Genomic DNA, 57,671 nt, shown 5'->3' with positions numbered 1-57,671 from the left:
CACCGGCGACCGTGAAACCCGGCACGCGCTCGACGTAGGCGCGATGCGCCTCGGCCGCCACCGGGTCGTCCTCGACCACGAGCACACTGATCATCAGCGAGATCCTCCGCCGTCGGCACGAGTGTCGTGCCCAGCGGGCACGGGCAGCTGGATCGTGAAGACGGCACCACCGGCCTCGGCGTTGGTCGTCGTGAGTGTTCCGCCCAGCCTGCGCACGGTCTGCCCCACGAGGGCCAGCCCGAGGCCGCGCCCCGCCTCGCCGCCGCCCGGTTTCGTGGACCAGCCGCGCCGGAAGATGTCCGAACTCACCGCGGGGTCGACGCCGGGCCCGCTGTCGGCGACCCGCAGGAGCAAGGCCGCGCCGTCGCGCCGCACGGTGACGGTCACCGTGGGCGTGCGCTCCGCCGCGGTGTCGACGGCCGCGTCCACGGCGTTGTCCACGAGGTTGCCGAGCACCGTGATGAGATCGCGGGAGTCGAGAAGTGCGCTCGTGTCCTCCAGTGCCGTGTCTCCGGTGAGCACCAGCTCGACACCGCGTTCGGCTGCCTCGCTGGACTTGCCGAGCAGCAGCGCCGCCAGCACCGGCTCGCCCACCGCGCCCAGCACCCGGTCGGTGAGTTCCTGCGCGGCGCGCAGCTCCGCGGTGGCCAGGCTCACCGCCTGTTCCGTGCGGCCCAGCTCCACCAGGGACACCACGGCGTGCAGCCGGTTGGCCGACTCGTGCGCCTGCGCGCGCAGCGACTCGGCGAACCCCCGGACCGTGTCGAGTTCGCCGGTGAGCGACTGCAACTCGGTGTGATCCCGCAGTGTCACGACGTTGCCCATCGCGCGGTCCCGCGAGCGCACGGGCACGGTGTTGACGAGCAGCACGCGCGTGTCGGTGACGTGCAGCTCGTCCTCGGCCGCCCGCTCGGACACCATCGTGCGTGCCAGGTCGTCGGCCAGCCCCAGCTCGGCGACGGGCAGTCCCCGCACGTCGTCCGACAGGCCCAGCAGCTCGGCGGCGGCGTCGTTGCACAACACCACCCGGCCGTCACGCCCGACCAGCAGCAGGCCCTCGCGCACGGAGTGCAGGATGGCCTCGTAGTAGTCGAACATGCGGCTCAGTTCCTCCGGCGCCACGCCCCGGGTCTGCCTGCGCAGCCGGTCGCTCACCGCGACACTGCCGACGATGCCCACCAGCAGCACGCCCGCCGCCACCGCGAGCACCGGGGGCAGCCGCTCGGCGAGTTCACCCGAGATCGCCTCGACGGTGATCCCGGCCGCCACCATGGCGGTCACCTCGCCGTCGGTGAACACCGGCGCCACCGCCCGCACCGACGGTCCGAGAGTGCCCGTGTAGGTCTCGGTGAACAGCTGCCCGTGCAGGGCAGGGCCGATGGTGCCGATGAACGGCTCGCCGATCCGCCGCGGGTCGGGGTGGGTGAACCGGGTCCGGTCGCGGTCCATGATGGTGATGAAGTCGACGCCCGTGTCGGCCCTGACCTGCTCGGCGAACGGCTGCAGCACCGCGCTCGGGTCCGCCGAGCCCGCCGAGGACACCGCCTGGCGCACATCGGGCGAGTCAGCGAGAGTCACCGCCACCGACACGACCTCCTCGGTGGCCTGATCGCGCACCGTGTTCGCCGCGTCCACATAGGCCAGACCCGCACCGCCGAGCACCAGCACACTCACCATCGCCACCTGCATGACCAGCAGTTGCCTGGCGACACTCCACCGCCGACCCGACGAGCCGGTGACGGAGGAACGCGAGAAGCGGCGCACCGGGACATGAGAACACACGCCCGCTCGCGGTCCGCGACCGTAATGAACGAAACGGTGACCGGCGGGGACGCGGTGCCCATAGTCGTCGTGACTCGCAAGCCGGAACAACTCCGAGGAGGCAACGTTGCCTGGACCGTCGCCCACGGCCGCACAGGCGCCCAGGCGTCGCGACCGTATGCACTACCTGTACCTCGCGGTGATCGCCGCCGTGGTGCTCGGTGTCGTCGTCGGATTCGCGGCCCCCGAGGCGGCGACCGAACTCAAGCCGCTGGGATCGGGATTCGTCAGCCTCATCAAGATGATGATCAGCCCGATCATCTTCTGCACGATCGTGCTCGGCATCGGCTCGGTGGCGAAGGCCGCGTCCGTCGGCAAGGTCGGCCTGCTGGCGGTCGGCTACTTCCTGCTGATGTCGACCTTCGCGCTGGGCATCGGCCTGGTCGTCGGCAACATCCTGCACCCGGGCGAGGGCATGCAGCTCGACCCCGACGCCGCCGCGCAGGTCCAGGAGCAGGCCGAGGGCGGTGAGGGCACCGTCGACTTCCTGCTCGGCATCATCCCGGAGACGATGGTCTCGGCCTTCACGGCGGGCTCGGTGTTGCAGACGCTGCTCGTGGCACTGCTCGTCGGCTTCGCGCTGCAGAAGATGGGAGGCGCGGGCGCGCCGATCCTGCGCGGTATCGAGCACATCCAGCGGCTGGTGTTCCGCGTGCTCGCCATGATCATGTGGGTGGCTCCGGTGGGCGCCTTCGGCGCGATCGCCGCCGTCGTGGGCGAGACCGGCTGGGAAGCCCTGCGCAGCCTCGCCGTCATCATGATCGGCTTCTACCTGACGTGCGTGCTGTTCGTGTTCGTCGTGCTCGGCACCGTGTTGTGGTTCGGCGCCAGGGTGAACATCTTCAGGCTGCTCGGCTACCTCGGCCGGGAGTTCCTGCTGATCGTGTCGACCTCGTCGTCCGAGTCGGCGCTGCCCCGGCTCATCGCCAAGATGGAGCACCTGGGCGTCAGCAAGCCCGTCGTCGGCATCACCGTGCCGACGGGGTACTCGTTCAACCTGGACGGCACCGCCATCTACCTGACGATGGCCACGCTGTTCATCGCCACCGCACAGGGCAGCCCGCTCGGCATCGGTGAGCAGATCTCGCTGCTCGTCTTCATGATCATCGCGTCGAAGGGCGCCGCTGGCGTCAGCGGCGCGGGCATCGCCACGCTGGCGGGCGGACTCCAGTCCCACCGGCCCGAACTGGTGGACGGGGTCGGCTTCATCCTCGGCATCGACCGGTTCATGTCGGAGGCCCGCGCGCTCACCAACTTCGCGGGCAACGCCGTGGCGACCGTCCTCATCGGATCGTGGACCAAGGAACTGGACCGCGAGCAACTGAACCGGGTGATCACCGGAGCCGACCCGTTCAACGAGGCCACGCTCGTCGACGACCACGCCGGCGAGCGGGCCGCGGAGTACGGGGAGAACACCGAATCGAAGCAACCCGCTTCGGTCTAGGACACGACCGGCAACCACTCCCGCGCTCGTCTCACTGGTGGCGCAGGCCGCCGCTCGTGAGACGAGCGCACGACCCTGCCCGTCCCCCTGAGAGTCCCTAGCCCTCCAGCAGCGGCGCGAGGAACTGCCCGGTGTAGCTGCCGTCCTCGGCCGCCACCTGTTCCGGCGTGCCCTGCGCGATGACCATGCCACCACCCGAGCCGCCCTCGGGGCCGAGGTCGATCAGCCAGTCGGACGTCTTGATGACGTCGAGGTTGTGCTCGATCACCATCACGGTGTTGCCCTTGTCGACCAGCCCGTTGATCACGCCGAGCAGCTTGCGGATGTCCTCGAAGTGCAGGCCGGTGGTGGGCTCGTCGAGGATGTAGACCGTCCGGCCCGTCGAGCGCTTCTGCAACTCGCTGGCGAGCTTGACGCGCTGCGCCTCGCCACCGGACAGGGTCGGGGCGGGCTGGCCCAGCCGCACGTAGCCGAGGCCGACGTCCACCAGTGTCTGGAGGTGCCGGTGGATGGCCTTGATCGGCTCGAAGAACTCGGCGGCCTCCTCGATCGGCATGTCCAGCACCTCGGAGACCGTCTTGCCCTTGTAGTGGACCTCCAGCGTCTCGCGGTTGTAGCGCGCGCCCTTGCACACCTCGCACGGCACATAGACGTCGGGCAGGAAGTTCATCTCGATCTTGATGGTGCCGTCGCCCGCGCACGCCTCGCACCGGCCGCCCTTGACGTTGAAGGAGAACCGGCCCGGCTGGTAACCGCGCACCTTGGCCTCGGTGGTGGCGGCGAACAGCTTGCGGACGTGGTCCCACACGCCGGTGTAGGTCGCGGGGTTCGACCGCGGCGTGCGGCCGATGGGCGACTGGTCGACGCGCACGAGCTTGTCGACGTGATCGAGCCCCCGCACGCGCGTGTGCCGCCCCGGCACCTGCCGTGCGTTGTTCAACTTGTTGGCCAGCACGGTGGCCAGGATGTCGTTGACGAGCGTGGACTTGCCCGAGCCGGAGACTCCCGTGACCGAGATCAGGCAGCCGAGCGGGAACGACACGTCGATGTTGCGCAGGTTGTTCTCCCGCGCCCCCACCACGGTGAGCTGCCGCTTGCGATCCACCGGCCTGCGCGCGGCCGGCATCTCGATCTCGCGCCGCCGCGCGAGGTAGTCGCCCGTGAGCGACTTCTTGTTCCGCAGCAACTTGGCGAACGACCCGCTGTGGACGATCTCGCCGCCGTGCTCACCCGCACCCGGGCCGATGTCGACGACCCAGTCGCTGGACTTGATGGTGTCCTCGTCGTGCTCCACGACGATCAGCGTGTTGCCGAGGCTGCGCAGCCGGGTCAGGGTCTCGATCAGCCGGTGGTTGTCGCGCTGGTGCAGGCCGATGGACGGCTCGTCCAGCACGTACAGCACGCCCACGAGCCCCGACCCGATCTGGGTCGCGAGGCGGATGCGCTGTGCCTCACCGCCCGAGAGCGTGCCGGCCGCGCGGTCGAGCGAGAGGTAGTCGAGCCCCACGTCGAGCAGGAAGTGCAGGCGGGCCTGGATCTCCTTCAGCACCGCTCCGGCGATCATGGCCTCGCGGGTGCCGAGGGTCAGGCCGTCGAGGAACTCCGACGCCTCCGCCACGGACAGCGCGCAGACCTCCGCGATGGAGCGCTCGCCGTGCTCGCCGTGTTCCAGCGTCACGGCGAGGATCTCGGGCTTGAGGCGGGTGCCCTGGCACGCCGGGCACGGCACCTCGCGCATGTAGCCCTCGTAGCGCTCGCGCGCCCAGTCGGACTCGGTCTGCTCGTGCCGCCGCTCCAGGAACGGGATGACGCCCTCGAAGCTCGCGTAGTACGAGCGCTGCCGCCCGTACCGGTTGCGGTAGCGCACGTGGACCTGGTCGTCCACGCCGTGCATGACGGCTTTCTGCACCTTGGCGGGCAGCTTGCGCCACGGCGTGTCCATCCGGAAGCCGAGCGTCGTCGCGAGCGATTCCAGCAGCCGCTGGAAGTACTCGGCGCTCTGCCCCCCGGCCCACGGGGCGATGGCGCCGTCGGCCAGTGACAACTCGTCGTCCAGCACCACCAGCTCGGGATCGACCTCCTTGCGCACCCCGATTCCCGTGCATTCGGGGCAGGCGCCGTAGGGCGAGTTGAACGAGAACGAGCGCGGTTCGAGGTCCTCGATCTCCAGCGGGTGACCGTTGGGGCACGCCAGGTTCTCCGAGAACCCGCGGGTGCGGTGCGGATCGTGCTCGTCGACGTCCACGAACTCCAGCTCGACCAGCCCGTCGGCCAGGCGCAGCGCCGTCTCGACCGAGTCGGTGAGCCGCTGCTTGGCGCTCGCCTTGACCGTGAGGCGGTCGACGACCACGCCGATGTCGTGTTTCTCCTGCTTCTTCAGCTTCGGCGGCTCCGCCAGCGGGTGCACCGTGCCGTCCACGCGCACGCGGGCGTAGCCCTGCTGTTGCAGGTTCGCGAACAGATCGACGTACTCGCCCTTGCGCCCCCGCACCACCGGAGCGATGACCTGAAACCGGGTGCCCTGCTCCAGGTCGAGCACCTGGTCCACGATCTGCTGCGGGGTCTGCTTGCTGATCGCCTCGCCGCACTGCGGGCAGTGGGCCTTGCCCGCCCGGGCGTAGAGCAGGCGCAGGTAGTCGTAGACCTCGGTGATGGTGCCGACCGTGGAGCGCGGGTTGCGGGACGTGGACTTCTGGTCGATCGACACCGCGGGCGAGAGCCCCTCGATGAAGTCGACGTCCGGCTTGTCCATCTGCCCGAGGAACTGCCGCGCGTACGCCGACAGCGACTCCACGTAGCGGCGCTGCCCCTCGGCGAAGATGGTGTCGAACGCGAGGCTCGACTTTCCCGACCCGGACAGGCCGGTGAACACGATCAGACTGTCCCTGGGTAGGTCGATGTCGACGCCACGCAGGTTGTGCTCACGGGCGCCACGGACTACAAGGCGGTCAGCCACCCGAGATCCCTTCGACTGGAGTGTGGAACGCCGAACACGTCGGCGGTGTCCATGCTAGGTCGCACCACCGACAGGAACGGACCTCGCACCGCCGGGCTCCGTGGGGGACGCCACAGCGGGGCGCCGGGTCAGCGCCCGGTACGCGGGCCGTTCGACACAGACGGTGAGCAGCCAGGCCAGCAGCACCACGGCACCCAGCACCAGGGACAAGCGTAGCCACCACGGCGACACCCCGGCCTCGCTCAGCGCCCGCGCCAGCACGTAGCCGAGTTGCTGGTGCACGAGGTACAGGCAGTAGCTGATGCCGGCCAGCCAGGAAATGGGGCGCCGCAGCGAGCGCAGCACGGGCACGTCCCAGTCCGGTCCGCGTGCCGCCGCGCACATCGCGACCAGCATCACCGCGAACGCCAGCACGACCGGCAGCGCGGGCGAATGGCTGCGGAAGAACTGCAGGACCAGCGCCGCACCCAGCAGTCCCGCGAGCTGCACGGTGGGCAGGCGGCGTTGCTGCCACAGCCAGATCGCCACCCCGGCCGCGAACAGGTAGGCCCGGTTCATGCCGGTCGCTCCGGGCAGGGTGCTGATCAGCTCCCCCAGCAGCGGCGCCACGGCGGCGAGACCCATCGCCGCCCACAGCATTACCGGCGCGCCGACCCTGCGGTGCAGCTTCGCGCGCCACAACAGTGCCGCGCACGCGAACGCGGCCACCTGCACGGGCAGCGTCCAGTAGGACCCGTCGATGCGGTGCCAGCCGTCGGGGTTCCACTCGTGCAGCAACAGCACGTGCAGGACGAGGTCGTTCAGGTCGGGCACGTGCCAGGCGGGCAGCGCGCCCGGCCCCCGGTCCTCCGGCATGATCGGCTCGGCGACGAGCAACCCCCACAGCCCGCCCTGGTGGGTGCCGCCGTTGAACCGCACCACCGCGAACCGTGTCACCGTGTAGACCAGCACGACCGCGACCAGGTAGGCCGGGAGCAGCCGCGCCAGCCGTGCCCGGAACCACCGGCCCGCGTTGCCACGCCGCAGGGTCGGGCCGATGAAGTAGCCCGACAGCACCAGCAACGTCACGGTGCCGAAGGACAGCCGCACCTGCACCGGATACGGCTCGATGCCCGGAATGTCCGAGGCCAGGCCCGTGACGTGGCCGAGCACGACGAACAGGATCGCCACCACGCGGACGACGTCCCAGCTGATGCGCCGCGACGAGGGCGGGCGGCTGGCGACGGTCACGAACGCTCCCCCAGAAACGACGACGCGGTCAGCAGCCGACAGTAATCACGGCTCACCGCCCGACCTCGCCCGGGGTGGACATCGCGGATTGACTACCGTAGGAGCGTGAACGTCACCGAGGAGTACACCGGCCACGTCGAACCGGGCGGTGCCGCCGCGCGGCGCACGCTCGACGCGCTCACCATCACGAAGGTGTCGGTGGGCCCGATGGACAACAACGCCTACCTGCTCGTGTGCCGCGCCACCGGCGAAGCCCTGCTGGTGGACGCCGCCAACGACCCCGAGCGGCTGTCCGACCTCATCGGCTACGGACCCGACCGCCCTTCGCTGCGCACCATCGTCACTACGCATCAGCACGCCGACCACTGGCAGGCACTCGGTGCCGTCGGGGGCGCCCACGGCGCGGACACGGTGGCCCACCCCGACGACGCCGACGCGCTGCCGGTGCCGCCCGACCTGTACGTCGAGCACGGGGACACCGTCACCGTCGGCGACGTGACGCTGGAGGTCATCCACCTGCGCGGCCACACGCCGGGCTCCATCGCCCTGCTCTACCGGGACCCGCAGGGTCACCCGCACCTGTTCACCGGCGATTCGCTGTTCCCGGGCGGCCCCGGCAAGACGACCACTCCGGAGGCCTTCACCAGCCTCATGGACGACCTGGAAAACAGGGTGTTCGGGCAGCTTCCGGACGACACGTGGTTCTACCCCGGCCACGGCGACGACTCCACGCTCGGCGCGGAGCGGCCGAAGCTCGGCCAGTGGCGCGAACGCGGCTGGTGAACAGCGGGCCGATGCGGCCCGCTCACACCTCGACGACCACGCGCGGACGCAATGGCGGGGATCATCAGATCCAGGCGGTGCGGCCGGTCGTAGTCGAACTCGGCATGGCCCTGTGCCGCTCGACGAGCTCCTCCGCGGTCAGCCGCCGACGACGAGGCAGCGGACGTACCTCGGCGACCTCCACGCCGTTGCGAGTGACGTGGTAGGTCTCGCCCGCTTCGACCGCGTCCATGACCGCAGCGCAGTTGGTGCGGAGCTCCCGCTGACCGATGACCTTCACAGCGGCAATGTAGCCCCCAGCACAGCAAGCTACGCGGACCGCGTGAGAGTGCCCGGCCTTCGCCACAGCAGCGCGATCGCCACCAGCCCTGCCAGGCACGGCAGCATCCCGGTCCAGCCCAGCAACGGCGGCAGTCCGGTGTCTCCGGAGGTGTCCTTGATGACCAGGTTCATCAGGGCGAGACCCGTGCCGACGACGAACAGCGCGGTCGCGAGCCCGCCTGACCACCGCTTACCGGCCTTGACGGCCCGGATCGTCGCGAGCCAGCCCGCGATGCCGAGCGCTCCCAGCACGGACAGGTAGGCCAGGTAGGTGGTGACCGCGGCGTCGATGCGTGCCTCGGGGTAGGCGGGATAGCCCGCCCGGACATGCTCGGCGAGCACGTCGGCGTTCGCATGGCCGACGTACAGCACGATCAGCGCGACGACGGTCAGGCAGAGGCCCGCGTACATCGCTCCGACCGCGTAGGGGCGCTGCGATGTGGTCATCAAACTGTGCTCCTTTCAGGCGCGCCGCTCGGGCGCAGAGGGGTTTCGGACGTCACCGGCAGGCGGGTGTGAGGTGCGCGGCGGAGCCGAGGGGCGCTCCGTTGGGCGACTTTTAGAACACGTTCCAAAACTAGCAGCGAGCCCCGTCGACGTCGAGGCGGCCCCGGACGAGCCGAGCGAGAGGCATCATGGGGCGGTGTCCCGATCGACCACACCGCACGGCCGTACCGGCCGACCACGCCTGACCTCCCGCGCGGAAATCCTGGAGGCGGCTCGACGGCTCATTGATCGCGACGGGTGGGAGAAGCTGACCATCCGCCGACTGGCGGGCGAACTCGGCATCGGGGCGACCACGCTCTACCACCATGTCCGGAACAAGGGCGACCTGCTGGTCCAGCTGCTCAACGACCATGCCGGACAGGCGGAACGGCCCACGCTGCCACGCGACCCGCGCGAGCGTGTCATCGCGGCAGCCACCGCCATGCACGACACGCTCGCGGCCTGGCCCTGGGCCGCGGAGGTCCTCACGACCGACGGCTTCCTCGGGCTGCTCGACGAATCGGCACTCTGGACGGTCGAGACCATCGTCGGCGGGGCGATCGAAGCCGGCCGCACTCCCGAACAGGCGGTCGTCGCCTTCCGCGACATCTGGTACTACACCGTCGGCGAGATTCTCGTCCGCGCCCATTCCGGCCGTGAACAGGCACAGGCCGAGTCGATCCCCCGCCACGAGATCGACTTCACCCGGTTCGACCCGGCGCGAGTGCCGCACCTGGCGGCCATCGCCGACCAGTGGCCTGCCCTGGCAGCACACGACACCTACCCCCAGGGGCTCCGCGCACTCGTCGACGGGCTGCTCTTCTCCGAGTGTCCCGGCTCCTGACCCTCTCGTGGACGACGCGAGCGATAGCTCCGCTCGCCACTCTGGCCGTGCCTAGCACACCGAGAAGGCGTGTAAATTTCCACTCGGCCGCGAAATGGTGACGAAACAAGAGAATCAGCTTTATCTTCGATAACAACTCAACGGCCCCTGTAACGGACTTTCCTCTCGCCTCGATACTGCCTGTGGATCTTGCTTCGACCTGCCGCGAAAGCGGCAATTTACTGGCCAGGCTGCGCGTGGTGATGGTCGTCGCCACGCGCCGGAGATGTCGATGAACCGTTGACACGCAGCGACGGCTCATCACGCATAAACAGGAGTTCCGTGCGCAGAACGCACCGAGTGCTCGCATCGGCGACGGCGGCACTGACCGCGACATCGATCGCGGCGATACCGCCGGCCACAGCTCAGGACATGCCGACGGGCTGGTGCGCCGACCGCGCGGATCTGACCGTGCTCGGCCCGTCGAGCGAGACCGGCTACGGCACCACCGGTTACGACTCACCCGACGGCACCTACTCCCCCACACCGCACGCCTGGGTCGCTCAGTTCGCCCGCGCGGCCGACGCCACCTGGAACACCACCACCGACGTACACGCCCGCAACGGCGCCATGATCTGGGATTTCCTCCCCGGAGGCCGGTGGCCTTCCACTGTCGCCGCACTCGACGCGATTCGCGACACCCAACCGGACCTGGTGCTCGTCGGCGGCGTCTTCGCCAACGAGTACCTCAACAACTGGGACCTCGCCCACGCCGAACGCAACCTCCGGCGACTGGTCACCGAACTGCGCACCGCAAGACCCGGCGTGGATCTCGTGTTCACGATCTACCCGGACATCGACTGGCCCGAATCCCGCCGCCCCTGGGCGGACTGGGCCGAGGTGATCCAGCGTGTCGCCACCGACACCGGAACTCGCGTCATCGACCTGCGCCCGCTCATCGACACTCCCTACAACGACACCGAGGGCCACTGGAGCGACGACCACGCCCACCTCAACGACCACGGCCAGACCGAGGTGGCCCAGCACGTGTGGAACGAGTTCGAGACCTGGACCCGGCGATGCTGAGAAAGAATTCGCGAACCGTGCCGCCGACCGCAGGTGGATTCAGCAGGCCCCGGATACGCCGGATACTTCGTGCGATACGGCGGCGATTCCGCCGAATCCGCTCCTGGCTACGGCAAGCACACGACGAGATCACACCGGATGACACCATGTGGTGACGCTCCGAACATGTGCAATAGGCAGACTGAACCCGGCGATGTGAGTCAGTAATTAGGCGGTGCCCTGGGAACCAGGGCGTGCCGGGCTCCTGGCAGCGCGGGCGAGGCCCACACCAATCTGCTAGCCGTGCCGTTGAGGACGTCAGTGTTCAATTCGTGGCTTTGTCCTAGCCACGCTAGTGAGGGCACAGGCACCGGTCCAAGCCTCCTTTTCGCGCGCAGGTGCGAGGCGTCCACACACGTCCGCGACCAGTCGATCACCGCCGCCTCGTTCGAATCAGCTAGCAGCACCTCGTGCAGCCGGTCAAACACCCCGGCTTCCTGCCAGTCCCGCAACCGCCGCCTGCACTACCAGGGACTCCACGCCCGTCTTCGGAGAGGCCAAAGACATTGAGCCTTTGCCGACCTGATCATGTGTTGGCAAAGGCTCAGTGGCCAGCACCCGGTCGCCCAGCTCCACCTCCTCGATCGGCTTACTCGACCCATCAGCCAACAACACCTGCGTCCCAGGAACAAAACTATTACACCCCGGGTCCTTGCGGAGCTTGTTAATGCCCTTCTCGATCCCCCCGCCAACTTCGGGAAACTCCGCCGAGCAAACTCAACCTTGTCCTGCCACCTGAACGCATCCTTGACCGCATCGATGATCTTGCCCGTATTCCGCAACGGCCGCGTTCGCGTACCCAGAACGGATGCTCCCGGCCCAATGGTGCCCCGATCGAAGGGGCTACCCTCACCCGGAAATAGTGCCCGGCGGGGCCTCTGGCTTGTTCAAGCTGACAGCTCCTGCTGCGCCTCGGCATACGAAACAGCCGGGACAAGCTCGGACATCCTCCTGAAGAAGATCAAGCCAGCCGCTTTGACAGCCTCCAGGAACTCCGCAAATGAAGCATTTGCCGTCCTCGTTTCTTCTCCGATCTTGACGGCAACCAAGACGCGAGACCCCGCGGCCCGAAAATAGAGCTTGATTGGCTGATCCGGGAAATACGTCTCCGCATAACCCGACGACTGCATTTTCCCTACCATTTCGGCGATATAGCACCAGAGCTGATCAACGTAATCCCACTCTTCCTTGCCGATGATTTCCAATCCATCAACGGACAGTCGAATAGCCCCCTCAATGTAGTCCAGGTCTGGCGGCGGAGTACGACAGGCCTCCACCTGCACAAACCCACCGTTCGCACACTTCAGAAACGTCTCAATCTCAACCACGTCTCAGTTCCTTCGATGATGGTTATTCCCGATACATACCAGGGCCACGAGCCGACCCGCGACGACGGCAACGACCCGCCGCCGTGCAGAGTCATCGTCCGCTGACATTGCCGTCAACCACTGCCGTCACCCCATGCAGAAGCCCCGTCAGGACAAACCTAACGGGCTTCATATTTGCTACCTCAACCCTTCAATGAGAAGATTGGAAATCTGTGATGTCGCCGCGGATTCGGAGCCGAGGCCATCACGCTTCCGAATCGACACCCCCACGTGACCGCCTCCAAAAGGACGGCCTCCACCAGTAGAGCCGCGTGCCATCCTCCGGCCATTCCATTTCCATCAATCCATCCGGCTCAAAGTCATCGAAATCAGGGATGATCACCCGAAATCCGACTTCCAGCGGCCAGGATTCGTTCGGGAAACGAACCTTTGGAATGAACTTGGGATCAGCGACTCCGGATTCGCGATAGAGCCACTGAGCCTCGATTAGGGAACAACGATTGGCGCCTCTGATGCCGGGCCAGCGCAGCTGAACCAGGTCGTCCTCCCAGCCGCAAACGGGGCAGATCCGGTAGGAGCCAGGCGGGGATTCGTGGACGAGGCGCCCACAGCAGGGGCAGGGATAAATGCTCATTTATGGAACCTCAAACTCCAGCCTGCCCCTGAACTAATCTAGACCACCGTCGGACTTGAAGTACGTAATGATACCCCTCGGCCCGGCAGACCCAAATTCTCCCGACTCTGAGTCGAAGAACCGATGAACCTCACCGTCCTTCTTCATGAGAACTCCCGGCCTGCGACCATCGCACATACACATGAGGTCATGTGCCGAATAGTTGTACTCAGTCATCGTGTCGAACCCATTTCCTCACCATGCCCCTGAAGTGCTCATCGAGGTTGTTGGCGTCGCTCGGTTTATCCCCGAAGCAGTTGCTGTTGTGAACGAGTGACCAGTTGACCAGCCTTTGGAAGCGAAGCAGGAGGTTCATCGCCGTACCAGGCGTACTCCAGGGCAGCCAACATGCCGAACTCTGTCCACAGGAGTATCTCGCCGACGAACTGACCGCCGTCGCTTTTCACCAGACACTCCACCGGCGCGACTCCGGGCTGCACCGGAGAACGGGGAGGATGACCAACGACTTGCAGGTCCACACTGACAGAATCGACTGCCCAGCGGGCCACCACTCGGACCAGGTCCAGTTGCCTCCGGAGTTCTGCCACCCCGGAGAAGTCCACTTGCAGAATCCGGTCAACTATGGAACGCTCTAGAACAGTCAGTGCACGCGGTTCAACGGCGACACTCATTCGCCTCCTCCAGTAAGCACATCGCAAGTATAGCAGGCTGCATTTCGACTGATCATCACTTCTCTAAACCTTTCACTAAGGTTTTTCTCGGTAGGTTGAATCCTTGCTGGTTGTTGGTGGTCGAACCGGAGGGTGTGGATAGGCGTAGAGCCCCTTATCGGACTAAAATTGCGAAAATCAAGTTCGAGGAACCACGAATCGGCCCCATCATCGAAGCCGCCCTCGTCCTCGCCCAATACGAACACACCGGACACTACTGAGAAAAGCCTGATTGGAATTGCTCGGGTCGAACACAGTGCCAACGAATCGGTTAGTCACAGTTTGTGGCAAAACTGCCAGGCCACCTTCGCGTGCGACGCTGGTCAACGCGTTGCGCCCGACTGAGGACATCGTCGCTGTTCGCCAGGCTCGTCCAGCCGTCACCCGCCGCCGCGACAACGTCTCCGGGTGCGGCGGGGGCTACGATCGCAGGCATGGCGCAGGCGCAGGGGGTAGACACGATAGCCGCCGAGATCGCCGCCCACCACGACCGCTTGGTCGAGTGGCTGTCGGACTCCTCGGACCGGGAAGCACTCGAAGCGTTCCGATCGGCGCACACGGCGGACTTCTCCCTGGTGACCGTCGACGGCGAGGTCGTACCCGGGCAAGCGGTGCTCGACGGGCTCGCCTCGGCAGGCGGGACGCGTCCGGGCCTGCAGATCACCGTCAGCGACGTCACCGTGGTCGATCGGTCCGTCGGATCCGTGCTCGTCCGCTTCGTGGAACAGCACCACGTCGACGGCAGTCCGGACGCGGAGCGAATCGTCACGGCGTTGCTGCGAGTCGACGCAGCCGGGTCAGCTGGTCTGCGCTGGCACCACGTGCACGAGACCCGTCGCTGAACCGCACCGGCCGAGCCAGGTCAGTCGATGTCGCCCCGCTCCGCGAGCAGGCGCAGCACTCGCCGCCCCGCAGGCGGACACCGGTCCCCCTCGGCCGACGACAGCCATGCCAGTTCGGCGATCTCCCGCCCCGGGCGGAGCTCGCCCCGGTGCGGCGCCGTGTAGGCGGTCATCTGCACGCGCGTGCCGTCGGAATGGCCGTCGGCGAGTTCGTCGAGCCGCGCGAGCACCTCGGCCGCGCCCGTGTCGACCGCCACGTCCAGTTCCTCGCGGACCTCCCGCCGCAGGCACGTGAGATCGTCCTCGCCGACCTCACGCTTGCCTCCGGGCAGGTAGAACTTCGCCTTGCCCCGCGTCCGCACGAACAGCACCTTTCGATCCTGAACAACGACCCAGGACACGCTGTCGATCACCTTGCTCACGTCCGCCGACGCTAGCGCGCGCGGCCACCCGGGTGAACCTGCGCGGCGATCGCGCGGCCTGGACAGAGCAGTCGGGTACCGTCTCTCCGGGCGACCGGCTACAGTGTGTGTTGAGTGTTGTGCGTTGTGTGTCGATTCCGGTGAATTCCGGCGCTTTTCGGGCACCGAAGCGCACGAACCCGCACAGCCGGGTTACTCTAGGCGGTATGACGACCATCGCCCTCGAGAACGTTCTGGCCAAGGCGGGGCTCAACGTGAACCCCTCCAAGTTCCTGGCGCTCGTCGAGGACGCGGCCCGGCGCCTCACGCCCCCGAGCCCGAATCCGTCGCAGTACTTCTCGCCCGACCAGCAGGCGGCCCTGCGCGATGTCGGCCTCGACCTCTCCCCCCAGAGTGCCCACGACACCGACTACCGCGCCAGGACGGTGGCGGCCCACGCGGTGCTCGCCGACTCGGCTCTCACCGTGAGCGAGGCCGCCGCGCTGCTCGGGGTCGACGACAGTCGCATCCGCCATCGCCTCAAGGAAGGCCGGCTCACGGGTTGGAAGGCCGCGCAGGGCGGGTGGCGGCTACCGGCCTGGCAGTTCACGCCCAGTGGCGTGCTGCCCGGGCTCGACGTCGTGCTGCGCGCGGTTCCGGCCGATCAGCCCGCGCTGGTGGTCGCGGCGTTCATGAGCACGGCGCAGTCCGACCTGGTGATCAACGGCAGGCCCGCGACACCCCGGCAGTGGCTGCTCGCCGGGGGCGATCCGGAGTTGGTGGCGCCGCTGGCGTCCACCCTCGGAACCCCGTTCTGACCCCGCGCCCCGGATCGGTTAGTCACAGTTCATGGCAAGACTGCCCCGGCCGCCGTCGCGGGCCGTACTGGTCAACGCGTTGCGCCCGACCGAGGACATCGTCGCTGTCCACCCGGCCACCCGGCTCGTCCGCGTGTACACCGCGCACGGCAGGCACCCCCAGCAGTGGGACACGTTCCGCTACACCGGGCCGCTGCCCCACGGCCGGTTCGACCCGCAACAGCCCCGGCACGGCGAGATGGTCACCGACCCGCGCAACGGCGTGCTCTACTTCGGGCTGTCGGTGCGCACCAGCGTCGCCGAGGTGTACCAGACGACGTCGACCGTGGACCGCCGCACGCGCGGCCCGCACCTGGTGGTCGCTCGACCGGCCCGCACCCTGCGGCTGCTCGACCTGTCCGGGCTGTGGCCGACGCGCGTCGGCGCGTCACAGGAGATCTCCAGCGGCCCGAAGAAGATCACGCAGGCGTGGGCTCGGGCCATCCGCGCGGCCTACGGCGACATCGACGGCATCTGGTACCGCTCGTCGATGGACGCCGGGGAACCGGCGGTGTGCCTGTGGGACCCACCCGCGGGCGGGGCGCTTCCCCCGGTTCCCGACGTCCTGCTGCCCCTCGACCACCCCGGGCTCGACGTGCCGCTGTCGCGGGTGTGCGAGGAACTGAACTACGTGATGGTCAACTGAGGGGCAGGTGCCGCCGCCACCACTCCAGCACGGCCTCGAACCGCTGGATGCGGTGCCGCGGCCTGCCCGACCGAGTCAGCTCGTGGCCCTCGCCGGGGAACAGCAGCAACTCCGTCTCGCAGCCGGTGGCCTTGAGCGCGACGAACAGCCGCTGCGCCTGTTCCAGCGGGCAACGCCAGTCCTGCTCCGAGTGCGCGATGGCGAACGGGACCGTGATGCGGTCGGCGTAGGTCAGCGGGCTACGCCTGCGCTGTTCGGCCACGTCGTCACCCACGTACGCACCGGTGAAGAACCAGCCGATGTCCGAGGCCCCGGTGAACGAGTCCCAGGCGTTCACGGCGCGCTCGCTCCAGGCGGCCCGGAAGCGGTGACCGTGGTGCGCCGCGAGCCAGCCGGTCATGAAACCGCCGTACGAGCCGCCCATGACGCCGACCCGGTCGGCATCGGCGTCCGGCCTCGTCACCACCACGTCGAGCAGCGCGAGCAGGTCGTCGGCGTCCACGGTGCCGAGTGCCCCGACCACCGCCCGCCCGTGTGCCTGGCCGTAGCCGGCCGAGCCGCGAGGATTACCCAGCACGACCAGGTAACCGGCCGAGGCGTAGACCTGGGCCTCGTCGAACAGGCCCCGGTCGTACTGCGCGAACGGGCCACCGTGGACCACCAGCAGCACCGGATGGGGGCCCTCGCCCTCGGGCGCCACCACCCAGCCGTGCACGGGGTAGCCGTCGGGCGCGGTGGCCGTCACCTCCGTGGCCGCGAGCACCCCGGTCTCGCGCAGCGGCGCGGAGAAGTCGCTCAGCACCCGCGCCGCGCCGTCGGCCTCCACCAGCAGCACCTCGCCGGTGTCGGTGGGACCGGAACACACGACGGCGACGCGATCGCCGTCGGCGGCGAAGGACCGCACCGCGGCCCCCTCTCCGGCCAGCAGCGGCACCGTCTCCAGCGTGGCGCCGTCGGCGTCGCGCGGGACGCCACGCAGCTCCACCGCGCCCCGGTGGCGCACCGCCACAAGGACGTCGCCGGAGCGCGGGACGAGTGGGCCGCAGGCCGGGTCGCAGTCCACCGTCTGGACGTCGGTGAGCCTGCGGGGCGTTGTGCCGTCGAGGTCGCTCGCCCACAGCCCCGCGTTGCGGGCCGCGGCGTCGAGGCCGTCGAACTCGGTGCTGTAGAAGTAGACGGTGCCGTCGCGGTCGACAGCCGGGTGCGCGGCCGTGCCGGGGCACGGCACCAGCCGTCGCGGCGTCCCGCCCTCCGCCGGCACGACGTAGAGGTCGCTGTGCAGCGTTTCCTCGGCGTCCCAGTCGCGTGGCGCGACGACGACCACGCCCGTGCCGTCGGGTGTCCAGCAGGGGTCCTTCACCGACGCCGCGGTATCGGTGAGCGGCTCGGGTTCAACCGGGTCGGTGGCGAGTTCGCCGGCCGGGGGGAGGTCGAGCACGAACAGCCTGCTGGGCCGGTCGCGGATGAAGCCCTCGCCGTCGATCCGGTAGTCGCGGCGGGTGATCCGACGGGGTGCCTCGGCCTCAGCACGGATCACCTCGCCGTCGGGGCGGGTCCCGGTGCCGTAGCGGCCCTCCTCGGCGACGCGGGCGACGAAGGCGACGCGGCTGGAGTCCGGCGACCACACCGGCGCACCCGCCCCCAGCGGCAGCGAGGTCAGCCGCCTCGGCTCGCCCCCGGCCGACGCCATGACGTGCAGTTGTGGGGCGTCGGAGCCCTGCGCGCGCAGGAACGCGACCCAGCGGCCGTCGGGCGTGACGGCCGGTGCGGTGTCGCGCTCCCCGTGTGTCCAGGCCGTGACGCCGTCGGGCCCGACGCGCACGAGCGCGCCGCGGTAGCTGTCGGAACGCGGATCGGGGCGAGCCACCGCGGTCAGCAGCAGCTCGCCCCGCAGGGCGGGGCGGCCGGGGACGGCCACCCGTTCGAGGTCTGTGGGGCGCATGCCCCGAACCCTAGCCCAACTCGTTAGCGATGGTAACGGTTTCAGCCGTCACGGGCCGGTTCCTTCTCGCTCTCCTCGGGCGCTTCGGCCTGGAGGTTGAGCGAGCTGACCGCGTTCGGGTCGCGCTTGGCCTTCGCGAGGCTGGCCACGGTCGTGACCGTCAACACCGTGACGATGACGCCCAGCGACATCCAGTTGTTGATGACCAGCCAATCCGGGGTGACGTGGTACTCGTGCAGCGCGTGCAGCGCCAGTTTCACGCCGATGAAGCCCAGGATGATCGCCAGGCCGTAGGAGAGGTAGACCAGCTTGGCCACCAGTCCGCCGAGCAGGAAGTAGAGCTGGCGCAGGCCCATGAGCGCGAACGCGTTCGCCGTGAACACCAGGTAGGCGTCCTGCGTGATACCGAAGATGGCCGGGATGGAGTCCACGGCGAAGAGCAGGTCGGCGCTGCCGATGGCCACGATCACTACGAACATCGGCGTCAGGAAACGCCTGCCGTCCTGCCTGACGGTCATTTTGTGGCCGACGTAGTCCTGGGTGACCGGGTAGAAGCGGCGCACCCAGCGGGTGGCCGCGTTCTCGTTGTACTCCTCGTGCTCGTCCTTGCTGCGGACCATGTTGACGGCCGTCCACACGAGGAAGCCGCCGAACACGAAGAAGATCCACACGAACTGCGCGATCAGCGCCGCGCCGACCGCGATGAACCCCGCCCGCATCACCAGCGCGAGCAGGATGCCGATCAGCAGCACGCGGTGCTGGTGAATGGCCGGAACCCGGAACGACGACATGATCACCATGAAGATGAACAGGTTGTCGACCGACAGCGAGTACTCCGTGATGTAGCCGGTGAAGAACTCGACGCCGGGGTCGTGGCCGCCCAGCAACCACACGCCGATACCGAACACCACGGCACAGGAGACGTAGAAGATCACCCACCGGGCGGCCTCGCCGGTCGTCACCTGGTGCGGCTTGCGATCGACGATCACCAGGTCGACGGCCATCAGCAGGAGCAGGCCTCCGACCGTCGCGATCCACACCCACAAGGGCACGTTCATGTATGCCAACCTCCGGCCAGCGCGTCAGGGCCACTACCGGAGGTCTCTTCCACCGGCACAGGCCGGCCGGCGGCGCCGGGTGCCACTGGGGACAGCCGTGCTGACGACTCCGCCGCGAAGGAATACTCCCCTCCACAAACGTGCTCATCCTGGTCGTTGTGACCGTCCATGACCAGTGAGGGTCGCCAGCGTCACCGCCCACAGCGATGTAACCTCGCTCACAACGCACAACCTTCGCGGGCCGGAAGGACAACCCGGAGCGAACTCTCAGGAAACGCCCAATAGTGTGACAAGCGTGCCCCGAACCCTGTTGCCTCGGAGCAGTCGTGCGCGCCTGCTGACCCTGCTGGCCGTGGTCGCCGTCCTGGCGGCCGGTGTCCTGGTGTGGGTCGACGACGGTGAGGAACCACCCGCCTACGCGACCCACGAGGCGACCATCGACGTCCGCGCAGCGCCCGGCTCCGAGGAGCGGGAGCAGCTCGACGCCACGATGTACCTGCCGGAGCAGACCCCGGCTCCCGCCGTCCTCTTGCCGCACGGCTTCGGCGGCGACAAGAACAGCGTCTCCCGCGAGGCGCAGGAGCTGGCCGAACGCGGCCTGGTGGTGCTCACCTACTCGGCGCGGGGCTTCGGGCGCAGCACGGGGCAGATCGCGTTGAACGACCCCGACTACGAAGTCGCCGACGCGTCGCAGCTCGTGGACTACCTCGCTGATCAGCCGGAGGTCCGGCTCGACGCCGACGGCGATCCCCGTGTCGGCGTCACCGGGGCCTCGTACGGCGGCGGGCTGGCTCTGCTGCTGGCGGGCACGGACCCCAGGGTCGACGTCATCGCACCCGTCATGACCTACAACGACCTGGGACAGGCCCTGCTGCCCAACTCGGGCACCACCGGGCAGGTCGACACCGCGACCCCGGCACCGGGCGTGTTCGCCGACGGCGGCGTGTTCCGGCAGGCGTGGGCCGGGTCGCTGTTCTCGGCCGGGCTCGGCCCCGCACGCCCGTCCGGACCCGGCGCGGAGGCACCCGAGCCCGGTGACGATCCCGACGAAAACGAGGACGCCGGATTCGGCGCGGGTGGCGCGGGCGCGAGCCTGCCGTCCGGAGCCCAGCGGCCCCCGGAGCCGCCACAGGGCGCGGGTCCGTGCGGGCGGTACACGGAGCAGGTCTGCGCCGCCTACACCGACCTCGCCACCGACGGAGTGGCCGGCGACGAGACGCGGGCGCTGCTCGACCGCGTCTCTCCCGCCTCGGTCACCAGCGACATCACCGTGCCGACGCTGCTGGTGCAGGGCACGGCCGACACGCTGTTCGGGCTCGCACAGGCCGACGCCAACGCCCGCCAGATCAGCGACGCGGGCGGCGACGTCTCCGTCATCTGGTACACGGGCGGGCACGACGGCGGCGTTCCGGGATCACAGCTGCGGGGCACCATCGGCGACTACCTCGAACACCACCTCACGGGTGAGGGCGAGGACCCGGGCGCCGCGTTCGCCTACGACGTGCAGGGTGCCCTGCGCACCAACGGCACTCCCTCGGTGCGCACCGTGGAAACGGGCACCTACCCGGGACTCGGCTCGCCGGACACCCCGCGCCGGGAGGTCACTCTGGAGGGCGGGGAGCAGGTCGCACAGCGACCGCCGGGTGCCACTCCCGCGGCGGTCAGTGGCATCCCCGGGCTCAACCGGGTGCTCGCGAACTCCTCGCGGTTGTCGGGGCTGTTCGCCGTGGACCCGCCGGGCCAGTCCGCGACGTTCGCGGGCGAGCCCGTCAACTCGCAACTGCTGATCACCGGCGCGCCGACGGTCACCCTGAACGTCGCGGCGGCCGGCGACTCGACCCGCGGGCAGGACGCGGTGCTCTACGTCAAGCTCTACGACGTCAGCCCGGACGGGTCGCGCAGCCTGCCGGGCAGCGCGGTCGCTCCTGTCCGCGTGCCGTCGCTGCCCGAGGACGGCACACCGGTCGAGGTGACCGTCACGCTCCCGGGCATCGTGCGGCCGCTGGAGTCGGGACACAGCCTCCAGCTCGTCGTGGCCACCACCGACCAGGCGTACGCGACGCCCACCGAGCCCGCGGCCTACCGGGTGTCGCTGCCCGGTGACTCCGCCCTGTCGGTGCCGACGGTGCCCGGCACCAACGTCACGTCAGGGTGGCCGATCGGGCCACTGCTCGGCATCGGTGGAGTGCTCGTGGCGGCACTGCTCGTCGCCGCCGTCGCGGCACTGCGGCGCCGCCGCTCCCACCACCTCGATCCCGAACTGGCCGACACGCCGCTCGTGATCCGCGACCTCACCAAGTCCTACCCCGGCGGCCTCACCGCCGTGCGCGACCTGTCGTTCCGGGTGGAGCGCGGCCAGGTGCTCGGCCTGCTCGGCCCCAACGGCGCGGGCAAGACCACCACGCTGCGGATGCTGATGGGGCTCATCCAGCCCACCGAGGGCGACATCACCGTGTTCGGCCACACGATCTCGCCCGGAGCGCCGGTGCTGTCCCGCATCGGCTCCTTCGTGGAGGGCTCGGGCTTCCTGCCCCACCTCTCCGGCGCCGAGAACCTGCGGCTGTACTGGGCCGCCACCGGGCGCCCCGAGGAACAGGCGCGAATGGCGGAGGCGCTGGAGATCGCCGGGCTCGGCGACGCCGTACACCGGCGCGTGCGCACCTACAGCCAGGGCATGCGGCAACGCCTCGCCATCGCGCAGGCCATGCTCGGGCTGCCCGAGCTGCTGGTACTCGACGAACCCACCAACGGGCTCGACCCGCCGCAGATCCACCAGATGCGCGAGGTGCTGCGCCGCTACGCCGCGACGGGCCGCACGGTGCTCGTGTCGAGCCACCTGCTCGCCGAGGTGGAACAGACGTGCAGCCACGTCGTCGTCATGCACCGGGGCGCCCTGGTGGCCGCGGGTGAGGTCGGCGACCTCGTCTCCGCGAACGGGGAGGCCACGTTCCGCGTCGACGACACCGAGGCGGCCGTGACCGCGTTGCGCGAGGTCGGCGGCGTGGTGACGGTGTACACCGACGGTGATCTCGTCCACGCCGACCTCGACGGCCTGTCGCGGTCGGAGGCCGTCGCCGTGCTCGTCCGCGCGGGCGTGGCGGTGGAACAGGCAGGCCCACGGCGGAGGCTGGAAGACGCCTTCCTCCAGCTGGTCGGAGAAGGGGAACCCGAGCGATGAGCAGGACCGACGAACCCCGTACCCACCAGGACGAGGGCGTCCACACCGACCCGGCCGCGCTCGACGAGCTGACCGCGGCGGGAGCCGGCGGCGGCGCGGACGTGGGTCCCGACGGCGGCGTGGCGGGCTACCGCGCGAGCGCCACGCTGTCGCTCGGGGTGGAACTGCGCAGGCAGCTCAGTCGCCGCCGGACCCAGCTCGTGCTCGCACTCGTCGCGCTGCTGCCGGTGATCCTGGTGGTGGCCTTCGAGATCGGCGACGCCGAGGCGAACCGCCGCTCGGGCGCCTTCATCGACCTTGCCACGGCGAGTGCGCCGAACTTCGTCGTGGTGGCGCTGCTCGTGTCCGGCTCGTTCCTGCTCCCGATGATCGTCGCGTTGTACTTCGGGGACACGATCGCCAGCGAGTCGTCCTGGTCGAGCATGAAGTACCTGCTCGCGATCCCCGTGCCGAGACACCGCCTGCTGCGGCAGAAGGCCGTCGCCTCGGCGCTGCTCTCGGCGCTGACCCTGGCGCTGCTGCCGCTGGTCGCGGTCGTGGTCGGAGTCATCTGGTACGGCGCGGGCGAGGCGATCAGCCCCACGGGCGACTCGGTGTCGTTCGGCCAGAGCCTGATCGCGATCGGCCTCGGCACGGTCTACATCATCATCCAGCTGTCGTGGGTCGCCGCGCTCGGCCTGCTACTGAGCGTGTCGACCGACGCGCCGCTGGGCGCTGTCGGCGGGACGGTACTGGTCTCGATCCTGTCGCAGATCCTCGACCAGATCACCGCGCTCGGCGATCTGCGGGAGTTCCTTCCGACCCACTTCGCGATGGCGTGGATGGACCTCATCGCCACCGACGTCGACTGGACCGACATGGCAGCGGGCGTCTTCTCCGCCGTGACGTTCGCGACCGTGTTCGGCCTGCTGGCCGCCCGCCGCTTCGCCACCAGGGACATCACCAGCTGAGGCGGACCGCGGGCCGGTGCCGTGGGCGGCACCTGTTACTGCACGCAGAACTCGTTGCCCTCGGGATCACGCATCACCAGGCACCGGCCCAGCGGTTCGTCGACCTCCCTCACCACCGTGGCACCGGCCGCGACCAGCGCGTCGGCCTTCTCCAGCACCAACCGCCAGCCGTGTTCACCACCGGTGTGACGGCTGGCGTTCACGTCCAGATGAACCCGGTTCTTGGCCGACTTCGGCTCGGGTACCCGCTGGAAGAACAAGCGCGGACCCTGCCCACTCGGATCGATCACCGCCGACCGCGAGTCCCACAACTCGCGCGGCAGCCCGATGTGCTCGCAGAAGGCGTCCCACGACGCGAACCCCTCGGGCGGCGACTGCACCTCGTAGCCGAGGGCCAGCGCCCAGAACTCGGCCAGCGAACGCGGATCGGCCGCGTCGAACGTCACCTGCACACTCAGCGCCATCCGTGTCTCCCCGCAATCCGCCGACACCAGGTGACCGGAAGTCTGCCGCCGACCTCCGACAGTTTCGGAGTACCTGCCGCTGGCCGTGGTACTCGCCTGGTGCTCACCGTCACGCCCGAGGAGACCGTATGCCTCGACCCGTTCACTTCGAGATTCACGCCAGCGACCCGGAACGCGCGATCACCTTCTACACCACCGTGTTCGAATGGTCGTTCGAGCGGTGGGGTACCGAGCCCTACTGGCTGATCACCACGGGCGAGGGCCAGGGCATCGACGGTGGCCTGGCTCAGCGCGAGGGGCCGATGCCCGAACCGGACGCCAGCGTGAACGCTTTCCCGCTGACGATGGAGGTCGACGACATCGACCTGCTCACCCGCGAGATCGAGCAGGCAGGCGGCCGCGTCGTGACGCCGAAGAACGCGATCCGCGGAATCGGTTGGATCGGGTTCTTCGGCGACACTGAGGGCAACCTGTTCGGCCTGCTGCAACCCGACCCCGCCGTCGAGTAAGCGCGGCTCCTCGATCAGCGCACTCCGGCCGCGTCCATCCCCCGCAGCTCCCGCTTGAGCTCGGAGATCTCGTCGCGCAACCGCGCGGCCAGCTCGAACTGCAGATCCCGGGCCGCCTGCATCATCTGGTCGGTCATCTGCTGGATGAGATCGGCCAGCTCCGCCCTCGGCATCGTCGTCACGTCGCGGTCGACGAGCACCCCGGAGCTGCGGACCCGATCGCCCTGCTCGGGCTTCTTGCCCCTCGACACGTTGCGGCCGGACCCACCGACCTCGATCTCCTCCTCCGAGTCCTCGGCCTCGGTGTAGACGCGGTCCAGAATGTCGGCGATCTTCTTGCGCAGCGGCGTGGGATCGATGCCGTGCTCGGTGTTGTAGGCGATCTGCTTCGCGCGCCTGCGGTTGGTCTCGTCGATGGCGTAGCGCATCGAGTCGGTGACCGTGTCGGCGTACATGTGGACCTGCCCGGACACGTTGCGGGCCGCGCGCCCGATCGTCTGGATCAGCGAGGTTCCACTGCGCAGGAACCCCTCCTTGTCGGCGTCCAGGATCGCGACCAGCGACACCTCCGGCAGGTCGAGTCCCTCCCGCAGCAGGTTGATGCCCACCAGGACGTCGAAGTCACCGGACCGGAGCTGCCGCAGCAGCTCGACCCGGCGCAGCGTGTCGACCTCCGAGTGCAGGTACCGCACCCGGATACCGAGTTCGAGCAGGTAGTCGGTGAGGTCCTCGGCCATCTTCTTGGTCAGGGTGGTCACGAGCACCCGCTCGTCGCGCTCGGCACGGGTCCGGATCTCGTGGACGAGGTCGTCGATCTGGCCCTCGGTGGGTTTGACGACCACCTCCGGGTCCACGAGGCCGGTGGGGCGGATGACCTGTTCGACGAACTCGCCTCCCGTCTGCCCCATCTCGTACGGGCCGGGAGTGGCCGACAGGTAGACGGTCTGCCCGATCCGGTCGGAGAACTCCTCCCAGGTCAGCGGCCGGTTGTCGAGTGCGCTCGGCAGCCGGAAACCGTGCTCGACGAGCGTCCGCTTGCGGGAGGCGTCGCCCTCGTACATCCCGCCGATCTGGGGCACCGTCACGTGTGACTCGTCGATGACCAGCAGGAAGTCCTCGGGGAAGTAGTCGAGCAGCGTGGCGGGTGCCGAGCCCGACGGGCGCCCGTCCACGTGCCGCGAGTAGTTCTCGATGCCGGAGCAGAACCCGACCTGGCGCATCATCTCGACGTCGTAGCTGGTGCGCATGCGCAGGCGCTGGGCCTCCAGCAGCCGCCCCTGCTTCTCCATCGTGGCGAGCTGCTCCTCCAGCTCCGACTCGATGCCGCGGATGGCCTTCTCCATCCGCTCCGGCCCGGCGACGTAGTGGGTGGCCGGGAAGATCCGCACCTCGTCGACCTCCCGGACGATGTCTCCGGTCAGCGGGTGCAGGTAGTACAGCTTGTCGATCTCGTCGCCGAAGAACTCGACCCGGATGGCGAGTTCCTCGTACGCCGGGATGATCTCCACCGTGTCGCCCCGGACCCGGAACGTGCCGCGGGCGAACGCGAGGTCGTTGCGGGTGTACTGCACGTCCACCAGCGCCCGCAGGAACGCGTCACGCTCCACCTCCTCGCCGACGGCCAGTCGCGCGGAACGGTCGAGGTAGGACTGCGGCGTGCCGAGACCGTAGATGCAGGACACGCTGGACACCACGATGACGTCCCGGCGCGAGAGCAGGTTCATGGTCGCGGAGTGCCGCAGCCGCTCGACGTCGTCGTTGATCGACGAGTCCTTCTCGATGTACGTGTCCGTCTGCGGCACGTACGCCTCGGGCTGGTAGTAGTCGTAGTAGCTGACGAAGTACTCCACCGCGTTGTGCGGGAACAACTCGCGCAGCTCGTTGGCCAGCTGGGCGGCCAGGGTCTTGTTGGGGGCCATCACGAGCGTGGGCCGCTGCACCCGCTCGATCAGCCAGGCCGTGGTCGCCGACTTGCCCGTCCCGGTGGCGCCGAGCAGCACGACGTCCCTCTCGCCCTCGCCGAGGCGGCGCTGGAGGTCGTCGATGGCGGCGGGCTGGTCCCCTGCCGGGTCGTAGTCGCTGACCACGCGGAACCGGCCGTCGGATCGGGGGATCTCGGTGACGGGCCGGAACTCGGAGTGCGCGAGTACGGGGTGTTCGGTCGCGAAAGCCACGCCACCAGAGTAGGCGCACCCTCCGACAGTCGGCCGCGAGCCGGACCGGCCTATCCGGCGGGGCGCAGCACCTCGGCGGCGGCCTGCCGCGACGCCACGGTCAGGCACCGCTCGCACGGCATGCCCCGCAGTGTGGACAGCCACTCGGTCTCGCCACGCCGCAACACCGCGCCGCACAACGCGCTGAGCTGGTCGGGAACACCGGTGGCGCGCGGAACGGGCACGACGTGACTCACCCGTCGTGATTCCCCGACGACTCCGCGGCGCACACGAGCCATGACCACTGTGTCACCCGGTTCAGGCAATGCGGACCCCATGCGGGGAGCGTATCGGGCCAACCGCGAACACTCTTCGTGTCGAGCGACCAACGTTGACCGACCCGTCTGGTCCGCGAGAACGAAGCCCGTGGTCACGTTCGGCGCAGGACGGCGCCGCCCAGCTTCTCGCACAACCGCAACGCCAGCTCGACGTCCAGCCTGCGCTCGGCCAGCGGTTCACCGAGCAGTTCCTCCGCCTTGCGCACGCGATACTGGACGGTGTTCTTGTGCATCGTCAGCCGCGCGGCCGAGGCCGTGTAGCTGCCTCCGCACGCGAGGAAGATCCGCAGGGTCTCCCTGAGCCGCTCCTGCTGCGCGTCGTCCTCGGCCAGCGGCCCCAGCACGTCCTCCACCCAGGTGCGCGCCGACGGCAGATCCGAGGACATCAGCGCGACCGCTCCCACCTCGCGAAACGTCAGCACGGGAGCGCACGACTCCCCCGCGGCCAGCGCGAGCGCCTGCACCCGCACGGCCTGGCGGTGGGTACGGCGGAACCCGGCGACCCCGGCGGCGGCATCACCGAGCGCGACCCTGGCGCCCGGAGCGGCCTCGGCGACGACCCGCTCGACCGCGGCGGCGTCCAGGGGCAGCGAACGCATCGGCAACCACACCCACGCGCTCACCTCGTCATGGGGCACGAACAGCGGGTCGTGGCTCTCGCCCGCCTCGCCCAGCCGATGTGCCAGCGTCTCCAGTGCGCTCAGCGGATCGGCCGGGTGGTCCCGCGCGGGATACCACGCCACCAGCCCGACGTGGTCGCCCCGCAGCCGGTAGCCGAGGGCGGCTTCGCTCGTGCCGACGTCCGCCGCGTCGTCGTCGAGTACGGCCCGCACGCGCGCGGCCCGCACCGCGCTGCGGTTGAGCAGCCACCGGCCGCGCTCCTCCTCGTAGGCGGACAGGACCTGGCGGGTGACCCGGTCGATGAAGCGGAAACTCGTGGTCAGGGCGTGCCGCATCGACGAACTGAGCGCGGTGGGGTCGGCGATGCGGACGGCGCCCTCGTCCAGCGCGCGTTCGAGGATCGCGGTCTGTCCCAGGTAGTAGGCCCGGATCAGGTCGGTGACGGGCGTCCCCCGCTGGGCGAGCCTGCGGGCGTACTCCACCGCCGCGGCGGGAGCCTCCACCCGGTGCGGGTCGATGCCGTGCCGGAACAGGCCCAGTGCCGTGTCGATGTTCTGGTACACGCTGGCCGACAGCAGACTCACCATGCGCTCGTCGTCGTGGACCAGGTGCGGAAGTTCCCGCGCGTACAACGCGACGAGGTCGCCGGTCAGCTCGTCCTCGCGCTCGGCGAGCGCGACCGCGATCTCCGCGATCCACTTGTCGTCGTCGGTCTGCCGGTGCACGCGCACACTCTAATGACCTGGCTCTCACCGCGGGAATGGACCAGGATGCGGGCTATGGCTCCACATCCACCGAAGCGGGAGCGGTTCGATCTGTCGGCGCGCGTGAACGTCGACCCGAAGGGGGTCGCCAGGGCGGTGGACGAGTACCGGGTGGAACCGTTCGGCCTCTACCTGGCACGGCCGGCACCGGGCCGGACCCAGTTCGACTACCTGGAGTCGTGGCTGCTGCCCGCGCTGGGACTGCGGGTCACCGACTTCTGGTTCCGCCCTGGCCAGGAACTCGACCAGGACTTCTATGTCGACGTCGTGACCATCGACGTCGGGGACGCGGTGTGGGAGGTCACCGATCTGTATCTCGATCTCGCCGTGCGCACCGGCCGGTCGGTGACGGTGCTCGACACCGACGAACTCCTTGAGGCGACGGTGTGCGGGCTGCTGTCCCAGGAACAGGCTCGCGACGCGCTCGAACGCACCTACGACACCGTCGAGGCGCTCGCGGAACACGCCTACGACCTGCCACGCTGGCTGGCGAGCCGGGGCATGGCGACCACCTGGCGCCGTCACCCGGCGCCCCGCTGAGCCCGCCTACCGGGGCTCAGCGTCGTCCGCGGTCCAGCCCGTGCGCACGGCCCACTCCTCCGCCCTGCCGAACGCCGCGTTGATCCACGGCTGTTTCGCCTCGGCGTAGGGGAGCACTTCCGCGTCCTCCGCGTGCTCGGCCGCCAGCCGGGACTTGAGTTCCGCGTAGGCGGTGAGCTCGTGCGGGGTGTCCCTGAGCCAGTCCCGGAACAGCAGGGCCCGCCGCCAGGCCGGGCCGTCGGCCGCACGCACGTGGAGGTTGACCGGTCGCTCCGGATCGGCCCCGAGATGCATGCGCTTGGTCCACCGGTTCTCGTCACCGACGGGGTGGTCGAACCATTCGTGCCGGTCGTCGCGGACGAACCCGGCGTCGGACAGCGGATCCGCGATCGTGTCAGCGGCCGCGAGCGACGGCACCACCAGCTGGCAGTCCAGGACGTCCTTCGCCGGGAGTCCCGGAATCGCGGTCGACCCGATGTGGTCGACGCGCAGGGCGTGCTCACCCGCCGCGGCCCGTATCCTGCCCAGCGCCCGCCCGGCCTGCTCCGGCCACGTCGGGTCGGGTGGTACGACCGCGGGCGCGGCGGCGGGCCGGGTCCGGCGCAGGCGGACGTTCGCCTCGAACGGCACCAGCCGACGCGCCCAGAGGACGTCGACCCGGTCGAGCACCGCATCCCGGGAACCGGAGTTGTCGAGCCACACATCCGCCACCGCACGGCGTTGCTCGGTGGTGGCCTGCGCCGCCATGCGCGCCCGCGCGTCCGCGTCGCCCATTCCCCGGGATTCCACGAGACGGCGCGCCCGCACGTCCTCGTCCGCGTCCACCACGACGACGAGGTGGTAGGCCGGTGCGAGCTGGTTCTCCACCAGCAGCGGCACATCGTGGACCACGATGGCGTCCGGCGCGGCCTCGGCGAACAACTCGCCCGTCCGCGCACCGATCCGTGGGTGCAGAATTGCATTGAGCCGCTGCCGGGAGGCGTCGTCCGCGAACGCCTTCGTCGCCAGCGCGGCCCGGTCGAGCGCGCCGTCGGGAGTCAGGACGTCGTCGCCGAACGCCGCGACGACCTCGGCCAGACCGTCGGTTCCGGGCTCGACGACCTCCCGGGCGACGGCGTCGGCATCCACCACCACCGCGCCGAGTTCGGCCAGACGCGCGGCCACCGTCGACTTCCCCGAGCCGATCCCACCGGTCAGTCCCACTCGCAGCATGGCCGGTATTCAACCACTGCCCGCATCGGCGATCGCAGCACCCACCGAATGAAACGTGGCCCCGGTCCTCGCGGGACCGGGGCCACGTCACTGACGTCTCAGGCGATGCTCACGCGCCGCCCGACAGCTTCTCGCGCAGCGCGGCGAGCTGCTCGTCGCTGGCGAGCGTGCCGCCCGAGCGCTCCTGCTCGGCCGGGGCCGAGCCGTAGCTCGTCTCCGGGGCACCGCCGCCCACGGCGTCGTCGGCGACCGCGGCGGCGTTGGCCTGCTGGGCCTCCGTCACCTGACGCATGTGCTTCTCGTAGCGGGCGTGCGCCTCGGCGTACTGACGCTCCCACTCCTCACGCTGAGTGTCGTAGCCTTCCTGCCACTCCTGCGTGTCGGGGTCGAAGCCCTCGGGGTAGATGTAGTTGCCCTCGTTGTCGTACTCCGCCGCCATGCCGTACTGCGTCGGGTCGAACTCGGCGTCGGAGGTGAAGCCCTCGTTGGCCTGCTTCAGCGACAGCGAGATGCGGCGACGCTCCAGGTCGATGTCGATGACCTTGACCATGACCTCGCCGCCGACCTGGACGACCTGCTCCGGGATCTCGACGTGGCGCTCGGCCAGCTCCGAGATGTGCACCAGGCCCTCGATGCCCTCCTCGACGCGGACGAACGCGCCGAACGGCACCAGCTTGGTGACCTTGCCCGGCACGATCTGGCCGATGGCGTGGGTGCGGGCGAACTGCCGCCACGGGTCTTCCTGGGTGGCCTTCAGCGAGAGGGACACGCGCTCGCGGTCCATCTCGACGCTGAGCACCTCGACCGTGACCTCCTGGCCGACCTCGACGACCTCGCTCGGGTGGTCGATGTGCTTCCAGGACAGCTCGGACACGTGCACCAGGCCGTCGACACCGCCGAGGTCGACGAAGGCACCGAAGTTGACGATGGAGGAGACGACACCCTTGCGCACCTGGCCCTTGGCCAGCGCGTTGAGGAACTCGCTGCGGACCTCGGACTGGGTCTGCTCCAGGTAGGCGCGACGCGACAGGACCACGTTGTTGCGGTTCTTGTCCAGCTCGATGATCTTGGCTTCGAGCTCGCGGCCGACGTAGGGCTGGAGGTCGCGCACCCGGCGCATCTCCACCAGCGACGCGGGCAGGAAGCCGCGCAGGCCGATGTCGAGGATGAGGCCGCCCTTGACGACCTCGATGACCGTGCCGCTGACCGGCTCGTCCTTCTCCTTGAGCTCCTCGATGGTGCCCCAGGCGCGCTCGTACTGCGCGCGCTTCTTGGAAAGGATCAGACGCCCTTCCTTGTCCTCCTTCTGCAGGACAAGGGCCTCCACCGCGTCACCGACGGCGACGACCTCGGCCGGGTCGACGTCGTGCTTGATGGACAGTTCGCGGGACGGGATGACACCCTCGGTCTTGTAACCGATGTCGAGCAGCACTTCGTCGCGATCGACCTTGACGATGGTGCCTTCGACGATGTCGCCATCGTTGAAGTATTTGATTGTCTTGTCGATAGCAGCGAGGAAGTCTTCCTCCGTCCCGATGTCGTTCACGGCGACCTGCTTGGCCTGCGCGGTGTTCGGGGCGGCGGTGGTGTCGATGGTCATTAGGTGGGTTGCTCCGGTGCGGCTTGGTGTCGTGGGGATGTGCAGTTGCTCTAGTCGTACGCATGACGCGGCGGGACGGTGATGACCAGTGCACACGCGGTCGAGCGAGACGGCCGCGAGCATCACCGGACGGTGCGCGACCCCGAGACCCCAGCACCAGCTCGCTGGGTCGAAGGCAGCGCGAACCCACTGCGCTGAGTGTCATCCTACGCGGCCACATCATCTCCGCACAATCAGGGTCCGAGCACCGTCCGCGCCGCTTCGCGCGGACAATGACGCCGTGGCCGACGTAACAGATCCCGACCGGCACGCCCGCGCCGAGCAGGTCCTCGGCACCACGGGTGTCGCCCACCGTCCCGTGACCGCCGCCGAGGCCACTGCGGCCAACCTCGCCTGGTGGGACGCCGACGCCGACGACTACCACGACGAGCACGGCGCGTTCCTCGGTGACGCCGAGTTCGTGTGGTGTCCCGAGGGGCTTTCCGAGGCCGACGCACGACTGCTCGGCGACGTCTCCGGCGCCGACGTGCTGGAGGTGGGCTGCGGCGCGGCGTCCTGCGCGCGCTGGCTCACCGGGCGCGGGGCGCGGGCCGTGGCGTGCGACCTCTCGGCCGGGATGCTGCGCCACGCAAGGGAGGGCAACCGCCGCACCGGACTCGCACCCGCACTGGTCCAGGCCGACGCCGAGCACCTGCCCTTCGCGAGCGGGGCGTACGACGTCGCGTGCTCCGCGTTCGGGGCCGTTCCGTTCGTCGCCTCCGTCGAGACGCTGTTCCGCGAGGTGGCCCGTGTGCTCCGGCCGGGAGGCCGCTGGGTGTTCGCGGTGACCCACCCGATGCGCTGGATCTTTCCCGACGACCCCGGTCCCGCCGGGCTCACGGTGACGCAGCCGTACTTCGACCGCACCCCGTACGCGGAGGTCGACGCGGACGGCGCGGCGACCTACGTCGAGTACCACCGCACGCTGGGCGACTACGTTCGCGCTTTGCGGGCGGCGGGACTGCGGCTCGACGACCTGATCGAACCGGAGTGGCCGTCGGGGCACACCCGGGTCTGGGGCCAGTGGAGCCCGCTGCGGGGCAGGCTGTTCCCCGGCACTGCGATCTTCTGCTGCACCCGGAGTCCGTGACGTGCGGTGGTGGGATCCGCTGTTGCCCGGCACCGTGGCGGCCGGCGCGGGAGAGCGGGTCACCGCCGACGTGCCGGACCGGGGTCCGGTGTCGGCGGTGCTGTACCGGGCCCGCCACGACGGGTGGGCGGCGCTGTGGCAGCCGAGTGTGGTGTGGGAACTCGCGCCGGTCTCGCCCGACCCGGGCGCCGACGGTATGGCGGCGTTGCTCGCCGCGCTGCGCGAGCGGGTCCGGCGCGAACGGCCCGGGACGGACTCGGCGTGCGGTGTGACCTGGCCCAGCCGCGACCTGGCCGCCGCCACGGCGCTGGTGGCCCACGGCTTCGCGCCCTACGCGGTGCTCGCGGTGCGCGAGGCACGCAGGGCTGACGACGCGCACGACGACGCTCCGGTACGGGTGCGACCGGTGTCGGGCGTCGCCGCCGCACCGGAACTGACCGCACTGTGGCTGGCCGAACGCGAGTACGCCCTCGCGGTCGGTGCCGCCATCGCACGGGAGGGCGCCGAGGGTCTGCTGGCCCGCGAGGTGCGCCGTGTGCTGGCCGAAGGGGAGCCGGTCTGGCTCGCCGAGGCCGACGGGCTCGCCGTCGGCATGGCACTGTGCCGTCCGCCCGCGCCCCGTCCCCGGCTTCCGGACGGTGCGTGGCTGCACGTCGAGACCATGTCGGTGAGACCCGGCCACCGCGGCCGGGGCGTGGGCAGGGCGCTCGCGGCGGCCGTCCACACCGCCGCCGTCGACGGGCGGGCACGCGGCACCTCGGTGTTCTACAGTCCGCACAACGCGTTGTCGTCGGTGTTCTGGCACCGGCAGGGATACCGTCCACTCTGGACCTTCTGGGAGGCCCGGCCCGCGACGGCCGCGCGCTGACGAGCACGAACGGTGGAAGGCATGGACGAACCGGCCGATCTGGTGGCCGAGCAGGCCCAGCGCTGGGCCAGGCTCGACCCGCTGCTCCCTCCACCCGAGCCACCGCCCGAACCCGGCCGGGGACACACGCTCGTCGCCACCGTGGCGGGCGGTGGCCGGGTCACCGGCGTACTCGACGCCCGGACGGTGGACGGTATCGAGGTGCGGGAACTCAGGCCGTTCGTCGGCGACCACGGCGCCGCGGGAATGGAGGCGCTCCTGCGCGCGTGGCGTGCCGAACTGGACCGCGCACCGGTACCGGACGGGTCAGTGTGTTCCCTGCGCTGGCCGAGTCGCGACGCGCGGTGTGTGCTGCCACTGCTCGGCCACGGACTGCTGCCGGTGCTCGCGCTCGGCGTGCGGCTTGGCGACGCGGAGCGGGAGCCGCAGGGGCCGCGGCGACCCGCCGTACCGGTCCGGCGAGCGAGCCCGGCGGACACGGCCGCCCTGCGACGGCTGGCGGCACGTCCGACGGCCCGCTCGGAGCACTTCGCCGTGGCCGTGCCCCACTCGGCGGACCGGTGCGCGCGCACCGAGACGTGGGTGGCGGAGGGCACGAGCCGCGACACGGTGATCGGGCTGGTCGAGTTCGAGGCGACCACCTCACCGCGGCCCTGGCTGCCCGAGAGTGGATGGGGACTGATCCACCGCGTCTCGGTGGAGCCCGAGTCCCAGGGCACCGGCGTGGGCAGCGCACTCACCGGCACGGCCCACGACCTGCTGGCCGGCTCCGGGCACACCCGCACCGCCGTCTGGTACGGCTCGCTGAACCCGGTGGCCTCGGTGTTCTGGCACCGGCAGGGCTACCGACCGCTTTGGACCGTGTGGCAGTGCCGTCCCGCCTCCGCGCTGCGCTGACGGCACCGGGCGGCGACAGCGACACGGCGCCGTCAGCCCACGCGAGGTGCCAGCTTCAGCCACGATCCCGCCACGCCATGCACCCGAGGACGCGGGATCGTGGACCGTCGGCGGCGTCCGATCTCGTGGCGCGACGATGGCGAACCCGCCCGCGCCCGCGCGACGGCGGCACGGACCCCGGCCGCGATCTCGCCGTGCCCCAGGGGGCGGTCCCCCACCGCGGAGACATCACCGAGCAGGACGTACTGGGTCGGCCGCCCGGCCAGCGCACCCGCGTCGGCCTGCTCCGGAACCCCGTCCGCGCTGCGCGACCGCAGTTCCACGACCGGCGCGCTCGCGGAGAGCAACGGTTCCACCGCCGCCACCACGTCCTGCCGGTAGGCGTCGTGCAGCCAGGTCACCAGAAGGTCGGCCCGGTCGCCTCGCAGGGTGGCCTCGACCCGCCGCGCGAGCTCACGCGGCTCGTCCCAGTGCGCCTCGACCCACACCGCCCGGCCTTCGGGCTCGGGATCGCCGTCGACCGGGACCGGTGAGTACCGCCGGGACGGCAGCACCACACGCCAGCCTTCGATCACCAGGGTCCGTGCGAGATCGCTGAGCATTCCCGCACCGGCGAGGATGAGCGCAGTTGGAGCCATACCGGGGACATACCCGAACGGGCGATTTTCGAACCCATCCGGTCGACCCGCGCGACGTCAGTGCGCGGCTTCGTTCCAGGACCGGCCGACCCCCACCGACACCTCCAACGGCACCGCCAGCGCGTACGCCGCGCCCATCTCCCGGCGCACCAGTGTGTCGAGATCGTCCCGCTCACCGCTCGCGACCTCGAGCACAAGTTCGTCGTGTACCTGAAGCAGAACCCGGCTGCGCAGCGCGGACGCCGTCAGCGCCCGATGCACCCGCAGCATGGCCACCTTGATGATGTCCGCGGCACTGCCCTGGATGGGCGCGTTGAGCGCCATGCGCTCCGCCATCTCGCGGCGCTGCCGATTGTCGCTGGTGAGGTCGGGCAGGTAGCGCCGCCGCCCGAAGATCGTCTGCGTGTACCCGTCCTTGGCCGCCCGGTCCACCACCCCGTGCAGGTAGTCGCGCACCCCGCCGAACCGGAGGAAGTACTCGTCCATCAGGCCGCGCGCCTCCTCGGTGGAGATCCGCAGCTGCTGCGACAGGCCGTAGGCGGACAGTCCATAGGCGAGGCCATAGTTCATCGCCTTGATCTTGGCTCGCTGCTCGCCGGTGACCTCGGTGGGATCGACGCCGAACACCCGCGCCGCCGTGGCGGCGTGGAAGTCGAATCCCGACTGGAACGAGTCGATGAGCGCCTCGTCCTGCGACAGGTGCGCCATGATGCGCATCTCGATCTGGCTGTAGTCGGCGGTCATGAGCTCGGCGTAACCCTCACCGACCACGAACGCGTCCCGGATGCGGCGCCCCTCGTCGGTGCGGATCGGGATGTTCTGCAGGTTGGGGTCCACAGACGACAGGCGCCCCGTCGCCGCGATGGTCTGGTGCAGCGTGGTGTGAATGCGCCCGTCGTCGGCGATCGCCTTGATCAGGCCCTCGACCGTGGTGCGCAACCGGGTCGCGTCGCGGTGTTCGAGCAGGTGTTGCAGGAACGGGTGCTCGGTCTTCTCGAACAGTGTCTGCAGGGCGTCCGCATCGGTGGTGTAGCCGGTCTTGGTGCGCTTGGTCTTCGGCATCCCCAGCTCGTCGAACAGCACGACCTGCAACTGCTTGGGCGAGCCGAGGTTGATCTGCTTGCCGATGACGGAGTACGCCTGCTCGGTCGCCTGCTTCACCCGGCTCGCGTAGTGGGCCTCGAGCGTGGTCAGTGCGTCCGCGTCCACCGCGATGCCCGCGCCCTCCAGCTCCGCGATGACCGACAGCAGCGGCAGCTCGATGTCGGCGAGCAACGCGCTGCCCCCGGTGGCGTCGAGTTCGTCGGCCAGCGCGGCCGACAGCTCCTGGATCGCCCGCGCGCGCACCAGCTCCTCGTGCACGAGCTGGTCGTCGCCGTCGCCGTCAGAGTCGAGCAGTGACAGCTGCCCGTCGTCCTTGCCGCTCTCCGAGCGCAGCTCGCGGCGCAGATACCGCAGCACGAGATCGTCGAGTTCGAAGGACCGCTGCCCCGGCCGGACCAGGTAGGCGGCCAGTTCCGTGTCCATCGCGAGCCCGGCGAGCCGCCAGCCACGGGCACGCAGCCCGTGCAGCGGAGTCTTGAGCGAGTGCCCGACCTTGCGCACGGCGTCGTCGGCGAGCCACCGCGACAACGCCCGCTCGTCGTCCTCCGTCAGCGAGGTGACGTCGAGGAAGGCCCCCTCTCCGTCGGGCGCGGCGAGCGAGACCGACAGCACGTCGGACGTCACCGAGGCTCCTGTGGTGCGGAAGGCCAGTCCCACCGTGGTGCCACTGCCCGCGTGCCGGGACAGCCAGTCCGCGACCGCACCCGGTCGCAGCGCCTCTCCCGCGGCCTCGAACCCGGCGTCGGCCTCCGGCTCCGCGCTCGACAGCGACGCGAACAGCCGGTCGCGCAGGACGCGGAACTCCAGCTCGTCGAACAAGCGGTGCACGGCGTCGCGGTCCCACGGGCGCACGGCGAGCTCGGCGGGCCCGGTCTCCAGCGGCACGTCCCGCACCAGCTCGGTGAGACGGCGGTTCAGCATCACGGAGTCCAGGTGCGACCGCAGCGCGTCACCGACCTTGCCCTTCACCTCGTCGACGCGGTCGATCAAGTCGTCGAGCGACCCGAACTGCCTGACCCACTTCGCCGCCGTCTTCTCGCCGACGCCCGGGATGCCGGGCAGGTTGTCGGACGGATCGCCCCGCAGGGCGGCGAAGTCGGGGTACTGCACGGGTGAGAGCCCGTACTTCTCCTGCACGCCACCCGGATCGAAGCGCACCAGATCCGACACGCCCTTGCGCGGGTAGAGGACCGTCACCGAGTCGTTGACCAGCTGCAGCGCGTCGCGATCACCAGTACAGACGAGCACGTCGTAGTCGCCGCCCGCCTGTGTGGTCAGCGTGGCGATGACGTCGTCGGCCTCGTAGCCCTCCTTGGCCAGCACCGGAATCGCGAGCGCGTCCAGGATCTCCTTGATCAGCTCGACCTGCCCCTTGAAGTCGTCCGGGGTCGTGAGCCGGTTCGCCTTGTAGTCGGCGAAGGTCTCCGAACGGAAGGTCTTGCGCGACACGTCGAACGCCACGGCGACGTGGGTGGGCGTCTCGTCCCGCAGCAGGTTGATCAGCATCGAGGTGAATCCGAACACCGCGTTGGTGACCTGCCCCGTCGAGGTCCTGAACCGGTCGGCGGGCACCGCGAAGAAGGCCCGGTACGCCATCGAGTGACCGTCGATGAGCAGCAGCCGGGGTGTGTCGTTCGCTACGAGAGTGTTCTGGTTGGGGCTCACGTCCGTGAGTCTAGGGTGGAGGCCCGACAGGCTCGCTGCGCGTCGGCCCCAGGCCCGAAGAGCCCCGAGGAAGGAATCACGCGGTGACCGAGAACCCGTCCGAAGAGCTGGTCCGTGCCCTGCTCGCCGGGGCGACGCCGGAGATCGCCGAACAACAGCTCAACGACAAACTCGGCCTCACCTTCGTCGACCTGACGCCGGAGCGGGTCAGCGCGACCATGCCGGTCAAGGGAAATCTTCAGCCCTTCGGGTTACTTCACGGTGGCGCGAACGCGGTACTCGCCGAGGCGCTCGGCTCCACGCTCGCCGCACTCAACGCGGGTCCCGACCGCATGGCCCTGGGGCTGGAGCTGTCCTGCACCCACCACCGGCCCGCGATCGCGGGCCTGGTCACCGGTGTCGCCACTCCCGTCCACGTCGGGCGTGGCACCGTCACCTCCGCCATCGAGATCACCGACGAGGCGGGCAAGCGCACCTGCACCGCCCGGCTCACGTGCGTCGTGCGCGACCGCACGGCCTGAGACTCACCACGGGCGGACGAACGGAACCGTCGGTGCACCACCCGGCCGAGTGATGTTGTGCCGCGACGCGGCTCGCTCACCAGCCTTGCGTCACGAGCGGCTCCGTTCGCTCACCCGGCGCCCCTGGTGTCGTCCTGGATGGCCGTTAGCCTCACCGGCATGACCCGCGACCACCCCACCACGGCCGACCCCGAGCACGAGGCCGACGACCTCGACTACCGCGACCTGCTCGGCACCGACCGGCTCGCGCCGATCCGGCTTCCCCCGCTCTCCGAGCTCGCCACCGCGGCGCGGGAGAGCCGGTTACTCACGGCAGCGAACGCGCTGGCGGCCTGGGTCGGCGATTCCCGGCCCGTCGACACCGACACCGGGCTGCCGCACGCGGACGCCGAGACGGAGGTAGTCCGGCAACTCACGGCCGCGGGCCACCTGCCCGACGACACCACAGCGCCGCGGGAGCTGCGGCAACTGTGGGAACTGGCCGAGGACCTGAACTTCATCGACATCGGCGAGACCGAGGCGTCGGAAGGCGAGGGCCTCCGCGAGTGGCGGGACGGCGACGACGAGGCGGTGCTCTCGGTGTGGTCGCAGGGCTTCGCCGCGCTGTCCGCGTGGAGCCTGGCGATCGACGCCGAGTACGACGGTGAGCCGGACCTGGTCTTTCACGGCGCGGGCACGAGCGTCCTGCCGCTGTTCTCGGCGCGCGAGGACGGCATCACCCTGGACGGGTGGAACGAACTGGTGCAGGAGTCGGTGGAACTGGACACGGAGCCCGAGGTCTTCGGCGCCGCGTGGTCCGCGTGGGTCGAGCGGCACGGTGAGCCCGGTGCCGTGTTCGCCGACCGGCTGGAGCGCTTGGGCGCGGTGCTCCCGGGCGAGTCCCGCATCACGCTGACTCCCCTGGGCTCGTACGTCCTCTGGAAGGAGATCAGCGAGGATGTCGAGGTGGGGCTGCTGCCGGATCCCGCAGCGGTGACGGCGCGCGAACTGGTGGCGGTCACGGTGCTGGGCACCGACGCGCAGGCGGAGCAGGAATGGCACCCCTGGCGCGCGGCCCGCTCGGCACACCAGGCCGCGCGAGAGCTCGCGGAAGTGGCCGCCACCGGTACGCCCGCGGAGCGTGCGACGGCCACGGTGCTGCTGGCCGACCTCGGCTCCGAGGTGGACGACGTGTGGCGCGAACTGCTCGACGATCCGACCCTGCGCCCGTACGCCAAGCAGGCACTGGGTGCAGATCACGCTGTATCGCCGGAGTTCGCACTGTCCGACGCCGACATGGCCTTGCTGATCGCCGATGTCTTCTGCGACACGGATATCGACCACCCGCCGCCCGAAATCGGCGAACTGCTCGAGGAAACCGTGACACCCGACGATGTGGAGGTGTTCGACGCGATGTGGCGCCTCGACCACCCAGGAGGTGCGGACACGCTGCGTCTCTTCGGCCGCCACCACCCGGACAAGAAGGTGGCCAAAGCCGCGAGGACCGCCTCCTTCAAGGCCGAAGGACGCCGCTGACCGTCTCAGGCGCCGATACTCTCCACGACTGCTTCCGCGACCGCCTTCATGGTGGTCCGCCGGTCCATGGCGGTGCGCTGGATCCAGCGGAAGGCGTCGGGCTCGCTGAGGCCCTGGTTGGTCATCAGCAGGCCCTTGGCGCGGTCGATGAGCTTGCGGGTTTCCAGGCGCTCGGTCAGTCCGGCTACCTCGGCTTCGAGGGCCTGCAACTCGGCGAACCGGCTGACGGCAAGCTCGATGGCGGGCACGAGGTCGCGCTTGGCGAAGGGCTTCACGAGATACGCCATCGTCCCGGCCTCCCGAGCCCGCTCGACCAGGTCGCGCTGGCTGAACGCCGTGAGGATCACAACGGGGGCGATCCGATCACCAGTGATCTTCGCGGCGGCCTCGATCCCGTCGAGCTTCGGCATCTTCACGTCGAGGATCACCAGGTCGGGCTTGAGTTCGCCGGCGAGGGTGATGGCCTCTTCCCCGTCACCCGCTTCGCCGACCACCTCGTAGCCTTCCTCGCGAAGCATCTCGACGAGGTCGAGCCGGATCAGTGCTTCATCCTCCGCGACGAGTACGCGACGCTGCGGAGCGGGGGCGGCATCATTGGCCTCGGTAGCCTCTTCGGTCACCGGGCTCCTCCTGGACGGTCGACGGGGCTGGGTACGTGCGGTAACCCGCGGTCCCGAGGCTACCGGCAAACAGCGGAGACGTCGGGATGGCGTTCACCACGTGCAGTGATCATCACGTACCTCTGTGACAAGCGCCGCACGCCGGTGTTGCGACGAGGCAAACGCCGGACCGGCCCCCGATCCCGGAGAGACCAACCACCCCGAGTACTATGCGGATCACGCCCCCGTAGCCCAATCGGCAGAGGCAGCGGACTCAAAATCCGTCCAGTGTGCGTTCGAGTCGCACCGGGGGCACTGGCTCTGACCTGCCACAACAACTTTATACGAGATCAGCAGCGTTAGCTCGTTCATGACGGTGTCCATGAGTACACTCTCGGTCATGGTCAAGAGCTAACGCCACGCGCTCGCGTGGCTCCATTCGGCAGCGCGGAGGATCGCTGCAGGTCCGCCTATTCTCGGGCCGTGACCCGTCACCGGCAAGGACACCTACCTGTCAACGAGCGTCAAGGGCACCGACAAGGCCGCTTACCGCACCGCCGAGGACAACCTGTCGGAGTTCCGCACGCAGGTTATCAACCAGCGCTCGGCATCGTCCACAGTGACGCTCGGCCACACGCTGGACTATTGGCTACGGGTGACCGCTATCGAGTACAGCACACACAAGACGTACGCGAGCTACATCGAGCGCACGTTTAAGCCAGTTTTGGGCGATTTGAAGGTCAAAAGATCGACGCCCGCACTCTGGAGAGTGTCCACACGGAGATACGCCGATGCCGCATCCAGTGCGACGGTAAGCCCTACATCGAGAAGCACAAGACCACCAACGAGCACGACTGCGCGGAGCAGGACTGCAAGGTGCAAAAGTGGCGCCCGATGGCGTCGTTGAGGCGCGGTTAGCGCAGCGGCTCGTCGGTATTGGTTGGTAACGCGGGTCGCCGAAATTGCGACGCACAGGTAGACGATCACCCACATCTCCTCGCTACCGCGAGCACGGCGGGTGGCATTGGTTCGTGTGTAGAGGGGACACTGTGTGGCTCAAGTCGGTCGGCGCTGCGAGCTTCCGTTCACTACTTTCTGTGACGGTTCAACTCCGTGAACATCTGACTGTGGTCATCGGGGAGAACAACGGCGGCAAATCCAACCTGCTCGACGCCATCCGGTTGCTCACCGATCCCCTCGACGGGCGGCGCGATCGGTACTGGGATATGAACGACATCTCCCGCGCATCCGATGTCGCAGCGGCCACCTTGACCGCCGAATACGAGATCACCGATCCGGATCAGCTCGGTACCTATGGCCAAGGCGCGCTCGCGGACATGTCGACGGTGCGCTATCGGCTCAGCTTCACTGCCCCGACTGGTGCGCACATCCGCGGGCGAATCACCTGGGTCGCCGGACAAGACGCCAGCAGCGACCGCGACCCCGAACCCGAAGCGCGGGAACGGTTGCGGCACGTTTACCTCCCCCCGCTGCGCGACGCGCAGCGGGAGCTGAGCTCAGGATCCGGGCAACGGCTGCGCATCATCCTGCGGTATCTCCTCGCCGAGGAGGGTCTAGACGAGGACGAGTTCGTCGAGGATGTGAAGCAGAAGTTCGACGAAATCCGCCAGCACAAGATCCTCGATCAGGTCCACAGCGCCGTCCGCGCCCCGCTGGCCGACGTGACAGCAGGTGCCAGCCAGCAAGATGCCGAGGTCGCCCTAGCCGACCCGGACCTGCTGTCGATCGCGCGGGCGTTGCGGCTGCGAATGAACGACCGGGGACTCGATCCTCGCGACATCGTCGAGTCGGGACTCGGCTACGCCAACCTGCTGTTCATCGCGACCGTGCTCGTCGAGCTCCGCGCGGCCCGTGACCACGACCTGACAATCTTCCTGGTGGAGGAGCCTGAGGCACATTTGCACCCCCAGCTGCAGACTTTGCTGGTGGAGTACTTGCGGGATGCGGCTACAGGCGCCGCGCGACAACCCGCACCCGGCGACTACGCCGGACGGATCCAGGTCGTAGTCACCACCCACTCGCCGCTTATCGCCGCGTCCACCGACATCGCCGACTTGGTCGTCCTCAAAAGGCACCCGCTCACCGCCGCCGAGCAGTCCTCGGACGCGCCGCCCCTGGCCACCCACGGCGCGCCCGACAATGCAGCCCTCGGTGTCGGCAGCGCGTACGAAACAAAGGCGATCCCACTGGCCGAGCTCGATCTTCAACGCGGGGGCGACAAGCTCAAGCGCTACCTGGACGCGACCCGCAGCGCCATGCTGTTCGGCCCGCGCGTCGTGCTTGTCGAAGGGATTGCTGAAGCGCTCCTGGTCCCCACGTTTGCGCGCCGCGTCCTGTCCCGGCCCGATCCCGCGCCCCTGTTCAGTCAGCCCGAGGCGCCGGAGCAGGCTCGTGCGCGGGCCGCGTGGGCACGATTTGCCGGCAGCACCCTGGTGCCAATCGACGGTGTCGACTTCGAGCCCTACGTCCGCGTTCTGCTGACCGCGCACAAAGGTGGACGTGTCGCCGAGCGGGTCGCGGTGATCACTGATGAGGACCCTAGCGTCCCTGGCGACCGCCAACGGCGTCTCGAGGAGCTCGCCGAGGCGTTGGGAGCCAGTGACCGGTTCGCGGTGTTCCTCGGCCGTCCCACGTTGGAACCAGAACTGATGCGGGCCGGGCCGAGCAACCACGACGTGATCGGCAAGGCCTACATGAAGCAGCGCCCGCAGGCTGGCCCTGCGGAATGGGCGCACATCATCGATACCGAGGATCCGACCCTCCAGGTCGAGCGGTTCATGACGGGCTTCAAGAATCACCACCTTAAGAAGGGCGATTTCGCGCAAGCCGTCGCCGAGAGCGCTGCCACGAGCGATTTCGTTGTTCCGCAGTACCTACAGGACGCGGTCCGATGGATCGCCAAAGTGGACGAATTCGAATGACTAGCATCGAGCAACGGCGCGCGATCGCCGTCGAGCAGCAGCAGCGTGTTGTGCGCACCTCAGCGCCGGCGTATGTGCAAGCATGTCCCGGCGCCGGCAAGACCCGTGTCATCGTGGAACGGCACCTCACCCGCCCCATCTACGGTGCGCGCCGAGGTCGCGCGCTGGTGTCGTTCACTAATGTCGCGTGCGCCGAAATTCAGCAACGCTGTACTGAGAAGGCCAGGGGCGACTTGCTGCGATTTCCGCACTTCGTCGGCACCGTCGACACCTTCCTGTGGCGATATCTGGTCCGGCCCTTCATCGAGCCCGATCGGCGGCGACATCGCATCGACTCTTGGGACCGAATCAACGCCGTCGTTACCGTCCCTGCGCGGCCACACGATCACAAAATTCGGCTCAGTGACTTCCAGTTCCGCCACGACTTGAACACCGGCCGGTGTATCGCACAGATACAGCAGTCCAATCGCGTGTACCCCGTTCTGAATAGGCTGAAGGCGGAAGGGCTGGTCCAGCAGGCCGAAGCCGAGGCAGTTCGCCTGCGAACCGAGTACGCCCGCGACGACGGCTACGTCACCGGCCACGAGATTCGCGTCCTCGCGCGGTATTATCTGCGGACTCGGTACGTAGACGTGGTTTCTCTGCTGCGCACCCGCTTCGACGAGATCATCATCGACGAAGCGCAAGACTGCTCGAACCTTGACCTGGCGATCCTCGCGGAAGTCCGCGACGCCGCCATCCCACTGTTGTTCATCGGAGACCCCGACCAGGCCATCTACGAGTTCCGCGGAGCTGAGCCCGATTGTGTGCGGGCCTTCGGCGCCACACTCGCCGAGCAAATCAAACTGACCGGCAACTGGCGCAGCACCTCTGCGATCTGTCAGACCGCCGCAACTTTGCGCCCGAAGTGGCTCGCGCGGCCAGCCGACGACCCCGTCGGAGATCACCACTGCGACGGCAATGGCATCCTGCTTCTCCGAGCTAGCAACGCTGTCGAGGTCGACGCCGCCGTCACCACATTCATCGCCCAGTCCCGTAACTTGGAGATTCCCGCTGATCAACAACTCATCCTCGCCCACGCGGGCCGGCGCCTGCCGAAAGGAAGCGCAGGCTCGACACAGCCCCCCGCGAGCCCAATCGCCGCGCGCGTAGCGTGGGCAGCTGCCGTGCTGTCCGATTCACATCCGCAGCGAGTCCGCGACACTGCCTACGACATCCTCGAACGAGCTCTAATCACGTACTGGTACAGCGGCACCGACGGCGCCACGATCGACGTGCTCTGCGACAGAAACGGCTTGGACCGGGCCGCGTTCCGACGGCTCGCCGCTCGAGCGGGGTGCGCACTGCCCGGGGTTAGCCAGGGGACCTTCGCTGAGTGGTGCAAGGAAGCCAACGCGGTGTTCAAGCAGTTCCCACCCAACCCTGGCCAAAGGCGCGCGAGTCAGGGCGGCAGGTTGGTGGCGGGTGCCGCGAAGGATAAATCCCCGCGAAATGTGGCGGCGGTGTCCGCTGGGGGCGGTGGCGAGATCAGGGCTTCGGTCATCCACCAGGTCAAGGGAGAAGAAGCCGACGCGGTGCTCGTCGTCGTCCCTGATGAGGACCGCACCACCGCGACAGTCGATGCCTGGACCAGCGGCGAGCACCCACCGGAGATCGCGGAGAACCTGCGCGTGTTGTACGTCGCCGTTAGCCGGGCTCGCCGTCTACTCGCGCTTGCGCTCCCCAACTCCGTTTTCGAAACGGTACAAGACCACCTTAAGGCGGAAGGGATCCCCACTCGCACTGCAGCGACTTAGAGCGTGTCTCGTTTGGATCTTGCTGGGATGTGTGCAACGATCTTGGATCGTGATCGACTCGTTGTCGCGACGGTTGGTGCCGGATGAGTTGTGGGCGCTGGTGGAGCCGCTGATCCCGTCGGCGAAGGTGCGTCCGCAGGGTGGTGGACGTTCGCGGACGGATCCGCGGGCGGTGTTCACCGCGATCGTGTTCGTGTTGACCAGTGGCTGCGCGTGGCGGCATCTCCCCCCGTCGTTCGGGGTATCGGTACCCACGGCGCATCGGACTCTCACCGAGTGGACCGAGGCCGGGCTGTGGCGGCGGTTGCACCAGGCGGTGCTGGACGAGCTGGGCAGCCAAGGGTTGATCGACTGGTCCCGCGCGGTCCTGGACGGAGCCTCCGCCAGGGCCAAAAAAGGGGATCGTTGACCGGGCCGAACCCGGTGGATCGCGGCAAGCCCGGCTCGAAGATCCATGTCCTGTCCGACCGTGCCGGCCTACCCCTGGCAGTCGGTGTCTCCGCCGCGAACACCCACGACAGTCAGGCACTCAAACCCCTGGTCAACGCTATTCCCGCCATCCGCTCCCGCCGAGGACCACACCGCCGCAAACCCGCCAAACTGCATGCCGACAAGGCCTACGACATCCCCGCCCTATACACCTGGCTCCGGCACCGTGGGATCGTCCCCCGCATCGCCCGCAAAGGCATCGAACCCTCCGACAAACTGGGCAAACACCGTTGGATCATCGAGCGCACGATCGCCTGGCTGACCGGCTACCGGCGCATGACATTGCGCTACGAACGCAAAGCCAGCCACTTCCACGCCTTCCTCACCCTCGCCGCCACCCTCACCAGCTACAAGAAACTCACCAAATGAGACACGCTCTAAGAGTGTGGCTTTCAGGATTCGGAACAAGAGGCCGGTTCCCGGCCGATCAACTCGGCTCGCACCGTCGCCGAGATCAGCGGATGCTGCCGAGCGTGACCGTCAGCAGCTCGGGGTCGCCGTGGTTGACCTTGCCGCTGTGGTCTTCGTTCGCGTTCGCGCTGACGTCGTCGTAGGCGAACGCGTAGCCTTTGCCGTCCGGCAGGTTCTCGTGCACGACGCGGGCGTAGTGGTTCGTGACCGGATGCTGGTAGAAGGTCGCCGGGTCCTCACCGTGCGGCTGCTCGGGGTTGATCAGCAACGTCGTCCGGTTGAAGGCAGCGGCGAGCCGGGGAACGATCGCTTTGCGCTCCTCGCTGTCGGTGCCCGGGTTGTTGGCGAACGGTCCGCTGTTGCAGCCCCAGATGTCGCCCGTGGTCGGCTTGCCGAAGCGTTCCGCGCCGAACACCAGGTCGCTGCCCTCGACGCGCCCCTGAAGGATGCCGATGTCGCCGCGCTGCGAGTCGACGATCAACGGTTCGCTCGCGTACTTCTGCCACACCTGGTCGACGTAATCGCTCATGTACCCGGCGAAGTCTCCCGCCCGGTGGTTCGGGTTGAGCACGCGGACGACGCTGCCGTTCGCCTCCTGGACGCAGGTCGGCCACGAGCCTCCCTGTGCCCGCAAGGACGAGGCGATGCGGTCGATCGCTCCGCCGGGCAGGCCGGGAACTTCCTGGGTTCCGCCAGCGTGCGCCAGGTGCAGGGCCACCGGCGCGGCGACGAAGTCGACGTAGCTGATGTTGGCGTACAACTGGACCGAATTGAGGGTGAACTCGGCGAATGTCCAGTTTCTGCCGAAGTTGGGGTCGGTGTCGGCGACGAAGTTCGGATGCACGACCGCGGTTCTGCCGTCGGCCCCCTGCACGGCGAGAAATTCGAGTTTGTCGTCGGTCACGAAATAGACCCGCGCGCCGAACATGCGGGGAACCACGACCTCGGTCGAACCATTCACCGGGACGGCGGGGTCCTCCCCGAGTGGCTGGGGCACGGGGCCACTCGCCGCAGGGTAGTACACGCTGCCGTCGGGGCGGACGAACATGGCGCGCCCGTCCGCGTCCGCCTGGCCGGTGATGTAGGCGTAGGCGGTTCTCCCGGAGTTGTTCACCAGCCGGAACCGAAGACTTTCCGGCGCGGCCGTCGCGAACGGTGCGGTCAGCGATCCGGCCCACAGCGGGGAGCTGAGCGCCGCGGCCGACATCCCGAGAAACTGCCGCCGTGAAACCATGGGATTTCCTCCGAAAGCCGCGTGTCGTCTCGACGAATGTGCTGGACACGCAGTGTCCCGGCCGGGCCAAGAAGCCGCTACCTCCGAAAGTTGTTCCGGAGACGCCATTCTGCGCGCGCTTATCGTCGCATTTCGAAGAGCGCGTCAGCGAGTTCGTTGGGTGGCTCGGCGGTAGTCGACGTTCGCGACAGCGGAACGGCCGGATCAGCCAGAACCCGGACGTGGACACTGTGCGGAGGTTCCGGGTGTGCGGCCATTCGAGCTATTTCATCGCTGGTACCGCTCCTTCGGGCAGCGGATCGCTACCCTCTGGAAGCGCACAGCCGTTGCACACCCTGGGGGGAAGCGTGGACGGGAACATTCTCGATCCGGACGGCGCTCGGGAGAGGTTGGCCGCGTGGAAGGGCCACATCGAACAGCTGGCCGCGGACACCCAGACGATGAGCTCCCGGTTGCAGGAGGTCCGGGTCACGGCGACCGACCCCGGCGGGCTCGTCGAGGTCACGATCGATTCGACCGGTGCTCTGGTCGACCTCACGCTGAGCGGCCGCATGGAGAGCACCAAACCGGACGTGGTGTCGCGGACGATCATGGAGACCCTCGCGGCGGCGAAGAACCAGCTGGCCGACCGGTCGCAGGAGATCATCGCCGACACGGTGGGCACCGAGTCGCCCGCCGCGCGGGCGATCGCGGAGTCCGTCGGTAACCACCTGCGCAGCGAGCCTGCCCGGGACGCTGCCGCCACCCCGGAATCCGACGCCGAGGAGGGCTTCGAGGACCGTTCGTTCCTGGAGCGGGGGTGACCATGGGCAAGGGTTACGCCGTCAACGCCGAGCAACTTCGCGCGCATGCCGACAGGATCGAGCAGATCCAGGCGCGCTTCGACGCCGTGAAAGGTGCCAGCGCACACATCCAGCAGGACGATCAGGCGTACGGGCTGCTCTGCGCGTGGATCGCCGGGGTCCTCGAAGGCAGGCACGCCCGGCAGGACGAGCTGATCGACTTCGTCGCGGAGAACCTGACGCTCGCCGCCCAGGCGTTGCGCGCCGCCGCGGACGTCTACGAGAGCCGCGAGCGGGAGTACACGGAGCTGATTCAGTCGTCCGGCGCGCTGCCATGAGCGACGATTCCCTGGTCGCTCCGGTCGAGTCGTCCCGCAAGCCATGGACCGGGTCCGGGATGGCGGAGAGCATCGAGGGCCTGGTCACCTCGATCCAGAGCGAGGACTGGGTGACCGGCGCGATGGCCGGGGTGGGGCTGGGCCTCGAGGTCGCATCGACCGTGCTGGACCCCTTCAGTGCCCTGCTCTCCAACGGGATCGGCTGGGCCATGGAGTACTTCGAGCCGCTGCGGGAGATCCTCGACGAGCTGACCGGCATGCCGGACGTGGTCGCCTCGCACGCCGCGACCTGGAACAACATGGCCGGGCAACTCGGCACCATGGCCGAGGACCTCAGCGCGGGCCTCGAGAGCGACCTGCCCGGCTGGCAGGGCGGGGCGGCCGAGGCTTACCACGCGATGATGGGCAACAACGCGGAGGCCATCGGCGGCCTGGCCGCGATCTCCGCCGCCATGGCCTCGGCGACCGAAGGCGCGGGCGGCCTCGTGCAGATGACCCGGGAGATCGTGCGCGATCTGATCGCGGACCTGGTGGCGAGGGTGGTGGTGTGGGCGGTCGAGGCGATCTTCGTGGTGACGATCCCGGTGATCGCCGCCCAGATCGTCGCGGCGGTGGCCAAGTGGGCCGGCCGGATCTTCGACTACGTCACGAGCCTGATCGACAGCCTGACGAACCTGAGCAAGCTCCTGAACGGTTGAGGGGGATCCGTGGGACCGAAGAAGCCCAGCAGCGGGACCACCAACAACGGCGACGGGGCAAGTCCCGGCAAGCCCTCGCAGAAGGTCGGCAGCATCGACGCGAGCTCCAGCGTCGCCAAGGCCCAGGACGCCACTCACGAGGCGGCGCAAGGAGGCAGGCCCGGCTCCAACGGCCAGAGCACCACGCCCCCGTCCGGCACGACGAATCCTTCGCCAGGCACCCCACCGTCGACAACTCCACCGCGGCCGCGTGACCCGGACGACGGCGTAGAGCCGGACAGCGGGCAGAAGTCCGATGGCAACGATGGTTGCGACGGCACGGGCGGCGACCCCGTCGACGTGGTGTCCGGCCAGATGATCACCAGCGCCGTCGACGTGAACTTGCCCGGTGCCCTGCCACTGGTCCTGCGCAGGGCCTACGCCTCCGGGTACACGGACGGCGCGTTGTTTGGGCCTGGCTGGTCGTCAACGCTCGACCAGCGTCTCGAATTCACGAGGGACGGCATCCGGTATTTGGGGGACGACGCACAGACGTTGGCATATCCCCATCCGGAGAACGAACCGGTGCTGCCTTTCGGCGGCGCGCGCTGGCCGCTGCGGAGGAACGCCGAAATCTACAGCATCGAGGACCCGCAGTCCGGCCTGGTGCGTCACTTCGCACCGGACGAGACGAGGGCCGACCGGTGGTCGCTCGCCGCGCTGACCGACCGCAACGGCAACCGGATCACTTTTACTCCTGGGCAGGTCCGCCACGACAGCGGTTACCTCGTGGCCGTCGAGGGGGTTTCGACTCCGGCCGGTCCGCGCATCGGAGCGTTACGACTGCTCGACGGCTCCGCCGAAGGCGTCCCCCTCGTGCGGTACGACTACGACGATCTCGGACGACTGGTCGCGATCACCGACTCCAGCGGAGTCCCCTACCGCTACGACTACGACGCCGCTGGACGGATCAGCGCATGGACAGACCGCAATGGCTACAGGTACTCCTACGACTACGACGCGAACGGCCGCGTTCTCCACGCCGCCGGTGAAGACGGCGCACTGGCGTCGACGTTCGGCTACGACACCAAGAACCGCGTCACCACCGTCACCAGCGCACTGGGCCACACGACCACGTACCACTACGACCGGTTCGGCCACCTGACCGAAGTGGTCGATCCGCTTGGGAACGCGGACGCCATGGAATACGACCGCTACCACCGGTTGCTGGCGCACACCGATGGGATGGGCAACACGATCCGCTACACACTCGACGACGACGGCGACCCGATCACCGTCGACCAGCCGGACGGATCGAGCCTGACGATCGAGTACGAGAACCGCCGTCCGACCCGCATGGTGGCCGCGGACGGCAGGACCTGGCAGCGCACCTACGACGAACGCGGAAACCTGCTCGCCGTCACCGATCCGATGGGCGGGGTGATCCGCTACAGCTACGACTCGCGCGGGCATCGCATCGCGCGCACCGACCCACTCGGTCGCGTGGAGCGGTACACGACGGATTCGGCAGGGCTGGTCGTTGGTGTCACGTCCGCCGGCGGTGAGACGGTCCGGTTCACGCGGGATGCTTTGGGCCGCATCACGGCTGTCTCCGATCCGCACCGAGGAGTGACCCGACAGGGCTGGACGGTGGAGGGGAAGCAACTGTGGCGTGTGTCCGCGGACGGCGCGCGCGAAGAGTGGTGTTACGACGCCTCGGGCAATCTGGTCGAGTACCGCAACCCGGTCGGACTCACGACGTCGTTCAGCTACGGACCGTTCGGTCTACCGACGTCGCGCACCGAACCCGACGGCGCGAGATACGAGTTCGCCCATGACCACGAGTTACGACTGACGACCGTGACCAACCCGCTCGGTCTGCGATGGCGATACGAGTTCGACGCGGCGGGACGGCTGGTGGCGGAGACCGACTTCAACGACCGGACCCTGCGGTACGGCCACGACGCGGCGGACCGGCTCACGGCGCGTACCAACGGTGCCGGTCAGACCGTGGAGTATTCGCGAGACGTGGTCGGGCGGGTCGTTCGCACGGTGTCCGACGATGGCCGGACCACGACCTTCGCCTACGACGCCGCAGGACGCCCCGTGCGTGCCGCCACCCAGGACAGCGTACTGGAGTACGCCTACGACGCGGTCGGTCGAATCACTGCGGAGACCATCGACGGCCGGACAGTCGAACACACCTACGATCTTGCAGGCCAACGAGTTCGCCGTGTGACGCCCTCCGGTGCGGTCTCGACGTGGACCTACGATGCGCGTGGGCTTCCGGAGACGCTCGCGACCACGGGCGGCGTCCTGTCGTTTCGTCACGATGCCGCCGGGCGAGAAGTCAGCCGTACGTTCGGACACGGCAGTCTGACCCAGTCCTGGGACCCTGCCAACCAACTGATCGGGCAGACGATCTGGGGCCCGGACCGGCACGGTCCGAGGCGAAATCAGACTCGCGGCTACTCCTACCATCCGGACGGCCGCCTGGCGAAGGTCGTCGACCAGCTCGGTGGGACCCGCCTGTTCGACCTCGATCCGGCGGGGCGGGTCACCGCCGTGCGTGCGTCGACGTGGAGAGAGACCTACGCCTACGACCGGTCCGGGAACATCACGGGCGCAAGCTATCCGGCTCCGGACGATTCCGCACAGGGCGCTCGCCAAACGCAGGGGACGCTCGTGAAACAGGCCGGTCGGCTGCGCTACGAGTACGACGCACAGGGTCGTGTGGTGCGGGCTTTCCGGCGCACGTTGTCGGGCCGACGGAGGGAATGGCGGTACGCGTGGGACGCGGAGGACCGGCTCGTGGGTGTGGTCACTCCGGACGGTACGTCGTGGCGGTACCGCTATGACGTGGTCGGTCGGCGAATCGGCAAAACCAGGCTCGGGCCGGATGGCGGTATCGCCGAAGAAGTGGAATTCAGCTGGGACGGTGCCGCGCTGGCCGAGCAACGAGTCGTCACCGGCGCCAGTCGGCAGGCCGTGACATGGGATTACGAGCCCGGAACCTACCGCGCGGCCAGCCAGCTCCATCGGACATGGCGCTCGGGTGCGCTGAGCCAGGAGGAGGTCGACCGCAGGTTCTACGCGATCGTCACCGACCTCGTCGGGACGCCGAGTGAACTGGCCACGCTCGACGGTCGGATCGCGTGGCGGCGGGTCACGACCCTGTGGGGGAACGGGTTCGCGACGGGTGATCCCGGGGTGGACTGTCCGTTGCGGTTCCCCGGCCACTACCGGGACGCCGAGACCGGTCTGCATTACAACACAATGCGGTACTACGACGCGGATGCCGCCGCGTACCTGTCTCCGGATCCGCTGGGGCTGCAGCCTGCGGCGAACCCACACCGGTACGTGGACAACCCGCTGCTGTGGATCGACCCGCTTGGCCTGGCCGCGTTCACGCCACTGCAGCTGGGGACCTCGAAGTTCTGGACGCCGGTCGAGTACAACGGGCAGCGCGTGTACCAGCGCGATGACCTGATCGACCCCGCCTACGTCTCCCCCGAGGACAAGTACGGCAGGACCAACTTGAAGCGGATGATCCAGGGGCTCGCACCGATGGGACCGGACGACAAGCCACTCAACATCCACCACATGTTGCAGAGCCAGGACGGTCCGCTCGCCGAGTTGACCCAGTCGATGCACCTGGCTCAGGGCAACTACACGGGCAGCGGCTCATATAATACGTTGCACTGGAAAGCTGGTACGAGCATCCCGAGCGGCATCGATCGGGATGAGTTCGCCGAATGGAAGAAAGACTACTGGAAAGAACGAGCCAAGGGATTCGGATGGTGTCCTAAGAAATGAGTGGCGTCGATTCGGTCAGGGAACTGGTCGAACTCATCGAGAGCAACCCGGACGAATGCAACTTCACCGGAGGGCTGAGCGAGGAGGACATCACACGCGCCGAAGCTGAGCTGTCGACGACGTTCCCACCGTCCTACCGGCTTTTTATCGCCGAACTGGGAAGTTGCGAGGCCGGCGGTGTGGAGATCATGGGTGTCAACCGCACTCCGAAAGGCGGTGAACGGCTGCGCGGCACGGTGTCGGCAACACTCGAGGCTCGCGAGGACGAGCGTTTCCCGTCGCACCTGCTTGTCATCGAGTACGACGGCATGGGCGGCCTCATCTCGCTGGACAACTCGCAGCGGAACGAGGACGGCGAGTATCCGGTGGTCGCCTGGGATCCGGGTTCCGAGGCCCGTGGGGGCCCCGAACGACGACTCGGCGAGGACTTCGGAACCTACGCACTGCACCGCTGCCGAGTGGGCTTACGCTGAGAGCTTCGCCTCCGCGTGGAACCATCCACGGAGTCGGTCAGCCGTCGGCTGTGCTCATCGCCCGAGCGGAATTCCAGGGCGAGCCGGTCACCGTCGTCGGCCTCGGCGGAACACTCACGCCGAGGCCGGACACACCACGTCCAACGCCCGGTAGAGTCGGCCAACGGAAAGCCACGACCCGAACAGGAATCCCGTCATGCCGCGCATCGCCACCGCCGAACACGTCGACCGTGACACGCTGCTGCAGTTCCTGCGTCCCCGGCACCGGGGTGTGCTGTTCACCACCCGCTCGAACGGCTTTCCGCAGTTGTCACCGGTGACCTGCGGTGTCGACTCCCATGGCCGGATCGTCGTTTCCACCTATCCGCAGCGGGCCAAGGCTCACAACGCCCGCCGGGAACCACGTGTGTCGATCTGTGTCCTCTCCGACGACTGGGATGGTCCGTACGTACAGGTCGACGGCCGCGCCGATGTGCTGGACATGCCGGAAGCACTGGATGGCCTCGTCGAGTACTTCCGATGCATCTCCGGTGAACATCCCGACTGGGACGAGTATCGCGAGGCGATGGCCCGGCAGAACAAGTCGCTGATCCGCATCGAGATCGACCGCTGGGGACCGATCGCCACCGGCGGTTTCCCGCCCCACCTCACGTGAGCTCAACCAACATCCTCGGTGCGGTCTCGTCCGGCTGCCTCGGCTCGCAGGCTACCCCTACCCCGTGCGCCTGATCGGCGGGCACTGCCAGCGCGCGTCGATGGCCTCCGGATGCGGAAGGTACATACGCAGGGCCACGAACCAGATGCCCTGTCGCGGTGTGGGCAACCAGTTGCGTTCCCGGTCCGAGCCCGGTGAGTCGGGTCGCAGGTGGATGGTCAGGCTGCCGTCCGGTTCGGTGATCAGGTCCCGCGCCCGGTCGCCGAGGGAGTAGCGGTCGATCGGATTGGCGATCAGGTTGCGGTCCTCGTCGTAGGCGGTCAGCGACCAGAAGGCGTCCACAGGAGGCAGTTGCCCCGCGTCGAAACGCATCTCGTAGCTGCCCGTCGACAACGTTTCACCCTCCGAGTCCTGGAACGCGACGAGGTACAACGCCTCTTCCGGATCATTCGCGGCGACACCGAACAGTGCCTGCTCGGCGGCCCGCTTCACGAAGTCGTCTCCGAAATGACCCATCTGCGGCGGCGGGTAGCGCCAGCCGTTGATGAGCTTGGCCCAGTCGCCGCTGAGAAGCTGCTGTTCGAGCATGGGCCTGCCCGCGGCAGCGGCGTCGATGAGCCCCTGCTTGACGGAGTCGGGCTGCGCCTCAACGTCGAGGCCGGCACCGACGCCGATCTCCGCGAACTGCCGGAGCAGGATCTCGTGGTGTTCGGGAGGGGGATTCTCCGCAAGCATCGCGTTCAGCGTCTTCCACTGCCCTAGCGGATCCCGCCCGCCATCGACGGTTTCCAACACGTCGCGGCGCTTCGGTACGACGGCATCCTTCGTGCCGAACAGGTGGAGCGGAGTCAGCCGGTACTGGTCCTGGAGTGCGTGGACGGCGGGGAGGTCGTCCCACCCGTCCACGAGGGTCCGGCCGAGCAACAGTATCCAGGGGCTGGGCGAGGTCGCCGTACGACGCACTCCTTCGGGCAGTTCGCCGTCCCAGCCCGGGCCGATCAAGGCGAAGTCACCGGCGTTCGCCCCGGTGGCGCGCCTGCCGACGTAGTCGTAGTTGTCGGACGTGATACCGACAAGTTCGAAGGTGAAGTAGCGGTCGCCCATCTCCGGATGGGAGAGGATGACGGGCTCCGTACTCAGGTCGACCCATCCGCTCGAGTAGAGCGTGTCGTTGTTCGGCGTCAAGCCTTCCTGGTCGGAGGCGTCGAAAAGCGTTCGGCCGCGCCAGAAGTGATTGACGGCGGAATGCATCGCCATCCCCGCGTCGTCCTGGGTCACCCACTTGTAGCGGAGTTCGGCGTTGTAGATGTAGGGGAAGCCGTATACGTAGGCCTGTTCGCCGAGCGTGTAGGCGAACTCGCGGCGCCAGTCGCGACTCACTTCCCGTGTGGGGCGACGGCTCGTGCTCGCGGAAGTCACCATGTGCTCCTCTCAATTCGGCGAGCAGCACGGCACAGCGCCGCAACCGGTGTGGCCTGCGACTATCGACAACGGGTCCACGGCTTGTCACCGATGGGTGGCAGCACGGGCCGTGCTCGATCTGGGCCCTGGAGTGCTCCTCCCTGTCCGGACCCACTCTTCGAGTAGAGCACTGCGGGCAGGGCCCGGCAACCGGCCCCGGCCCGTCACCGCACCGCGCATCAGCCGACCCGTATGATCTTCGCGAGATCTTCGTGATCTCGAACGGCGCCCGCGAATCGATTCCTCGACTATTCTCCTAGCTGCTCGGACCGAGGGTGTCGAGCACATTCCAGGCGGACAACCCGCGAGCCGTTGTCGACGCGCGGAGGATATCCGGTGAGTAGCGTCTCGGTAGCAGCCGCGGCGGCGATCGCGCGGCATCGAGCCCGGCTGCCCACCGTCGGCGACCCGCATCGACGAACGGCAATCCGGCCCCCACAAACGGGATCAGCGCAGGACAGCACCGCCCCCGACGTCGCAAACACGCCACCCAGCGGCTATCACCAGGTACTCCATTCAGCGCAGCCACCGGTATCACAATTGTCACGCGCATCGATTCACGCCCGATATGTGAGGTTGTTGCTGTCACCCGTTGGGGCTACTATCCGCCTGTCGAGTGAAACGCAGAGTGGCATGCGAATCATTCGGCAGCAGGCCGTGAACTGGCGCGGTGCCACCCGCGCCGACGACGCACCGAGATGGGCCTGTCGCACTGCGGGGGAGACGGCGGCTCGATGACGTGCATTCACGAGAAAGAAGAGCACACTTGGTGATCGCCCTGGGAATAATCAGTGAAACATCGGACAGATCCTTGGAGCCGTTCTTCTCCTGGTTTCACGCGATGGATCTCGGTCGGTTCAACATCTCGATCAGTCAGGTCGCACCCACGGTGGAGGCCGCGGCCAGGAACCTTTCACCGGACCGGCCGGACGCCTGGCTGATGCGCAACCAGGTCGCCTCGAATCTTCACGCCCTGCACGAGCTGTGGGGCGGTTCGGTACCGGCAGGTCTGCCTCGACAGGTCGTGGCGGTGTGTGACAACACCATCGACGATATCGGCCAGGCGCTGTCCCGCCGGGTCTCCGCGGTGGTGCTGGCCAACGACTCGCCGTGGGAGATCATCGGCGCCGTGCACGCGGCGGCCTCGCGCCAGTTGTTCGTCTCCTCGCAGATCCTGCACCAGTATCGCGAACAGCTGGTCGAGGTCATCTCGGCGCCGCCCTCCCGGCGGCTGGAGGGACTCACCGGACGAGAACACGAGGTGCTGGTCTGCCTCGCGGAGGGCAAATCCAACGCCCGCATCGCGCAGGAGCTGTTCATCAGCCGAGCGACCGTGGGCTCGCACGTCCTGAGTATCCTGCGCAAGCTGGAGGCCGCCAACCGCACCGAGGCCGCCGCGCTGGCGCACAAGTTCGGGCTGGTGGACTACCACCGGCGGGAGACCTCGGCCCTGCCGGAGGTGCGACAGGCCTGACGCGGCAGCATCACACCGGCAGGCCGTGGGCAGCTTGCTCACCCTGGAACTGGATCGCGTTCAACCGCTGGTAAAGCTCGCTGGTCCGCAGCAGCTCGTGGTGGGTGCCGACAGCGCCGACGGCGCCCGCCTCCATGACGACGATCCGGTCCGCGTCGACCACCGTCGACATCCGGTGCGCCACACTGATCACCGTGCATTCGCTCGCGATCGAACGCAGCGTGGTGCGCAGGGCCAGTTCCGAGTCCGAATCCAGGTTCGAGGTCGCCTCGTCGAGCAGCAACACGGCAGGCCGCCGGATGAGCATCCGTGCGATCGCGAGGCGCTGCCGCTGCCCACCGGAGAGTCCGGCCCCGTTCTCCCCGATCTCGGTGTGTATTCCCCTCGGCAGCGAGCGCACGACCTCGTCCAGCCCGGCGAGCCGGAGCGCGCGATCGATCTCGTCGGCGTT

At 68.6% G+C, this 57,671-nt stretch carries 50 protein-coding genes and 1 tRNA gene (2 of these 51 running past the window's edge); 27 read left to right on the top strand and 24 right to left on the bottom strand.

What is annotated here, in order from left to right:
- On the bottom strand, positions 1-94 hold the beginning of the coding sequence (locus FFT09_RS16170; protein ID WP_138383163.1) for a response regulator. It extends 623 nt beyond the left edge of the window; only the first 94 of its 717 coding nucleotides appear in the window; the start codon lies at positions 92-94; its stop codon lies off the left edge, out of view.
- Complete coding sequence (locus tag FFT09_RS16165) at positions 94-1,764, bottom strand: ATP-binding protein (protein WP_138383162.1); 1,671 nt, start codon at positions 1,762-1,764, stop codon at positions 94-96. Before FFT09_RS16165 ends, FFT09_RS16170 begins: the two co-directional genes overlap by 1 nt.
- A 175-nt stretch (positions 1,765-1,939) precedes the next feature.
- On the opposite strand from FFT09_RS16165, the gene FFT09_RS16160 reads away from it, so the two are divergent.
- On the top strand, positions 1,940-3,265 hold the full coding sequence (locus FFT09_RS16160) for a cation:dicarboxylate symporter family transporter (protein ID WP_138383247.1): 1,326 nt from the start codon (positions 1,940-1,942) through the stop codon (positions 3,263-3,265).
- 97 nt (positions 3,266-3,362) lie between these two features.
- Here FFT09_RS16160 and uvrA read toward each other — a convergent pair whose 3' ends face one another.
- Together uvrA and FFT09_RS16150 are read right to left on the bottom strand one after the other, a co-directional pair.
- Positions 3,363-6,221: an excinuclease ABC subunit UvrA gene (gene uvrA, locus FFT09_RS16155; protein ID WP_138383161.1), complete on the bottom strand. Its 2,859-nt coding sequence runs from the start codon at positions 6,219-6,221 to the stop codon at positions 3,363-3,365.
- A gap of 54 nt (positions 6,222-6,275) precedes the next feature.
- Complete coding sequence (locus tag FFT09_RS16150) at positions 6,276-7,451, bottom strand: acyltransferase family protein (RefSeq protein ID WP_244231382.1); 1,176 nt, start codon at positions 7,449-7,451, stop codon at positions 6,276-6,278.
- A gap of 105 nt (positions 7,452-7,556) precedes the next feature.
- Between FFT09_RS16150 and FFT09_RS16145 the strand changes: the two genes are divergently transcribed.
- Positions 7,557-8,234 (top strand): MBL fold metallo-hydrolase, encoded by a 678-nt coding sequence (locus tag FFT09_RS16145; RefSeq protein WP_138383160.1) that lies wholly within the window; start codon positions 7,557-7,559, stop codon positions 8,232-8,234.
- Positions 8,235-8,298: 64 nt separating this feature from the next.
- Here FFT09_RS16145 and FFT09_RS16140 read toward each other — a convergent pair whose 3' ends face one another.
- Positions 8,299-8,514 carry a type II toxin-antitoxin system Phd/YefM family antitoxin gene (locus FFT09_RS16140; protein ID WP_138383159.1) on the bottom strand — a complete coding sequence of 72 codons (216 nt, stop codon included), beginning with the start codon at positions 8,512-8,514 and terminating at the stop codon, positions 8,299-8,301.
- A 29-nt stretch (positions 8,515-8,543) separates the two neighbouring features.
- Positions 8,544-9,002 (bottom strand): hypothetical protein, encoded by a 459-nt coding sequence (locus FFT09_RS23070; protein WP_208544432.1) that lies wholly within the window; start codon positions 9,000-9,002, stop codon positions 8,544-8,546.
- A gap of 196 nt (positions 9,003-9,198) precedes the next feature.
- Between FFT09_RS23070 and FFT09_RS16130 the strand changes: the two genes are divergently transcribed.
- Both FFT09_RS16130 and FFT09_RS16125 read left to right on the top strand, forming a co-directional pair.
- Complete coding sequence (locus tag FFT09_RS16130) at positions 9,199-9,885, top strand: TetR/AcrR family transcriptional regulator (protein ID WP_244231381.1); 687 nt, start codon at positions 9,199-9,201, stop codon at positions 9,883-9,885.
- A gap of 321 nt (positions 9,886-10,206) precedes the next feature.
- Positions 10,207-10,950 (top strand): SGNH/GDSL hydrolase family protein, encoded by a 744-nt coding sequence (locus FFT09_RS16125; RefSeq protein WP_138383158.1) that lies wholly within the window; start codon positions 10,207-10,209, stop codon positions 10,948-10,950.
- A 926-nt stretch (positions 10,951-11,876) separates the two neighbouring features.
- Here the strand turns inward: FFT09_RS16125 and FFT09_RS16120 are convergent.
- From FFT09_RS16120 to FFT09_RS16110, 3 genes are all read right to left on the bottom strand, one after another.
- Entirely contained in the window at positions 11,877-12,317 is a 441-nt protein-coding gene (locus FFT09_RS16120) for a hypothetical protein (protein ID WP_081191072.1), read from the bottom strand.
- A gap of 244 nt (positions 12,318-12,561) precedes the next feature.
- On the bottom strand, positions 12,562-12,951 hold the full coding sequence (locus FFT09_RS16115) for a CPCC family cysteine-rich protein (RefSeq protein ID WP_081191073.1): 390 nt from the start codon (positions 12,949-12,951) through the stop codon (positions 12,562-12,564).
- A 281-nt stretch (positions 12,952-13,232) separates the two neighbouring features.
- Entirely contained in the window at positions 13,233-13,622 is a 390-nt protein-coding gene (locus FFT09_RS16110; RefSeq protein WP_208544431.1) for a hypothetical protein, read from the bottom strand.
- A gap of 473 nt (positions 13,623-14,095) precedes the next feature.
- On the opposite strand from FFT09_RS16110, the gene FFT09_RS16105 reads away from it, so the two are divergent.
- On the top strand, positions 14,096-14,503 hold the full coding sequence (locus FFT09_RS16105; protein WP_138383157.1) for a hypothetical protein: 408 nt from the start codon (positions 14,096-14,098) through the stop codon (positions 14,501-14,503).
- 20 nt (positions 14,504-14,523) lie between these two features.
- Here FFT09_RS16105 and FFT09_RS16100 read toward each other — a convergent pair whose 3' ends face one another.
- Positions 14,524-14,925 (bottom strand): NUDIX hydrolase, encoded by a 402-nt coding sequence (locus FFT09_RS16100; RefSeq protein ID WP_208544430.1) that lies wholly within the window; start codon positions 14,923-14,925, stop codon positions 14,524-14,526.
- 206 nt (positions 14,926-15,131) lie between these two features.
- Between FFT09_RS16100 and FFT09_RS16095 the strand changes: the two genes are divergently transcribed.
- A complete protein-coding gene (locus tag FFT09_RS16095; protein WP_081191076.1) occupies positions 15,132-15,722 on the top strand; it encodes a MerR family transcriptional regulator in 591 nt (196 codons plus the stop codon).
- 31 nt (positions 15,723-15,753) lie between these two features.
- A complete protein-coding gene (locus FFT09_RS16090; RefSeq protein ID WP_024877865.1) occupies positions 15,754-16,407 on the top strand; it encodes an RES family NAD+ phosphorylase in 654 nt (217 codons plus the stop codon).
- Here the strand turns inward: FFT09_RS16090 and FFT09_RS16085 are convergent.
- The gene (locus tag FFT09_RS16085; RefSeq protein ID WP_138383156.1) at positions 16,400-18,349 is read right to left on the bottom strand and encodes a S9 family peptidase; all 1,950 of its coding nucleotides are present in this window, start codon (positions 18,347-18,349) and stop codon (positions 16,400-16,402) included. The genes FFT09_RS16090 and FFT09_RS16085 overlap by 8 nt on opposite strands.
- 41 nt (positions 18,350-18,390) lie before the next feature.
- Positions 18,391-19,407, bottom strand: coding sequence for a TerC family protein (locus FFT09_RS16080; protein WP_081191078.1), 1,017 nt, complete (start codon positions 19,405-19,407; stop codon positions 18,391-18,393).
- A gap of 295 nt (positions 19,408-19,702) precedes the next feature.
- Between FFT09_RS16080 and FFT09_RS16075 the strand changes: the two genes are divergently transcribed.
- Positions 19,703-22,585, top strand: a complete 2,883-nt coding sequence (locus tag FFT09_RS16075) for an alpha/beta fold hydrolase (RefSeq protein WP_138383155.1) — start codon at positions 19,703-19,705, stop codon at positions 22,583-22,585.
- Positions 22,582-23,535: an ABC transporter permease gene (locus FFT09_RS16070; RefSeq protein ID WP_138383154.1), complete on the top strand. Its 954-nt coding sequence runs from the start codon at positions 22,582-22,584 to the stop codon at positions 23,533-23,535. Before FFT09_RS16075 ends, FFT09_RS16070 begins: the two co-directional genes overlap by 4 nt.
- Before the next feature lie 35 nt (positions 23,536-23,570).
- Here FFT09_RS16070 and FFT09_RS16065 read toward each other — a convergent pair whose 3' ends face one another.
- The gene (locus FFT09_RS16065; RefSeq protein ID WP_138383153.1) at positions 23,571-23,999 is read right to left on the bottom strand and encodes a VOC family protein; all 429 of its coding nucleotides are present in this window, start codon (positions 23,997-23,999) and stop codon (positions 23,571-23,573) included.
- A 128-nt stretch (positions 24,000-24,127) separates the two neighbouring features.
- Here FFT09_RS16065 and FFT09_RS16060 point away from each other — a divergent pair, with 128 nt between their 5' ends.
- Positions 24,128-24,508: a VOC family protein gene (locus FFT09_RS16060; RefSeq protein WP_081191082.1), complete on the top strand. Its 381-nt coding sequence runs from the start codon at positions 24,128-24,130 to the stop codon at positions 24,506-24,508.
- Positions 24,509-24,522: 14 nt separating this feature from the next.
- Here the strand turns inward: FFT09_RS16060 and uvrB are convergent, their stop codons facing one another.
- From uvrB to FFT09_RS16045, 3 genes are all read right to left on the bottom strand, one after another.
- Positions 24,523-26,682 carry an excinuclease ABC subunit UvrB gene (gene uvrB, locus FFT09_RS16055; RefSeq protein WP_138383152.1) on the bottom strand — a complete coding sequence of 720 codons (2,160 nt, stop codon included), beginning with the start codon at positions 26,680-26,682 and terminating at the stop codon, positions 24,523-24,525.
- Positions 26,683-26,732: 50 nt separating this feature from the next.
- Complete coding sequence (locus FFT09_RS16050) at positions 26,733-26,906, bottom strand: hypothetical protein (protein WP_338066642.1); 174 nt, start codon at positions 26,904-26,906, stop codon at positions 26,733-26,735.
- A 185-nt stretch (positions 26,907-27,091) separates the two neighbouring features.
- Entirely contained in the window at positions 27,092-28,345 is a 1,254-nt protein-coding gene (locus FFT09_RS16045) for a PucR family transcriptional regulator (RefSeq protein WP_138383151.1), read from the bottom strand.
- Positions 28,346-28,399: 54 nt separating this feature from the next.
- Here FFT09_RS16045 and FFT09_RS16040 point away from each other — a divergent pair, with 54 nt between their 5' ends.
- Positions 28,400-28,924, top strand: a complete 525-nt coding sequence (locus FFT09_RS16040; protein ID WP_081191084.1) for a ribonuclease FAU-1 family protein — start codon at positions 28,400-28,402, stop codon at positions 28,922-28,924.
- Positions 28,925-28,930: 6 nt separating this feature from the next.
- On the opposite strand, the gene coaE is transcribed toward FFT09_RS16040, so the two are convergent.
- A complete protein-coding gene (coaE, locus tag FFT09_RS16035) occupies positions 28,931-30,136 on the bottom strand; it encodes a dephospho-CoA kinase (protein ID WP_138383150.1) in 1,206 nt (401 codons plus the stop codon).
- 109 nt (positions 30,137-30,245) lie between these two features.
- A complete protein-coding gene (gene rpsA / locus FFT09_RS16030; protein ID WP_081191086.1) occupies positions 30,246-31,736 on the bottom strand; it encodes a 30S ribosomal protein S1 in 1,491 nt (496 codons plus the stop codon).
- Between the two features lie 280 nt (positions 31,737-32,016).
- Here rpsA and FFT09_RS16025 point away from each other — a divergent pair, with 280 nt between their 5' ends.
- Genes FFT09_RS16025 through FFT09_RS16015 form a run of 3 tightly spaced genes read left to right on the top strand, consistent with a single transcriptional unit; the run spans position 32,017 to position 34,630 of the window.
- A complete protein-coding gene (locus tag FFT09_RS16025; protein ID WP_081191087.1) occupies positions 32,017-32,865 on the top strand; it encodes a class I SAM-dependent methyltransferase in 849 nt (282 codons plus the stop codon).
- Between the two features lies 1 nt (position 32,866).
- Positions 32,867-33,733, top strand: coding sequence for a GNAT family N-acetyltransferase (locus tag FFT09_RS16020; protein WP_138383149.1), 867 nt, complete (start codon positions 32,867-32,869; stop codon positions 33,731-33,733).
- A gap of 21 nt (positions 33,734-33,754) precedes the next feature.
- Entirely contained in the window at positions 33,755-34,630 is an 876-nt protein-coding gene (locus FFT09_RS16015) for a GNAT family N-acetyltransferase (RefSeq protein ID WP_138383148.1), read from the top strand.
- Between the two features lie 32 nt (positions 34,631-34,662).
- Here the strand turns inward: FFT09_RS16015 and FFT09_RS16010 are convergent, their stop codons facing one another.
- Both FFT09_RS16010 and polA read right to left on the bottom strand, forming a co-directional pair.
- Positions 34,663-35,268 (bottom strand): hypothetical protein, encoded by a 606-nt coding sequence (locus tag FFT09_RS16010; RefSeq protein ID WP_208544429.1) that lies wholly within the window; start codon positions 35,266-35,268, stop codon positions 34,663-34,665.
- 57 nt (positions 35,269-35,325) lie between these two features.
- A complete protein-coding gene (gene polA / locus FFT09_RS16005) occupies positions 35,326-38,037 on the bottom strand; it encodes a DNA polymerase I (protein WP_138383147.1) in 2,712 nt (903 codons plus the stop codon).
- 83 nt (positions 38,038-38,120) lie between these two features.
- On the opposite strand from polA, the gene FFT09_RS16000 reads away from it, so the two are divergent.
- Together FFT09_RS16000 and FFT09_RS15995 are read left to right on the top strand one after the other, a co-directional pair.
- On the top strand, positions 38,121-38,558 hold the full coding sequence (locus FFT09_RS16000; RefSeq protein ID WP_081191092.1) for a hotdog fold thioesterase: 438 nt from the start codon (positions 38,121-38,123) through the stop codon (positions 38,556-38,558).
- 159 nt (positions 38,559-38,717) lie between these two features.
- A complete protein-coding gene (locus tag FFT09_RS15995; protein WP_138383146.1) occupies positions 38,718-40,073 on the top strand; it encodes a hypothetical protein in 1,356 nt (451 codons plus the stop codon).
- Positions 40,074-40,078: 5 nt separating this feature from the next.
- On the opposite strand, the gene FFT09_RS15990 is transcribed toward FFT09_RS15995, so the two are convergent.
- A complete protein-coding gene (locus FFT09_RS15990) occupies positions 40,079-40,693 on the bottom strand; it encodes an ANTAR domain-containing response regulator (protein ID WP_024877885.1) in 615 nt (204 codons plus the stop codon).
- Positions 40,694-40,913: 220 nt separating this feature from the next.
- Here FFT09_RS15990 and FFT09_RS15985 point away from each other — a divergent pair.
- The 4 genes from FFT09_RS15985 (at position 40,914) to FFT09_RS15970 (ending at position 46,268) form a co-directional block, all read left to right on the top strand.
- Positions 40,914-40,987: transfer RNA gene (locus FFT09_RS15985), tRNA-Leu, on the top strand.
- Positions 40,988-41,703: 716 nt separating this feature from the next.
- Positions 41,704-43,614, top strand: a complete 1,911-nt coding sequence (locus tag FFT09_RS15980; RefSeq protein WP_425273060.1) for an ATP-dependent nuclease — start codon at positions 41,704-41,706, stop codon at positions 43,612-43,614.
- Entirely contained in the window at positions 43,611-45,410 is a 1,800-nt protein-coding gene (locus FFT09_RS15975; protein WP_167305386.1) for a UvrD-helicase domain-containing protein, read from the top strand. Before FFT09_RS15980 ends, FFT09_RS15975 begins: the two co-directional genes overlap by 4 nt.
- Positions 45,411-45,471: 61 nt before the next feature.
- A protein-coding gene (locus FFT09_RS15970; RefSeq protein WP_167305393.1) for an IS5 family transposase occupies positions 45,472-46,268 on the top strand; the annotation gives its coding sequence in 2 pieces (ribosomal slippage) (positions 45,472-45,808 and positions 45,808-46,268; 798 coding nt in all).
- An 85-nt stretch (positions 46,269-46,353) separates the two neighbouring features.
- Here the strand turns inward: FFT09_RS15970 and FFT09_RS15965 are convergent.
- On the bottom strand, positions 46,354-47,544 hold the full coding sequence (locus tag FFT09_RS15965; protein WP_081191117.1) for a glycoside hydrolase family 64 protein: 1,191 nt from the start codon (positions 47,542-47,544) through the stop codon (positions 46,354-46,356).
- 347 nt (positions 47,545-47,891) lie between these two features.
- On the opposite strand from FFT09_RS15965, the gene FFT09_RS15960 reads away from it, so the two are divergent.
- From FFT09_RS15960 to FFT09_RS15935, 6 genes are all read left to right on the top strand, one after another.
- A complete protein-coding gene (locus FFT09_RS15960; RefSeq protein ID WP_138383142.1) occupies positions 47,892-48,347 on the top strand; it encodes a YbaB/EbfC family nucleoid-associated protein in 456 nt (151 codons plus the stop codon).
- Between the two features lie 2 nt (positions 48,348-48,349).
- On the top strand, positions 48,350-48,664 hold the full coding sequence (locus tag FFT09_RS15955) for a type VII secretion target (RefSeq protein WP_138383240.1): 315 nt from the start codon (positions 48,350-48,352) through the stop codon (positions 48,662-48,664).
- The gene (locus FFT09_RS15950) at positions 48,661-49,362 is read left to right on the top strand and encodes a WXG100 family type VII secretion target (protein WP_138383141.1); all 702 of its coding nucleotides are present in this window, start codon (positions 48,661-48,663) and stop codon (positions 49,360-49,362) included. Before FFT09_RS15955 ends, FFT09_RS15950 begins: the two co-directional genes overlap by 4 nt.
- 9 nt (positions 49,363-49,371) lie before the next feature.
- Positions 49,372-53,157 (top strand): DUF6531 domain-containing protein, encoded by a 3,786-nt coding sequence (locus FFT09_RS15945; protein WP_138383140.1) that lies wholly within the window; start codon positions 49,372-49,374, stop codon positions 53,155-53,157.
- Entirely contained in the window at positions 53,154-53,630 is a 477-nt protein-coding gene (locus tag FFT09_RS15940; protein WP_138383139.1) for an SMI1/KNR4 family protein, read from the top strand. Before FFT09_RS15945 ends, FFT09_RS15940 begins: the two co-directional genes overlap by 4 nt.
- Before the next feature lie 196 nt (positions 53,631-53,826).
- A complete protein-coding gene (locus FFT09_RS15935; RefSeq protein ID WP_138383138.1) occupies positions 53,827-54,285 on the top strand; it encodes a PPOX class F420-dependent oxidoreductase in 459 nt (152 codons plus the stop codon).
- Between the two features lie 57 nt (positions 54,286-54,342).
- Here the strand turns inward: FFT09_RS15935 and FFT09_RS15930 are convergent, their stop codons facing one another.
- Entirely contained in the window at positions 54,343-55,665 is a 1,323-nt protein-coding gene (locus FFT09_RS15930) for a DUF1254 domain-containing protein (protein WP_167305385.1), read from the bottom strand.
- A gap of 922 nt (positions 55,666-56,587) precedes the next feature.
- Between FFT09_RS15930 and FFT09_RS15925 the strand changes: the two genes are divergently transcribed.
- Positions 56,588-57,220, top strand: coding sequence for a response regulator transcription factor (locus FFT09_RS15925; protein ID WP_138383136.1), 633 nt, complete (start codon positions 56,588-56,590; stop codon positions 57,218-57,220).
- Between the two features lie 10 nt (positions 57,221-57,230).
- On the opposite strand, the gene FFT09_RS15920 is transcribed toward FFT09_RS15925, so the two are convergent.
- On the bottom strand, positions 57,231-57,671 hold the final stretch of the coding sequence (locus tag FFT09_RS15920; RefSeq protein WP_138383135.1) for an ABC transporter ATP-binding protein. The gene runs 1,389 nt beyond the window's last position; only the last 441 of its 1,830 coding nucleotides appear in the window; its start codon lies off the right edge, out of view — the gene reads right to left on this strand; the stop codon is at positions 57,231-57,233.

Source organism: Saccharomonospora piscinae, from assembly GCF_005862235.1.
GTDB lineage: Bacteria > Actinomycetota > Actinomycetes > Mycobacteriales > Pseudonocardiaceae > Saccharomonospora > Saccharomonospora piscinae.
The sequence above is the reverse complement of the archived record's forward strand: the minus strand, read 5'-3'. Positions and strand labels throughout refer to the sequence as shown.

What these genes read in the sequence shown, in the direction of transcription:
- FFT09_RS16160 (WP_138383247.1), top strand. Translation starts at nt 1,940, where the DNA reads ATGCACTACCTGTACCTCGCGGTGATCGCCGCCGTGGTGCTCGGTGTC.
- FFT09_RS23070 (WP_208544432.1), bottom strand. Translation starts at nt 9,002, where the DNA reads ATGACCACATCGCAGCGCCCCTACGCGGTCGGAGCGATGTACGCGGGC.
- FFT09_RS16115 (WP_081191073.1), bottom strand. Translation starts at nt 12,951, where the DNA reads ATGAGCATTTATCCCTGCCCCTGCTGTGGGCGCCTCGTCCACGAATCC.
- FFT09_RS16110 (WP_208544431.1), bottom strand. Translation starts at nt 13,622, where the DNA reads ATGAGTGTCGCCGTTGAACCGCGTGCACTGACTGTTCTAGAGCGTTCC.
- FFT09_RS16105 (WP_138383157.1), top strand. Translation starts at nt 14,096, where the DNA reads ATGGCGCAGGCGCAGGGGGTAGACACGATAGCCGCCGAGATCGCCGCC.
- FFT09_RS16095 (WP_081191076.1), top strand. Translation starts at nt 15,132, where the DNA reads ATGACGACCATCGCCCTCGAGAACGTTCTGGCCAAGGCGGGGCTCAAC.
- FFT09_RS16090 (WP_024877865.1), top strand. Translation starts at nt 15,754, where the DNA reads ATGGCAAGACTGCCCCGGCCGCCGTCGCGGGCCGTACTGGTCAACGCG.
- FFT09_RS16085 (WP_138383156.1), bottom strand. Translation starts at nt 18,349, where the DNA reads ATGCGCCCCACAGACCTCGAACGGGTGGCCGTCCCCGGCCGCCCCGCC.
- FFT09_RS16080 (WP_081191078.1), bottom strand. Translation starts at nt 19,407, where the DNA reads ATGAACGTGCCCTTGTGGGTGTGGATCGCGACGGTCGGAGGCCTGCTC.
- FFT09_RS16070 (WP_138383154.1), top strand. Translation starts at nt 22,582, where the DNA reads ATGAGCAGGACCGACGAACCCCGTACCCACCAGGACGAGGGCGTCCAC.
- FFT09_RS16065 (WP_138383153.1), bottom strand. Translation starts at nt 23,999, where the DNA reads ATGGCGCTGAGTGTGCAGGTGACGTTCGACGCGGCCGATCCGCGTTCG.
- FFT09_RS16060 (WP_081191082.1), top strand. Translation starts at nt 24,128, where the DNA reads ATGCCTCGACCCGTTCACTTCGAGATTCACGCCAGCGACCCGGAACGC.
- FFT09_RS16040 (WP_081191084.1), top strand. Translation starts at nt 28,400, where the DNA reads ATGGCTCCACATCCACCGAAGCGGGAGCGGTTCGATCTGTCGGCGCGC.
- coaE (WP_138383150.1), bottom strand. Translation starts at nt 30,136, where the DNA reads ATGCTGCGAGTGGGACTGACCGGTGGGATCGGCTCGGGGAAGTCGACG.
- rpsA (WP_081191086.1), bottom strand. Translation starts at nt 31,736, where the DNA reads ATGACCATCGACACCACCGCCGCCCCGAACACCGCGCAGGCCAAGCAG.
- FFT09_RS16015 (WP_138383148.1), top strand. Translation starts at nt 33,755, where the DNA reads ATGGACGAACCGGCCGATCTGGTGGCCGAGCAGGCCCAGCGCTGGGCC.
- FFT09_RS16010 (WP_208544429.1), bottom strand. Translation starts at nt 35,268, where the DNA reads ATGGCTCCAACTGCGCTCATCCTCGCCGGTGCGGGAATGCTCAGCGAT.
- FFT09_RS15995 (WP_138383146.1), top strand. Translation starts at nt 38,718, where the DNA reads ATGACCCGCGACCACCCCACCACGGCCGACCCCGAGCACGAGGCCGAC.
- FFT09_RS15975 (WP_167305386.1), top strand. Translation starts at nt 43,611, where the DNA reads ATGACTAGCATCGAGCAACGGCGCGCGATCGCCGTCGAGCAGCAGCAG.
- FFT09_RS15965 (WP_081191117.1), bottom strand. Translation starts at nt 47,544, where the DNA reads ATGGTTTCACGGCGGCAGTTTCTCGGGATGTCGGCCGCGGCGCTCAGC.
- FFT09_RS15955 (WP_138383240.1), top strand. Translation starts at nt 48,350, where the DNA reads ATGGGCAAGGGTTACGCCGTCAACGCCGAGCAACTTCGCGCGCATGCC.
- FFT09_RS15950 (WP_138383141.1), top strand. Translation starts at nt 48,661, where the DNA reads ATGAGCGACGATTCCCTGGTCGCTCCGGTCGAGTCGTCCCGCAAGCCA.
- FFT09_RS15940 (WP_138383139.1), top strand. Translation starts at nt 53,154, where the DNA reads ATGAGTGGCGTCGATTCGGTCAGGGAACTGGTCGAACTCATCGAGAGC.
- FFT09_RS15935 (WP_138383138.1), top strand. Translation starts at nt 53,827, where the DNA reads ATGCCGCGCATCGCCACCGCCGAACACGTCGACCGTGACACGCTGCTG.
- FFT09_RS15925 (WP_138383136.1), top strand. Translation starts at nt 56,588, where the DNA reads ATGGATCTCGGTCGGTTCAACATCTCGATCAGTCAGGTCGCACCCACG.